The sequence below is a fragment of the Sphingomonas leidyi genome (genome assembly GCF_011761945.1).
GTDB classification, from domain to species: Bacteria; Pseudomonadota; Alphaproteobacteria; order Sphingomonadales; family Sphingomonadaceae; genus Sphingomonas; species Sphingomonas leidyi.
In genome coordinates, this window is sequence record NZ_JAASQV010000001.1 from 219,113 (window position 1) to 274,016 (window position 54,904).

Genomic DNA, 54,904 nt, shown 5'->3' on the forward strand with positions numbered 1-54,904 from the left:
CCAGGTCCAACGCAGTCGTTCCATGCCCGTCACTCTACAGACAGGGGCGGCGAGTTCAACGACGACGGGGCGGCGCCTGGCGGTTCGGCGGACGATTTGAGGAAAGATTTCCGGCTCGGCCTTCATCCAGCGCCCGGCGGCGGGGAAAATGGGCGAAGGGCGAGTTGGCGCGTCCTATGAACGATGCGCAGCGAGATAGTCGACGATGTCCTGCGGCGTGCGGAACATCACGTCGGGGCGCATCGCGACGAGCAGTTCCTCGGCGGCATAGCCCCACAGCACCGAGCCCGCGCGCATGCCCACTTCGCGCGCCGCGTCGATGTCGCGCGTCTCGTCGCCGATTGAGAGCACTTCGTGCGCCTTCATGCCCATCTTCTTGAGCACGCGGCGGAACTTGGGCGCCTTGCCGAACAGCGAGGAGCCGCAGGCGAAGCAATCGATCCGGGCGGCATGCACCGGGCCCAGGATCTTGCGGGCATTGGCCTCGGCGTTCGACGTGACGAGGGCGATCTTCACCCCGGTTGCGGCAAGCTGTTCGAGCAGGTCGGGCGTGCCCGGGAACAGCTCGATCTCATGCGTGTTGCGGCCGACCAGCCGGCGCAGGTAGCGGGCGATCAGCGGCAGCTTCCACTTCGGGATGCCAAGGAACTCGATCACTTCGCGCGAGCTCTTGTGGCGCAGCATGTCCACCTCGTCCGGCTGGACGGTGCGGAACCGGAACCGCTTCGCCAGCTCGTCGACGACCGAGAGGAACCAGTCGCCGCTGTCGGAGAGCGTGCCGTCGAAATCGAAGATCACCAGCCGGATGGGCGCGGCATCACTCATGCGCGTGTCCATTCCCATGCATGCGACATTCCGCCCCATCCCCCAATTCGATCTGGACGGTCGTATGATCGATCCGGAAGTCATGCGCCAGCCGATGTTGCAGTGCGATCAGGAACGCATCGCCCGGATGGCCTTCCGGCATCACCAGATGCGCGGTCAGCGCCGCTTCGGTGGTGCTCATCGGCCAGATGTGGAGGTCATGGACGCGGCTCACGCCGGGCAGGTCCGCCAGCGCCGCCTCCACCGCCGCCGAATCGATGCCCTTGGGCACTGCCTGCAGCGCCATGGTGAGCGATTCGGTGAACAGCCCCCAGGTGCTCCACAGGATGACGACGACGATGAGGAGGCTGACCACCGGGTCGATCCATTCGGCGCCGGTGAGCAGCATCAGCGCGGCCCCGACCACCACCCCCGCCGAGACCGCGGCGTCGGCCGCCATGTGGAGATAGGCGCCGCGGATGTTGACGTCGCCCTTGCGCCCGCGGGCGAAGAGCAGGGCAGTCGACAGGTTGATGACGATGCCGGCGCCGGCGACGATCATCACCGTCAGCCCGGGCACTTCGCGTGGTTCCGAAAGGCGCTGGATCGCCTCCAGCAGGATCGCGCCCACCGCGACGAACAGCAGCACCGCGTTGGCCAGCGCGGCGAGGATCGAGGAGCCGCGCAGGCCATAGGTGAAGCGCGGCGAGGCCGGGCGCTTGGCGAGCTCGGCGCCGCCCCAGGCGATCAGCAGCCCGAGCACGTCCGACAGATTGTGTCCGGCATCCGCCAGCAGCGCCATCGAATGGGTCAGGAAGCCGGCCCCGCCTTCGACGATGACGAAGCCGAGGTTCAATACCGTGCCGATGGCGAAGGCGCGCCCGAAGTCCGCGGGCGCATGGCTATGGCCATTATGGCTGTGGTTATGGTCGTGATGCGCGGCCATCGTTTCGCTCTTAGCTCCGTCCCGGCATGTGATGCTAGGACATCAATTCGGGCTGCGGCCCTTCTTGCCCCGGCCCATGCCCGGACCCATCATCACCTGCGGGCGGATGGTGACCAGTTCCTTGCGCTCGATCACGCCATTCCTGTCCGCATCGAAGCGCTTGAAGAGCAGGTCGAAGCGCTCCGCGAGCTCGGCGAAGCTCACCTTGTTGTCGCCGTCGCGATCGACTTCGAAGGGGCTGGGCACGGTGTTGCGATCGCCCATCCAGCGCTCCTGCCAGTCCGAATAGGCGATATAGCCCAGCCAGCCCTGGTGCCGGGTATCGACGGCGTCGAAGCTGCGCTTGAGCCCCGCATCGAATTCGGCGCGCGTCACCTTGCCGTCGCCGTCGGCGTCGAAGGCGGCGATCATCATCGCCACCGGTTCGACGATCACGGTGAAGGCGGGCTGCTGGGGCGTGCTGCTGCCGATCGGGCCGGCGCTGCTGCCCTCGGGCGCGGGGATGCGCGTCCGCTCCTGCGCGAAGGCGGGAGTCGCGGCGACAAGCGCGAGGGCGAACAACGAGCGCATGGGGATCCTTCCGATTCGCGGCGAAGAGGACCCTGCCGCGTGCGCACCCAAGCCGCAATCTGTGGCGAAGGTGGGGCGAGGGCCCGGGCCCCGCTTCCGGGCCTGCACAGGTCGAGGGCTTCCGCGGACGCGGTTCTTCGAAACGCTCAAGGGAAGGCGCACCGCCCGGAATGGCTGGCCGTTCACGGCAGCAGCAGCGACGCATCCCCGTAGGAATAGAAGCGATACCCTTCGGCGATCGCATGGGCATAGGCGCCCTGCATCCGTTCCAGCCCCATCAGCGCCGACACCAGCATGAACAGCGTCGAGCGCGGCAGGTGGAAGTTGGTGATCAGCCCATCCACGCCCTTGAACCGATAGCCCGGCGTGATGAAGATCGCGGTATCGCCTTCGAAGGGGCGGATCACATCGTCTTCCCCGGCGGCGCTCTCGATCAGGCGCAGGCTCGTCGTGCCCACTGCGATGACCCGCCCGCCCGCGGCGCGGACCGCGTTCAGGCGGTCCGCCGTGGTCCGGTCGATGCGGCCCCATTCGGCATGCATCCGGTGCTCCGCCGTGTCCTCGGCCTTGACCGGCAGGAAGGTGCCCGCGCCGACATGCAGCGTGAGCGTGGTGTGGCCGATCCCCGCCGCGTCGAGCGCGGCGAGCAGCCCGGGCGTGAAATGCAGCGCCGCCGTCGGGGCCGCCACCGCGCCCGGCTCGGCGGCGAACATCGTCTGATAGTCCTCGGCATCGCGCGCGTCGGTCGGGCGCTTCGACGCGATATAGGGCGGCAGCGGCATGCGGCCGCAGCGCTCGAGCAGCAGCTCGACCGGCTCGTCGCCGGCGAAGTCGAGTGCGAAGCTGCCGTCCTCGACGCGGTCGCCCGCCATGGCGGTTACGCCCTGGCCGAAATCGATCGTGTCGCCATTGCGCAGCCGCTTGGCGTTGCGGATGAAGGCGCGCCAGCGGCGCGGCCCTTCGCGCTTGTGGAGCGTGGCGCCGATCCTGGCCTCTCCACGCAGCCCTTCGAGCTGGGCGGGGATCACGCGGGTATCGTTGAACACCAGGCAATCGCCCGCGCGCAACTGGCCGGGCAGGTCGGAGACGCGCAGGTCGCGCGTCTCGGCGCCGGCGAGCACGAGCAGGCGCGCCGAATCGCGCGGTGCCGCGGGGCGCAGCGCGATCCGGTCGTTCGGAAGCTCGAAGTCGAAAAGGTCTACGTTCACGTATGCACTTGCCGGGCCGGCGCGCGTTACTGCGGCAGCGTCGCTTTCACTTCGCCCGGTGGCAATGCCTTGGGGGCATCGGCCGGCAGGTTGGCATAGGGCGGCGGATTGTCGGACTGGATATAGGCATGGACGATCTTCGTCGGGTTGGCCGGCGGTTCGCCGCGCTCGATCTTGTCCACCCATTCCATGCCGCCAACGACGCGGCCGAACACGGTATAGTCGTGATCGAAGGCGAGCTTTGGCGCCATCATGATGTAGAACTGGCTGTTCGCGCTGTTCTCGGCCTCGGTCTTCTGCTCGGGCGTGGCGTGTTCCGGCGCGCCGCGGCGGGCGGCGGCGACGGTGCCGCGCACGTGCGGCAGGTTGTTGAACTCGGCCGGCACGTTGGGCAGGTCGGAATCGCCGGTCCCATTGCCCTTGGGATCGCCGCCCTGCGCCATGTTGTAGGGATCGTCGACCACGCGATGGAAGGTCAGCCCGTCATAGAAATGGCGGCGCGTGAGCGTCTTGATCCGCTCGACCATCTTGGGCGCGGCATCGGGGCGCAGCCGGATCAGCACGCGGCCGCCCGTCGACAGGTCGAGCACCCAGGTCTCGGCCGGGTCGGCGGGCACCACGGCCGGATAGATGCTGTTCACATCCTCCGCGCTTACGCCCTTGAGCGGCTCGGCGGCCGGCTTGCGCGCCTTGCCGCCGCCCTGGGCGAGCGCAGGCGTGGTGAACATCATCAAGGCCGAAACGGCCAGTGCGGCAAGCAAACGCATCAAATTCCCCACTCGGATATACACCCTCGACACGCGGTCTAGACCAATCGCGCGGCCTCAACCACTCCCTTTGCGACCGATAGCGGCGATGCGCGCGGTCATCTCGGCATTGACGGCGGACGGAACGAACTTGCGGATATCGCCGCCATAGAGCGCGATTTCCTTGACCAGCCGGCTGGCGATCGGCTGGAGCGAGACATCGGCCATCAGGAAGACCGTCTCGATCCGGCTGTTCAGCTGCTGGTTCATCCCCGCCATCTGATATTCATATTCGAAATCGGCGACGGCGCGCAGGCCGCGGACGATCATGCTGGCGCCCTCGCGCTCGGCAAAGTCCATCAGCAGCGAATCGAAGCTGACGACATGGATCTCGCCGGCGATGCCCGCCACTTCGCGCTTCACCATCTCCATGCGTTCCTCGACGGTGAACATCGGGTTCTTGGAGGGGTTGGTGGTCACGCCGATCACCAGCCGGTCGCACAGCTTCGCGCCGCGGCGGATGATGTCCATATGGCCGAGCGTGATCGGATCGAAGGTGCCGGGATAGACGCCGGTGCGCACAGTCATAGGTCCTTTCCTCCGTCGCGATGACGGCAAGAATAAGTCACCGGTCGCGTTCCAATGTGTAGCGCGCGATATCGCGCAGCAGATCGGCCTCGGGGCCATAGGGTTTCAGATGCGCGATCGCCTGCTCGACCAGCATCCGCGCCTGCTCTCGCGCACGGTCCATGCCGAGCAGCGAGAGGAAGGTCTCCTTGCCCGCTGCGCCGTCCTTGCCCAGCTTCTTGCCGACCAGCGCCTCGTCGCCCTCGGCGTCGAGGATATCGTCGGCGATCTGGAAGGCGAGGCCCACGTCGCGGGCATAGCCGCGCAGGCCCGTGCGGCCCTCCTGCGGCGCTCGGCCCAGGATCGCGCCGCTCTCCACCGCGCAGCTGATCAGCGCGCCGGTCTTCATCGCCTGAAGCCGCGTGACGGTGGCAAGGTCGAAGCTGGTCTTCTCGGCTTCCAGGTCCATCATCTGCCCGCCCGCCATGCCGGCCGGGCCGGCGGCGACGGCGAGCGTGCCCGAAAGCTCGATGCGGACGAAGGGGTCGGGGTGGGTGCGCTCGTCCGCGATCACTTCGAAGGCGAGCGCGTGGAGGCAGTCGCCGGCCAGGATCGCGGTCGCCTCGTCGAATTCCCTGTGCACCGTCGGCTTGCCGCGACGCATGTCGTCATCGTCCATCGCCGGCAGGTCGTCATGGATCAGCGAATAGACATGGATGCATTCCAGCGCGAGCGCGGTGCGGGCGATGCAGGTGCGGTCGACGCCGAAGAGCTGCGCGGTGGCGGAGACGAGCAGCGGGCGCAGCCGCTTGCCGCCGCCGATCGCGGCATGGCGCATCGCGCGGTACAGCCCCTCGCGCGGATCGAACGGGATCGCCAGCAACAGGTCGAACTGGCGGTCCATCTCCGCCGAGACCTGCTTGAGCGCCGCCTGCAGCGCGAGGGAGGCGTGCGCCATGGCGTGGTTCAGCCGGCGGCGAAGGGTGCGGTGCCCGCGGCCCGGCCTTCGGCGTCGGTGCGGATCGCCTCGATCCGCGCCTGGGCGGCATCGAGCCGTGCGGCGCATTGCCGGCGCAGCCGGTCGCCGCGCTCATAGAGATCGATCGCTTCCTGGAGCTGCGCCTCGCCGCTCTCCAGCCGCGCGACGATGCGCTCCAGTTCCTTCAGCGCTTCCTCGAACGAGAGCGCAGTGACGTCCGCTTCTTCTGCCATGGTTTCGCTATGCGCCGGGCCGGGGCGCGATTGCAACCGCGCATCCCGCTTCCTAGCTGCGCGTTACGGGATCGGGCCCAAGGAGAAGCGCGCATGTTCACCAGCATCAATCCTGCCACCGGCGAGACGGTGGGCACCTATCACGAGCTGGACGCGGACGGGATCGAGATGGCGCTCGCCCGTGCCGAGGCGGCCTTCCGCGCCTGGCGCGATTCGCCGCTGGAGAAGCGGACCGAGCTGCTGGGCAGGATCGCGGACGCCTGGGAGGCGAACAAGCGGCATCTTGCCGAGACCGCCACGAAGGAGATGGGCAAGACGCTCGCCAGCGCGGTGGCGGAAGTGGAGAAATGCATCGCCGGTTTCCGCCACTATGCGAAGAACGGCCCCGGCTATCTGGAGCCGGCGACGGTGCGGACGGCGGGCGGCGGCCATGCGGTGGCGCGCTGGCTGCCGATGGGGCCGGTGCTGGCGGTGATGCCGTGGAACTTCCCCTATTGGCAGGTCGTCCGCTTCCTCGCGCCGACGATCATGGCGGGCAATGTCGGCCTGTTGAAGCACGCGTCGAACGTGCAGGGCTGCGCGGCCCTGATCCAGCAGATGATGAGCGCGGCCGGCGCGCCTGACGGGCTGTTCCAGAACCTGCCCATCAAGTCGGACAAGGTCTCGGCGATCATCGCCGACAGGCGGGTGGTGGCGGTGACGCTCACCGGCAGCGAAGGCGCGGGCGCGCAGGTGGCGCAGGCCGCCGGCCGTGCGCTCAAGAAAGTGGTGCTCGAACTGGGCGGGTCGGACCCGTTGATCGTGATGCCTTCGGCCGACATCGACCTCGCGGCGAAGACCGCGGTGACCGCGCGCGTCCAGAATGCCGGGCAGAGCTGCATCTGCGCCAAGCGCATGATCGTCCATGCCGAAGTATACGACGCGTTTCTCGACCGGTTCGAGGCGGGGATGAAGGCCGTGAAGATCGGCGATCCGATGGAAGGCGATACGGGCATGGGGCCGCTCTCCAGCGCGGCGCAGCGGGACGCCGTGCTCGAGCAGGTCGCGCGCGCCCGGGCCGAGGGTGCGACGCTGCGCTTCGGCGCGGAGAAGCTCGCGCGGGAAGGGGCCTGGATGACGCCGGGCGTGCTGACCGACATGGATCCCGAATCGGACGTGGCCAAGGAGGAGATCTTCGGACCGGTCGCCGCGGTCTACAAGGTCAAGGACATCGATGCGGCGATCGCGCTGGCCAACGACGTCCCCTATGGCCTGGGCTCGTCGGCATGGACCAATGACGATGCCGAGATCGAGCGCTTCGCGCGCGACATCCAGTCGGGGATGACCGCGATCAATTCGCTGCTCGCCTCCACGCCGGAGGCGCCGTTCGGCGGCGTGAAGCTCTCCGGCCATGGCCGCGAGCTCGGCCCCTGGGGCATGCACGAGTTCATGAACCTGAAGGCAGTGATGTTCGGCAAGGACGTGAAGGCCGGCGATTGAGCCTCTAGTTCACCACGAACTTCCCCGTCATCCCGAAGCTCGCATGGAGCAGGTGGGTGCACTTGATCGGATGGGTGCCGGCCCCGGGCGCGGTGAAGTGGAGGTCGACGGCCGTGTCGCTGTCGAGCTCCACCTTGCCGTCACGGATCTTTGCCCGGTCGGCCGCCGGCATCGCCGCGGCCGCGAAGAAATCCCTTGCGGCGAAGCTGTGCCCGCCGCTGCTGGTCAGGTGCAGCACATAGCGCTGGCCATGGACCAGCGCGATCGTCGACGGCGTGAACTTGAAGTTGGAGAGCGCGACGTCGATCCGCTGCTCGGATGCCGGAGCCGCTGCCGTGAGGGCGAGGGCCAGCACGAGCAGCGGCGCCTTCATCCCTGGCGCTCCGCCATCACTTCGTTGATCAGGTCCTTGCGGCTCAGCTTGCCGATCATCGTCTTGGGCAGGCTCTGGCGCACCACCACTTCGGCGACGCGCTCGTGCTTGCCGATACGCGCGTTGAGCCACTGGGCCAGCGTCGTGCCGTCAACCGGCGGGGCGTCCTCGTCCAGCGTGACATAGGCGTGCGGCATCTCGCCGTGATAGGCATCGGGCAGGCCGATCACGAGCGCCTCCTTCACGGCCGGATGCTGGTAGAGCACCGCCTCGATCTGGCTCGGGAACACCTTGAAGCCGCCGACGGCGATCATGTCCTTCAGCCGGTCGACAATGCGGATATAGCCGTCCTCGTCGATCAGGCCGACATCGCCGGTGCGGAGCCAATGCCCCCCGCCATCGACTTCGACGAAGACGTCGGCATCGGCGTCGGGGCGGTTCCAATAGCCCTTCATGATCTGCGGGCCGGAGACGACGATCTCGCCGGGCTCGCCCTCGGGCGGCGGGCGGCTAGGATCTTCCTTGTCGACCAGGCGGACGCGCGTGCCCTGGATCGGCTGGCCGATCGTGCCGGGCTTGTTGAGCCCGTCATAGGGATTGGTCGAGACCACGCCCGAGCTTTCGGACAGGCCATAGCCCTCGATCACGCGCGCGCCGGTGACGCGTTCCCATTCCTCCTTGAGCTGCGCGGGCAGGGGCGCGCCGCCCGAGATGCAGAAGCGCAGCGACTTGAAGTCCTCGGGCTTCATGCCCGGTGCGTCGAGCAGCGCCTGGTACATGGTCGGCACGCCGGGCAGCGCGCGCGGCTGGGTGCGGCGCAGTTCGGCCAGCGCCTGCTTGGCGTTGAAGCGCGGCAGCATCACGATCTCGCCGCCGGTCACCACGGTGCGATTGAGCACGCAGGTATTGGCGAAGACGTGGAAGAAGGGGAGGACGGCGAGCACCGTGTCCTTGGCCACGCCCATCTCGGGATCGAGCCGCGCGACCTGGCGGGCATTGGCCGACAGATTCTGGTGCGTCAGCATCGCGCCCTTGGGCGTGCCGGTGGTGCCGCCGGTATATTGGATCAGCGCCAGGTCCTTCTCGGGATCGATCTTCGGCGACGTGCAGGCGCCGTCGTTCGCGATCAGCCCGGAAAAGGCGAGGATGCGCTCGTCCTGCGGCCGCTCGGTCACTTCGGCGCGCTTGAACAGACGATAGAAGAAGGATTTCGCCGCGGGCAGCGCGCCCGCCACCGATCCGACCACCAGCCGCTCCAGCGCGCTCTGCTCGAGCACTTTCAGCGCAGTGGGCAGCAGCGCCGAGGCCGAGATGGTGAAGAGCAGCCGGGTGCCCGAATCCTCGACCTGGTGGCTCAGCTCCTCGACCGTGTAGAGCGGCGAGAAATTGACCACCGTCGCGCCCAGCTTGAGGATGCCGTAATAGGCCGCGACATAATGCGGCACGTTGGGCAGGAAGAGCCCGATCCGGTCGCCGGGGCCATAGCCCAGCGCCTGCAGGCCGCACGCGACCCGGTTGGCGCCGTCCAGCGTCTCGCCATAGCTGTAGCGCCGCCCCATGAAATCCAGCAGCGGCGCATCCGGATGCGCGCGGGCGCTGCCTTCGAACAGATCGACCATGGACTGGGGCGGGAAGCGGGTGTCCCATGCGCCCGGATGACGATAGCTGGTACGCCAGATCTGTTCGGGGTCAGTCATTGACACAGGTGTAAGCAAGCCTCTGTGGGGGTCAAGTCGTAAGCCGTTTGCTCCAGGTGATGAGCACCGAGACGGCGAAGATGCCGATGTCGAGCACGGCTTCGAGACGCTGCGGAGAGAGATCGTCGATGCGCTGCATCCGGATGGCGATGTCTGCGCGGCGATCGGGCGATGCGAAGGCGAGAAGCGCAAGCATGGCTAGCGCCCCGAAGGCTATCCTTCTGGCTCGTCCCGACATGGTAAAGGCCATACGCCGCGCATCGCGGCCGGGCAAGGGGATCAGGCAGCTTCGCGATGCGCCGAGCGGGCGCGGTCGCGCCCGGCGGACTTGGCCTCGAACAGCGCGATATCGGCACCGCGATAGAGCGTCTTCCAGTCGATGTCGCTGGTCAGCGGGCCGGTGCAGGCGCCGATGCTGGCCGTGACCTTGAGATCGAAGGGCATGCGTGTCGTGCGCAGCCGGGCGAGCAGCTGCTCGGGTTCGACCCCGGCATCGACCGGAGCCAGGATGGCGAATTCCTCGCCGCCCAGCCGCGCGACCAGCGCGCCGAGCGGTGCGCTGTGGCGCAGCGTGCGGGCGAGCAGGCGCAGCACCTCGTCGCCGCCGTCATGCCCCAGGGTCTCGTTGACTCGCTTGAAATGATCGATGTCGGCGATGAGCAGCTGCTGCTCGCCCGGCCGGCCGATCGCCTGGGCAAGGAAGGCGCGACGGTTCAGCAGCCCGGTGAGCGGATCGGTATCGGCCAGGCGGCGTGCCATCACCTCGCTGGCGATCGCGTCGTCGCGCTCGTCGCGCAGCAGCTTGATGCGATAGGCGATGGCGAGGCTCGACATCAGCGCCTCCAGCGCCATCGACAGCAAGGTCGAGTTGTCGAGCCAGAAGCTCCATTGGAGGACGTGGAAATTGGCGAGCGTCCGCATCAGCGAGGTGAGGATGGGGGCGCCCCAGCCGATCGCGAACAGCCACAGATAATTGGAACGCACCCGCCAGGCGCGCCACAGCATGGGGGCCACCACGGCGCCCAGCATCAGGAAGACGGAGCTGAAGGCGGCATCGACGATCTGGACGTTCAGCGGCGCAAAGCAGAAGACGAGCAGCCCCACGCCGAGCAGCGCGCCCGCCACCACATAGACGAAGCGGCCGAGCCAGCCGGCGAACACCTGCTCCTCGAAGAAGCTGCGCGCGAAGATCAGCGCGCTCGCGCCGGTGAAGCCGAGCAGGAGATAGTTGAGCCGCAACCGATCGTTGTTGGCGATGTCCGGAAAGGCCCAGGCCAGCGCGCCGGAGGAGGAGAAGACATAGCCGAGCAGCCCCAGCGCCATCACGCAATAGAAGAGCTGGAAACGGTGGCGCAGTGCCCCCCACAGCGCGAGGTTATAGACGAACAGCGCCAGGCACAGCCCGCCGAAACCGGCATAGAGCGCGGTGAGCGCGATGTTGGCCTGCTGGCTCTCGGCGCCGGTCACCAGCCGCGGCCCCAGCATCACGCCGCGCATGTTGGCCGATCCCTCGACGTGCCAGAGCAGGCGCACGACCCTGGCCTCGCGCCGCGCGAGCGGCATCTCGGCGACCGCGCCGAGCTGGATCCAGGGCGTGATGCCGCGGGCGTCGGTGCGCTGCGTCGCCATCCGCCCATCGGCATAGAGTATGTGCAGCGCGATGCCCCGCTGCCACAGGCTGGCGAAGCGCACGGAGAGGGGATTGGACATGCGCGAGCGCTGTTCGATGTCCCGCGAGATCACCCAGAAACTGCCGGGGCCGAGCCGGTATTGCGGGGTCCTGCAATCGAAGCGCTCGGGGTGGCGGATCAGTTCGGCCGGGTTCATCTCGCCGGTGTCGCGCAGCACGCAGACGCCGAGCGCCTGGCCCATATTGCCTTGCGCTTGCGCGGGCACGACGAGGCCCAGCAACGCGATCAACGCGCCGACAAGGACGGACAGCCGCAGGAAACGCAACGCCAGCATGGCGCGGGTCTACGCCCAACATGACAAACAACCCGTAAAGATACATGCGTACCGGATCGTCTTTATGATCCGGCTCAGCCACTTACCGCTGGCCGGGGGCGCGGCGCGCCCCCGGCTGCATCGGCTCAGCAGCCGTCGCCGAGACCGGCGGCACGTTTCAGCAGTCCGCCGAGCCTGGGCTTGCAGGGTTTGGGCTTCTGCTCGGGCCTTTCTTCGTCGCCGTCCGATATCTGGCCGCGCATCGCGTCGCCCATGTCGGGCATGCCGGCCATGAAATTGCCCATCGCCCGGTACCGGACCTTGGCCGTCCATTTCGGGCGCCAGGCGATCTTCGGATCCCTGGGCCGCGCGGGAAAGGCGAAACCGGCCTCCGGCCCATAGGCGTAGAGAAAGCCCATCATCACCTCGCCCGCGGCCTTCTTCACTTCGGCGGGGATGGCGCAGCTGGTCTGGCTGGGCGGCATCACCACCTTCTGGCCGATCAGGCGATTCACCGTGCCCGGCGAGAGCCAGCCCCACAGGTCGCCGCCGAACTGGCGCGTGGCGGAGGATGCCCACCAGACCATGTCGTCCTTGCCTTCGCCGGCCGAGCCCATCGCCCAGGCATAATAGCCCGTCGCGGCGGGAACCGCCGCCCAGTTGAGCGGCACCGATCCGTCGGCGGCCTGGCCGGGCTTCACCCGCGGCGCGGCCATGAAGTCCTGGGTGAGGGCGAAGCCGATCTCGGGACTGTAGTTGCCGGCGATCCGGTGCTGGCCGATCAGCGAGGAATTGCTCCCTATCTTCGCGTTCGTCTTGCCGTTGGGCCAGTCGCCATAGGTGCGGCTGGTGCTTGCCCGGGGCACCGCCTCGGCCGGGATGCGGGCGCTGAACAGCTCGGGCGGCATCTGGCCCTTGCCGAGCCTGGCGAAGTCGATGACCAGGGGCTGGCCGGGCCCGACATGCGCGCCGCAGCCCCAATAGATCAGCAGCCGCCCCTTGGGCCGCGCGAGCTTGTCATAGGCATATCTGTCCTCGTCGTCGCGGGTTCCCGGCTTGCCCGGCTCGGGCGAGACGAGCGGCACCGATGCGCCCATGCGCATGCCCTCGGGCAGGAAATGATCGGCCCTGGGCGCGCCGCCCGTGGCGGGGAGGCGCGAACCGAGGCGCAACGTCATCTCGCGGCCGTCGGCCTGGCCCATCATGCCGGCATTGGTGCCGACATCCATCACATAGCGGGCTTCGGGCGCGCTATCGTTGCCGGTCTGCGCCACGACCAGGCCGGCGGCGAGCGTGCCCGCCAGCGCGGTGCCGGCGCCCGCAATCTTCCATTTCATCGAACGCATTCGGATCCTCCCTGGCAAGACCATGGCTGCGACCCGAAACGCCCGGTTTCCTTGCGGTATCGACACGAGACCGCAATGGGTGGGTTATTCATATATGACACGCATGCCCTGATCATTGGGGTCATGCGCCTGGCCCATCGCAATCGTCACATCAAAGACCGCGCGACGTAACCGTCCGCTCATGCGGCTTACGCATCGTGCGACTAGGGCGCGCCCGGGCCGGCGGAAGACCGGCCGCGAGGAGCGGGTAGAACACCATCTCGCGCAGGAGCATGTCATGAAGATCTTTCTCATCGCCGCCGCGCTTGCGGTTCCGATCGCGCCGGCGCTCGCCCAGAGCAGCGTGAAGGTTTCGTACCGGGCCAGCGCGCTCGCCACGGCCGAAGGCCGCCAGGCGCTGCGCCGTCGCGTGAACCGCGCGGTCGTCCATGTCTGTGGCGACGATCGTGCCGCCGGCTCGATGCTGTCCAATCCTGCCGTCCGCGCCTGCCACGGGCAGGCCACCGCCGCGGCGCGTCCGCAGGTGGATCGCGCCATCGCGCTCGCCAATCGCGGCGTCGAAGTCGCGAGCCGCAACCGCTGATCCTCCAGCCCCCGCGCCGCCAGGCCCGACCCTATGGCCTGCGACAAGAACGGGGCCGCCGCGGGGCCGAACAAACGGAACGGGCCGGGAGTCCCCTCCCGGCCCGCATCGTCTTCAAATGGCCGAAGCCGTTACTTGGATGCCTTGGCGGCCTCGGTCTTCCTGCCCTTTTTCGGCTTGGGGGCGGCCGGCGTGACCTGGAAGTTCAGCACGCCGTCCTTCAGCTTCACATTCACCTCGCCGCCATGGACGAGCTTGCCGAACAACAGCTCCTCGGCCAGCGGCTGCTTGATCTTCTCCTGGATCAGGCGGCTCATCGGGCGGGCGCCATAGAGCTTGTCATAGCCGCGCTCGGTGAGCCAGGCCTTGGCCGCGTCGTCCAGCTGGATGTGGACGCCGCGATCCGCCAGCTGCAGCTCGAGCTGGAGGATGAACTTGTCGACCACCCGGCTGACCACCGCGGTCGGCAGGTAGTCGAACGGCACGATGGCATCGAGGCGGTTGCGGAACTCCGGCGTGAAGAGCTTCTTCACCGCCTCCTCCTGCACGTCGTCGCGGCTGATCTCGCCGAAGCCGATGCTCTCCCGCGTCATGTCCGAAGCGCCCGCGTTCGTGGTCATGATCAGGATCACGTTGCGGAAATCGACGGTCTTGCCGTGGTGATCGGTCAGCTTGCCGTTGTCCATCACCTGGAGGAGGATGTTGAACAGGTCCGGATGCGCCTTCTCGATCTCGTCGAGCAGCAGCACCGAATGCGGCTGCTGGTCGACCGCGTCGGTCAGCAGGCCGCCCTGATCATAGCCGACATAGCCCGGAGGGGCGCCGATCAGGCGCGAGACGCTGTGGCGCTCCATATATTCCGACATGTCGAAGCGCTGGAGCGGAATGCCGAGCAGCTCGGCGAGCTGCTTCGCCACTTCGGTCTTGCCGACGCCGGTCGGGCCCGAGAACAGATAGTTGCCGATCGGCTTGTCCGGATCGCGCAGGCCCGCGCGGCTGAGCTTGATCGCCGAGCTGAGCACCTCGATCGCCTTGTCCTGGCCGAACACGACTCGCTTGAGGTCGGTCTCCAGGTTCGCCAGCGTCTTGGTGTCGTCGGTCGACACGCTCTTCGGCGGGATGCGCGCCATGGTGGCGATCACGGCCTCGATCTCCTTGGGCGTGATCGTCTTCTTGCGCTTGGACGGCGGCACCAGCATCTGCATCGCGCCGACTTCGTCGATCACGTCGATCGCCTTGTCGGGCAGCTTGCGGTCGTTGATGTAGCGCGCGCTGAGCTCCACCGCCGACTTGATCGCGTCCGGCGTGTATTTGACGTGGTGATGCTCCTCGAACGCGGTGCGCAGTCCGGCGAGGATCTTGATCGTGTCCTCCACCGTCGGCTCGTTCACGTCGATCTTCTGGAAGCGCCGGAGCAGTGCCCGGTCCTTCTCGAAATGGTTGCGGAACTCCTTGTAGGTGGTCGAGCCGATGCAGCGGATCGATCCGCCCGACAGGGCCGGCTTGAGCAGGTTCGATGCGTCCATCGCGCCGCCCGAGGTCGCGCCTGCGCCGATCACGGTGTGGATCTCGTCGATGAAGAGCACGGCATGCGGCAGCTTCTCGAGCTCGGTGACGACCTGCTTCAGCCGCTCCTCGAAGTCGCCGCGATAGCGGGTGCCGGCGAGCAGCGCGCCCATGTCGAGCGAGTAGATCACCGCTTCCTTCAGCACCTCGGGCACTTCGCCTTCGACGATCTTGCGCGCCAGGCCCTCGGCGATGGCCGTCTTGCCCACGCCGGGATCGCCCACATAGAGCGGGTTGTTCTTCGAGCGGCGGCAGAGGATCTGCACGGTGCGGTCCACTTCGGCGGAGCGGCCGATCAGCGGATCGACCTTGCCGGCCTTGGCCTTCTCGTTGAGGTCGACCGTGAACTGCTTGAGCGCGCTCTCGCCCTTGCCGGACTTGGTCTCCTGCTTGGCGGCCTTGTCCTCGTCGGCGGCGCCCTTGGGTGTGGGCGCCTCGGTGCTGCCGGTGCCGCCCTTGCCGACGCCGTGCGAGATGTAGCTCACCGCGTCGAGGCGGCTCATGTCCTGCTGCTGCAGGAAATAGACGGCGTAGCTCTCGCGCTCGCTGAACAGGGCGACGAGCACGTTCGCGCCGGTCACTTCGTCGCGGCCCGAAGACTGGACGTGGAGGATCGCGCGCTGGACGACGCGCTGGAAACCGCTGGTCGGCGACGGATCGGTCGCCTGGTCGACCTTGAGCGCTTCGAGCTCGGTGTCGAGATAGTGCGCCACGGTGTTCTTGAGCTCGCCCAGGTCCACGCCGCACGCGCTCATCACCTTGCTGGCATGCTCGTCGTCGACGAGCGCGAGCAACAGGTGTTCGAGGGTGGCATATTCATGGCGACGGGAGGACGCGGCCTCCAGTGCCTTGTGCAGTGTCGATTCCAAAGCGGAGGCGAAACTAGGCATTCAGGTACAACTCCTGTGGGCCGGAAAGGATACACAGCCCGTTGACCCCAATGTCGGGATCGTTGGGCCTCGCATCAAGCGCAGCGGCCCCGCACCGGAGTTTTGCATGGGCCTGGGCCCCATCTCCGGTGCCGTCACGCTCATTTCCTAAATAGAGCGTCCGCGCTTGCGCGGTGGTTAAGGGCAAATGAAATTTTGTTCCGACTTCGCGCGATCTCGGCCTCGAGGAGCGCGATGCGTTCGTTAAGTTCCTCAACCGAAAGGGGATCGAGGTCCTGCTTTGCGAGCTGGGCGACAAGGTCGTCCTTGCGACGCGGAAGATTTTCGTCGGCGTCCATGATGGCCCAGCGTTGACCGGGGCCGGACCGATGTCAATAAGACCCGGGGTTTCTTCTGCGTTCGAAAGCGACGAGCCGATGGGTCTTCCGGAAACGATGCTGGCAATCGACCCCGAGGCGCCGGGCGGGCCCGAGGTGCTGGTGCCGGTGTCGCGCCCGGTGCCCCGGCCGGGGCGTGGCGAGGTGCTGGTCAAGGTCGCCGCCGCGGGGGTGAATCGGCCCGAGGTGATGCAGCGCAAGGGGCTGTATCCGCCGCCGCCCGGCGCGCCCTCGATCCTGGGCATGGAGATTTCCGGCACCGTCGCCGCGGTGGGCGAGGAGGTGCCGCGCGAGCTCCTGGGCCAGCGCGTCTGCGCGCTGATCGCCGGGGGTGCCTATGCCGAATATGCGGTGGCGCCGCAGGGCCAGTGCCTGCCCGTGCCGCCCGCGCTCTCCATGGTCGAGGCGGCGGCGATGCCGGAGACGCTGTTCACCGTGTGGAGCAACGTCTTCGAGCGTGCCTATGCGACGGATGGGGAGTGGATACTCGTCCATGGCGGCACCAGCGGCATCGGCACGATGGCGATCCATCTCGCCAACCTGTTCGGGCTGACGATCATCGTTACCGCCGGATCGGACGCAAAATGCGAGGCCGCACGGCGGATCGGCGCCGATCACGCGATCAACTACAGGGCCGAGGACTTCGTCGCCCGGGTGATGGAGATCACGGCGGGCAGGGGCGTCGACATCGTGCTCGACATGGTCGGCGGCGATTATGTGCCGCGCAACCTCCAGTGCCTGGCGGAGGAGGGGCGCCATGTCTCGATCGCCGTGCAGGGCGGCATGCAGGCGACGATCCCGATCTTCGAGGTCATGCGCAAGCGGCTGGTGTTGACCGGGTCGACGCTGCGGCCGCGCCCGCTCGAGTTCAAGGCGCTTCTTGCCGACGAAGTGCACCGCACGGTGTGGCCCTTCGTGGCCGAGGGCAGGTTGAAGCCGGTGATCGACAAGGTGTTCCCGCTCGCCGAGGCGCCGGCGGCGCATGCCCGCATGGAATCGGGCGAGCATGTCGGCAAGATCGTGCTGGCGATCGACTGAGCACCGGCCGGCAGCGGACTGAAAAGATTCCGATTTCGCTAGTGGAACGACAGCTCGGCATCTAGCATTCGTCGTCGAATCGGGGGTGTCCAGGGTGCTTGCGTTCCTTCTTGCCGAAGGGAATTTCGCGTTCGTCGTCGCGGTATTGCTGATGCTGCTCATCGGCCTCGTGCAGGTGATCGGCTTCGGGCATGACGTGGACGCGGACCTGCATGCCGACGTCCATGGCGATCTCCATTTCGATTTCCTTTCCTGGCTCGGCGTCGGGCGGCTTCCGCTGCTGATGCTGATCGTCCTCTTCCTCGCGGTGTTCGGGATCGGCGGCCTGGCGCTGCAGCAGGTGCTGCGCGACTGGGCCGGCGGCCCGCTGCCGACATTCGCCGCGGTGCCGCTGGTCGGCATCGCCGCGCTGCCCGTCACCGGGCTCGCCGCGCGGCTGCTGGCGCCGATCCTGCCCCGCGACCACACCACGGCGGTCGCGCTCGAAGTACTGATCGGGACCACGGCGCAGGTGGTCACCGGCCGCGCCAGCCAGGGCTCGCCCGCCCGCGCCCGCGCCGAGGATCATCACGGCCAGGTCCATTACATCATGGTCGAGCCGGATGGCGCCGGCCAGGTCTTTCAGGAGGGCGAGCAGGTGCTGCTCGTCCGCCGCGAAGGCGAATGCTTCCGCGCGATCTCGCGCGGCGACTTCTATCTCCCCCGTCTGGATGGGTGACCCCATGAACGCGATCGTGCCCGAAGGAACCATGTCGATGATCCCGTATCTGATCTACGCCGGCATCGCGCTGTTCGCGCTGCTGATCCTCGGCCTGACCCTGGCACGGCTCTACAAGCGCGCCTCGAAGGAGATCGGGTTCGTGCGCACCGGCTTTGGCGGCGAGAAGGTGGTGATCAACGGCGGGGCGCTGGTGCTGCCGGTCTTCCACGAGACGATGCCGGTCAACATGAACACGGTGCGCCTCGCCGTGGAGCGCAAGAACATGGATGCGCTGATCACGCTCGATCGCCTGCGCATCGACGTGAAGGCCGAATTCTATGTCCGCGTCCGCCCCGACGCCCAGGCGATCGCCACCGCGGCGCAGACGCTGGGCATGCGGACCATGCACCCCGATGCGCTCAAGGAACTGGTCGAGGGCAAGTTCGTCGATGCGCTGCGCTCGGTCGCCGCGGGCATGACGATGGCGCAGCTCCACGAGCAGCGCGCCGAATTCGTCCAGAAGGTGCAGCAGGTCTCGTCGGTCGACCTGGCGATGAACGGGCTCGAGCTGGAGTCGGTCTCGCTCACCGGCCTCGACCAGACTTCGATCGAGCATTTCAACGCCAACAACGCCTTCGACGCCGAGGGCCTGACCAAGCTCACCGAGCAGATCGAGCTGCGCAAGAAGGCGCGCAACGACATCGAGCAGGATACGCGCGTGCAGATCGAGACCAAGAATCTCGAGGCGGCCCGCCAGTCCTTCCTGATCAGCCGGGACAATGAGTTCGCGCGGCTGGAGCAGGAGCGCGAGGTCGAGATGCGCCGTGCCGTGCAGGCCGCCGAAGTGGCGCGCGAACAGGCGCTGCGGCAGCAGGAAGCCGATCAGGCCAAGATCGAGGCCAAGAAGCTGGTCGACAGCCAGCAGATCGAAGCGGACCGTGCGGTGCAGCAGGCCAGGATCGAGCAGGAACAGGCACTCGAACTCGCCCGGCAGGAGCAGCAGATCGCGGTGCAGAACAAGAGCCGCGAGGAAAGCCAGGCCCGTGCCGAGGCGGACAAGGCGCGTGCCGAGGCGGTGGTCGCCGAGGAGCGGGTCGGCACCGCGCGCGAGGCCGAGGTCGCCGAACGCCAGAAGCGCATCGAGCTGATCGACGCGGCGCGCGAGGCGGAACGCGCCGCGATCGGCATCAAGGTTCAGGCCGATGCCGAGAAGCAGGCCGCCTCCGACCGTGCCGAGGCAGCGCGGCTCCAGGCCGAAGGCGAGGCGGAGGCCGCCAAGCTCAAGGCCGAGGCCGACCGCGTCCGCTTCGAAGTGGAGGCCGCGGGCCAGCGCGCGATCAACGAAGCGGCGAACCTGCTTTCGTCCGAGACCATGTCGCTCCAGACCAAGCTGGCCCTGCTCAAGGTGCTGCCCGAAGTGATCCGCGAGGCTTCCAAGCCGCTCGAGGCGATCGATTCGATCAAGATCGTCCAGGTCGACGGCATCACCGGGCGCGGCGGTGCGGCGGGCGCCGCCGAAAGCGGTGGGGAGGGCGATCGCAACCTCGCCAATTCGGCGGTGGCGGCGGCGCTGCGCTATCGCGCCCAGGCGCCGGTGATCGACGGGTTGATGCGCGAGCTGGGCTTTGACGGCGGCACGCTCGACGGGCTCGTCGCGGGGGCGGCGGAGATGGGCGCCAAGGGCATTGCCGCGGCGCCGTCCGACGATGACGACGACGCGCCTGCGCCACCGTCCGGCGCTTCGTCGCGAAAGGCGCGCTCGGGCAGCTGAGCGCGTCGCCTTTGGGGGAGGGGGACGACATGTATCTTCTGCGGAAGGATCCGGCGCTCGCGCTCGTATGTGGCGTGCTGCTGCTGGTGCTGGCCGGCGCGCTGCTGGTGTCGGATCGCTATTGGGTGGCGGCCAGCCGCCCGGTCGTCGACGATCTGGCCGAAGTGAAGGTGCCGCCCGAACTGGGCGAGACGATCTCGGCGATCGATGCCTATGGCGTCCATATCCGGCGCGTGCCGAGCAAGGCCGAGCAATATGTCGCGATCAAGCGCGCCAGCTACGGGCTGGAAGCGCCCGCGCCCGCCTATACCCATATGCGCGGGCCCAGGTTCGGCTATTCGGTGCGGGAGGCGACCTTTCTCGGCATGCCCTTCTGGTACCATGTCGAATATGGCCATGTGCTGTTCTTCAGCTCGGACTGGGGCGTGGTCGCCGCGCCGCTCAACGAAATCGGCCATGCCGCGCTCGACAAGGCCAATGGCCGCGATCTGCGCGCGACGAGCATGATCCCCTGGTGGAGGCATGTCTGGGGCTGGCCGTTCGTCGCGGGGGTCGCGCTGGCCCTGTGGCTCTGGCATCGCCGCACGGTGCGCTGGCGTGCGGAGAACGGCTATATCTGATCATAAGTGGCACTTATGTTTCGGATGGCTGTTTCTATTGGACGCCGCGCCATGGCTGGTTCGAAGAACGGCCGATCAAGGGAGGAAATCATGGCTGCGCTGGTGCTCCACGAATATGCCGCGTCGGGCAATTGCTACAAGATCCGGCTCACCGCCGCGCATCTGGGGCTGCCGCTCGAGCGGCGCGAATATGATATCGTGAAGGGCGAGACGCGCACGCCCGAGTTTCTGGGCCAGGTCAACGCCAATGGCCGGATCCCGGTGCTCCAGCTGGGCACGGACGATTTCCTGCCCGAGAGCAACGCCGCCTGTTTCTACCTGGCCGATGGCAGCGACCTGATCCCGCACGACCGGTTCGCCCGTGCCGACATGCTGCGCTGGCTGTTCTGGGAACAATATAATCATGAGCCCAATGTCGCGACGCTGCGCTTCTGGACCGTCTGGATCGGCCTGGACAATCTCAGCGAGGTGCAGTGCGCGATGCTTCCGGCCAAGCGTGCGGCCGGCGAGGCGGCGCTGGCGCTGATGGACGAGCATCTGGCGAAACGCGACTGGTTCGTGATCGACCGGCTGACGCTCGCCGACATCGCGCTCTACGCCTATACCCATGTCGCGGAGGCGGGCGGGTTCAGCCTGCAGCCCTATCCCGCGCTGCGGGCCTGGCTGGATCGGATGGCGGCGCTGCCGCGGCACATTCCGATCACCGCCTGATATAGCCTGATATGGGGAGCGCCTGATTCGGAGAGCGTAAGCGATCGATTATGCAGGTTTCTGTGACATCCGCGTGAAGTCGAAACGATTCCAATTGTAATATTCCGCGGCCATTTAGCCGGGCCAGGCAAGGGCATTTGCAGGGCTGGTTAAATGGCCACGATCACCAGGCTTCCGTTCGACGCGCAGCACGTTGCGGATTTTCATGCATCGACTCCGTCGATTCCCGAAAAGGCGATCACCGAGCGCAAGCGCTATCGCGCGATCTGGATCTCCGACATCCATCTCGGCACGCGGGGCTGCAATGCCGAGATGCTGATCGACTTTCTCGACCATGTCGATTGCGACGTGATGTATCTGGTGGGCGACATCATCGACGGCTGGGCGCTCAAGAAGCGCTTCTACTGGCCCGATTCGCACAACGACATCGTCTGGCGGTTCCTGAAGCGGGCGAAGCGCGGCACCGAGATCGTCTATATCCCGGGCAATCACGACGAGATGTTCCGTCAGTTCTCGGGGCTGAACTTCGGCGGGGTGCACATCCGCCGCCAGGCGATCCACACCACCGCCGATGGCCGCCGCCTGCTCGTGCTGCACGGCGACGAGTTCGACGCGATCACCATGTCGCATCGCTGGCTCGCGCATCTGGGCGATGCCGCCTATGAGATGATGATGGGCCTGAACCGGCTGGTGAACCGGGTTCGCCGCTGGCTCGACATGCCCTATTGGTCGCTGAGCAAATACGCCAAGGCCAAGGTGAAGAACGCAGTCGAGTTCATTTCGAAATTCGAAGAGATCGTCGCGCACGAAGCCGGTGCGCGGGGAGTCGACGGCGTGATCGCCGGACATATCCACACTGCCGAGATGCGCGACATCGAAGGCATCGCCTATTACAATGACGGCGATTGGGTGGAGGGTTGCACCGCGCTCGTTGAGCATTACGACGGTACCATGGAAATTCTCCATTGGGCCGAAGAGATGGCGAAACGCGAGAGCGAGGCAGCATCCGGGGTCAGACTGGCGGCTGCGTGACGGCAACGGAGGTCGGACCTGTGCGGATAGCTATCGTGACCGACGCCTGGGAGCCCCAGGTGAACGGAGTCGTGCGCACGCTGCAATCGGTGCGCCGGGTGCTCGAAAGACAGGGTCATCTGGTCGAGGTGATCTCGCCCGATCTCTTCTACTCGCTGCCATGCCCGACCTATCCCGAGATCCGCCTCGCGCTTGCCCGCGTCGCCAGCGTCGGGGCGATGCTCGAGGCGTTCGGGCCCACCGCGATCCATCTCGCCACCGAAGGGCCGCTGTGCGTCGCCGCGCGGCGCTGGTGCATCCGGCACGAAATGCCCTTCACCACTGCCTATCACACCCAGTTCCCGGACTATGTCTCGGCGCGCTCGGGCGTGCCGGCCGAGTGGATCTGGCGCTATATCAAATGGTTCCACGCGCCGAGCCAGGCGATCCTCGCCTCCACCCCCTCGATCCGCCAGTCGCTCACCGATCACGGCCTTTCCCATGTGAAGCATTGGGGCCGCGGCGTGGACCTTGCCAATTTCCGTCCCGGCCTCGATCCGCATCCGGCGATGAAGGATCTCGATGGGCCGGTGCAGCTCTATGTCGGCCGCGTCGCGATCGAGAAGAATCTCGAGGCGTTCCTCAAGACCACGCATCCGGGCACCAAGGTGGTGGTGGGCGACGGGCCGGCGCGCGCCTCGCTCAAGGCCCGCTTCCCCGAGGCGAAGTTCCTCGGCCCGATGTTCGGCGCCGAACTGGCCTCGGCCTATTCCGCGGCGGACGTGTTCGTCTTCCCGAGCAAGACCGACACGTTCGGGCTGGTGATGATCGAGGCGCTGGCGTGCGGCGTGCCGGTCGCCGGCTATCCCGTCACCGGGCCGATCGACGTGCTCACGCCCGAGACCGGCGCGATGGACGCCGATCTCACTCGGGCGATCGGCGAAGCGCTGACCCGGGACCGCGCGGCATGCGCCGCCTATGGCAGGACCTTCACCTGGGAAGCCAGCGCCCGCCAGTTCCTGAACGCGCTCCATCCGATGCATGGGGAACGGGCCGCGGCCTAGTCGAAAACGTCGTCCCGGAGACCGGACCCGATCCGGGGTTGCCGGGAGGACGACAATCGCAGGCGCAATGTCTTCGCCGTCCGCCCCTTTTCCTTGCTCTTCGCGCTGCATCGCACTAAGTCAGGCCCGTTACAGGCCGCCCGTGAAGGGCGGCCCTTTCTATTTCTGGAGACTGTAAGTGGCCCAGCCGCTGATGCCCCATGCGACCGCTTCCTGGCTGGTCGACAACACCTCGCTCTCGTTCGACCAGATCGCCGAGTTCTGCGGCCTGCACATCCTCGAGGTCCAGGCGATCGCCGACGACACTGCCGCGACTAAGCTCACGGGCCGCGATCCCGTCCGCGCGCACGAGCTGACGATGGACGAGATCGAGAAGGGCCAGAAGGACCCGAACTACGTCCTCAAGATGCTCAAGGGCCCCGAGCAGGTCCGCCGCACCAAGGGGCCGCGCTACACGCCGGTCTCGAAGCGCCAGGACAAGCCGGACGGCATCGCCTGGATTCTGCGCAACCATCCGGAGATCTCGGACGGCGCGATCGGCAAGCTGATCGGCACCACCCGCACCACGATCGCCGCGATCCGCGATCGCAGCCATTGGAACATCGCCAACATCGTGCCGAAGGATCCGGTGACGCTGGGCCTCACTTCGCAGCGCGAGCTTGACGCGATCGTCGCCAAGGCGGCGAAGGCCGCCGGCATCGAGGCCCAGGTCGACACCCGTCTCGAGGGCGACCGCGAGGCGCTGATCGAGCAGCTCCGCGCCGAGCGCCAGGCCGCGACCCGCGATGCCGAGGCTGCCGGCGAGGATGCTCCGGCCGCTCCGGTCGAGCACACTGCCGAGACGCTGTTCCGCAGCAACAGCAGCAACAACTGACGACCGGCCGGCCCCGCCGAAACGGGGCCGGCTTTCGTTGTCCCGCCCGGCAAGGCGCGCGCGGCTTCCCCCCGAACCCGATTCGGGGGGATTTGCGTATGGGCGTCTCGCTTCCCCAGGGCGTGCTCGGCAGGGGCCATGCCGCAAGGGGGCAGGCGTCAGGCCTCGTCCGGGAACAGGGCGGCGTGGCGGGCGCAGACGGTGCCCCACAGTTCCGCCGCTTCCGGCAGCCGCAATCCGAAGCATCGCTCGAGCCGCTCGACCAGCGCTTCGGCATCGGGAAGCAGTTCGTGCGTCTCGCCCGCGGGGCCCCGCCGGGTCAGTACGCGCCCGCGCAGCGTCGTGTGGCGGTCGCCGCGGCGCTGCAGGACGACGAGATTCTGGACGAACGGCGATTCGGGCTGGCGCTGCAATTCGCTGCAACGCCGCGCGAACAGCGCCTCGTCGGCGGGCGCGTCGTGAAAGTCGTAGCTGAAGGGGTCGCCCTCGCCATACCGCTCCTCGAAGCGCCACCAGCCTTCGACCCGGCGCAGCGCCACGTCATAGGGCGGGTGGTGTTCGCTGCCCGGCGCCAGCGGCAGCGGCGCCGCCTGCATGCCGCCAAAGCCGACATCGACCAGCCAGGGCCGGCCCTCCAGCGCCACCATGAGCGCCAGATGGTTGCCCATCGCGCCTTCGCCATGGACATGCCGCATCACGCCCGCCGAGATGCGGCGCACGTCGAAGCCAAGGGCTTCGAGCACGCGCCCGAACAGTCCGTTCTGCTCGAAGCACCAGCCGCCCCGCCGGCGGACGACCAGCTTCTCGAAGATCGCTTCCGGCTCGATCGAAACCGGCCGTCCCAGCTGCACGTCGAGATTCTCGAAGGGGAAGGCAGCGAGATGCGCCTGCATAAGGGCGGTCAGCGTCGCGCGGTCGGGGGCCAGCGGCCCGTCATGCCCGATCCGCGCGAAATAGGCCTGGAGATCCATGCGCCGCCCCCTTGTGATTGGGCGACGCATGCCGGGGTCAGCCGTCGATGTCGAGCCCCAGCGCGACGCGGGCGGCCAATGCGTGCTGCGGTTCGCGCTGCAGCGGGTGGAAGCGGGCGCCCTGCACGTCGCGAAGGGCGCGTTCGAGCCCGACCTTGCGATAGAAGCCCGCGCCCCCGGCGACGTCCATCGCCCGGCTCACCGTCCCGATCGTGGCGTCGCCGAGCAGGGTGCGGCAGGTCATCGCGCGGCTGGTCGTGGCCAGCCCCGGCTCGCCGTCGACCGCGATCGCGATCATCTCGCGCATCGCCATGTCCGCCGCGGCATGGGCGTTCTCCATCTCGCCGATGCGCTGGAGCAGATGGGAGTCGGGCCGGCGGGTGCGCGCGATTTCCAGCGCGCGCCGCCGCGCGCCGTCCGCCACGCCCATATAGGCCGAATAGATCGCGGCGAAGGCGATCATGCCGATCACATGGAACAGCATATGCCACTTGCCCTGCGGCCGCCGGCCGGAGATCGCGGCGTCGGCGACGAACACCCTGTCGAGCATCAGATCGTGCGAGCCGGTGCCCCGCATGCCCAGCACGTGCCAGCTATCGGTGATCGTCACGCCCTCCGCGCGCAGTGGCACGCCGAAATGGAGCACGATCGGCCCCGCCTCGGGATCGTCGTACACCGCGCTGGTCATCAGCAGGTCGCCCAGTTCGCAGCCGCTCGAGAAGGGCTTGCGCGCGGTGATGCGGAAGCCGCCTTCCACCTTCTCGGCGGTGCCGGCGCTTTCCAGCCAGTCCGATCCGCCGCTCGAGACGAGGACCAGTTCCTCGGCCGCCACCCGGCGGAGCAGGCCCTCGGTCGGCGCACCCTGGTGCTTCAGGCGCCACGCCGCGGCGGCGACCAGATGGGTGTGCATCGAAAAGGCGAGTGCGGTCGAGCCGCAGACGGCGCCCAGCACGCGGATCGCCCCGCAGACATCGGCGAAGCCGGCGCCGCCGCCGCCCAGGGCTTCGGGCACCAATGCCTTGAAGAAGCCCGCTTCCTTCAGCCGTGCATAGCCTTCGGCCACGAAGCTCTCCTCGGCATCGTGGCGCTCGGCATGCGCCGCGATCTCCGTGGCGATCGCCTGGGCCTCGGCGATCCAGTCCCGCGGCATGAGCTTGCCTTCCATCGTCATTCCCCTTTCGGTCGATTGGTCGCGCCACCAATCGGCCATCCTCCCGGCCATGCTCCAGTTCAGAAACTGAACTTGCCCGGTACAGACTCTGAACTACCATGAATGCGCGTTCGAGAAGTATTGGGGCGTGAAGTATCCGGCGTGAAGGATCGGGGATGACGCAAGGGAGCTACAAGCAATTCTGCCCGGTCGCGATGGCCGCGGAGATATTGTGCACGCGCTGGACGGTGGTGCTGCTGCGCGAGCTGTTCGCGGGATCGACGCGGTTCAACGACCTGCGCCGCGGCGTGCCGCGCATGTCGCCCGCCTTGCTCTCGCAGCGGCTCAAGGAACTCGAATGCGCGGGCATCGTCGCGCGCGAGGAGGGCGGCACCGACTATCGCCTTACCGAAGCCGGGCGCGAGCTGGAGCCGGTGGTCGAGGCATTCGGCATCTGGGGCCAGCGCTGGGTGGCATATGAACTCTCGCTCCAGCATCTCGATGCGCAGCTGCTGATGTGGGACATGCGCCGCCACCTCGATCCCACGCCGCTGCCGCCCAGGCGCAACGTGATCCAGTTCCGTTTCCCCGAACAGCCCGAGCCGCGCCGCCGCTACTGGCTGGTGGTCGATCCGCAATCCGGAGTCGACCTGTGCTCGATCGATCCCGGCCACGAAGTCGATCTGTTCGTCTCTTCGGATCTGCGGACCATGACGGCGATCTGGATGGGGTATGAGACGGTGCGGGACGCGCTCGATCGCGAGACGCTGCTGCTCACCGGTGCCCCCGGCATCGCGGCGCAGATGCAGCGCTGGCTCGGGCTCAGTCCCTTTGCCCGCCATGCCCGCCAGGATCGCCTCGCGGCATGACGGAAGCGAGCGGGGCGTGTAGCCTCGCCGCCGCGACTCGGCATGCCGGAGCGCCATCCGAGATCATGGAGGAATCCCATGTGTGACGAGCTGACCGCCGCCGACAATGCGCACTTCCTGCTGACTCGCCGCGAATTCGGCGCGGGCGCGGCTGCGGCGGGCGTCGCGGTGCTGCTCCCGGTTCCGGCCGGTGCGGCCGAGATCGCGGGGCGTGACGTCATCATCGCCACGCCGGACGGCAGCTGCGACGCCTATTTCGTCGCGCCCGCGACCGGCAGGCATCCCGCCGTGATCGTGTGGCCGGACATTTTCGGACTGCGGCCGGCCTTTCGCCAGATGGCCGACCGGCTTGCCCAGTCGGGCTATGCGGTGCTCACCGTCAACCAGTTCTACCGCTCGACCAAGGCGCCCTTCGTCACGCCGGGCCAGGGCTTCGACGATGCCCTGCGGGCCAAGGTCGGTCCGTGGCGCCAGCTGCTCACGCCGGATGCGAGCACCCGCGATGCAAAGGCCTTTGTCGCCTGGGTCGACCGGCAGAAGGAAACGGACACCCGGCGCGGCATCGGCAGCACCGGCTATTGCATGGGTGGCCCGATGGTCATGTACACTGCGGCGGCGGTGCCCGCGCGCGTCCATGGCGGCGCGACCTTCCATGGCGGCGGGCTCGCGGCCGATGGCCTGATCGCGCTCGTGCCCCAGATGAAGGCGCACTGGCTGATCGCGATCGCCGAGAATGACGATGCCCGCGCCCCGGAGGACAAGGACAAGCTCAAGGCCGCCTTCGCCGCCAGCAGCCAGCCGGCCGAGGTCGAAGTCTACAAGGGCACGATGCACGGCTGGTGCCCGCCGGACAGCCAGGTCTATAACGCGGATCAGGCCAATCGCGCCTGGGAGCGCCTGCTCGCCACCTTCGCCGCGCTTTGAACGGCGCTTGACGCGATCGGTTGATTTGTTCACTTTATGTTCGATTGATCCGGAGAGAAACCATGGCAGGCGATCTGACCTTCTACACCCATCCCCAGTCGCGCGGGCGCATCGTCCGCTGGGCGCTGGAGGAGGCTGGTGCATCCTATGAGACGCAGGTCGTCGAATATGGCACGACGATGAAGGGCGAGGATTATCTGGGCATCAACCCGATGGGGAAAGTGCCGGCGATCGTCCATGGCGGCCATGTCGTCACCGAATGCGCCGCGATCTGCGCCTATCTGGCCGAAGCCTTTCCGGCGGCGGGCCTCGCCCCCGATGCGAGCGAGCGCGCCGATTATTATCGCTGGCTGTTCTTCGCCGCCGGCCCGGTCGAGCAGGCGGTGACCAACCATGCCGCCCAGTTCGTCCCCAGGCCGGAGCAGGGCCGCATGTTCGGCTATGGCAATTACGAGCTGACGGTGGACGTGCTGGAAAGGGCCGTCTCGGCGCATCCCTACATCGCCGGCGACCGCTTCACCGCGGCGGACATCTATGTCGGCTCCGCGGTCGGCTGGGGCACGATGTTCGGCACGCTGCCCAAGCGCGACGCGTTCCTCGACTATTTCGGCCGGCTGAGCGAGCGGGAGGCCTATCGGCGCGCCTCGGCCAAGGACGATGCGCTGGCGGCGGAGCTGCAGCCGGCACAGGCGCCGGCCTAGCCAGTCCTTTCGATCACCCCGGCCTTGTGCCGGGGCCCCCGGGTGACGGGCGGGCGAGGCATATGCCGCTACGCGCTCACAGCTTGTAGAAGCGCACGGCGTTGTCGTGCAGGATGTCCTGCTTCTGCGCCTCGGTCAGGAAGGCCGCGCTCTCGATCCCCTCGATGGCGAGGCCGATCGCGTCGGGCCAATACATATGGTCCGATCCGAACATGATGCGCTTGGAAAAGCCCGAATCGACGAAGGTCCGCAGATAGGCGTGGAAGGCGGGGCGCGGCAGCAGCCAGTCGATCGCGCCGGTATCGATGTTCACGTTCGGATAGAGCATCAGCATCGCGATCGTGTCGTCGAGATAGGGCCAGCCGCCATGCATGATGTTGAGGCGCAGCTTGGGGTGGCGGTTGAGCGCTTCCTCGACCAGCTCGGGATTGCCGAAGCGGGCCCGCGCCGATGTGCAGCAGGGATCGAAGCTCGTCCCTGCGGGCATGGTGCCGGTGTGGAGCGCGACGGGCACGTCGAACGCTTCGGCCAGTGCGAGATAGGGATCGAATTTGGGATCGCTGAGCGACAGCCCGGCATATTGCGACGTCACTTCGCCGAGCACCTTGAGCCTGCCATCGGCAAAGGCCTTGCGGAGCACGTCGATCGGCGGCAGCGGCGTATCGTCCGAACCGCGGATTCCGGCGCCGGCGACGAAGCGATCGGGATCGCGGTTATGCCAGTCGATCGCGGCCTGGAGCCGGTCGCCATCGCCGCCGCTCACCACGCCCTTCACGACATTGTGCTTCTTCATCTCGGCGATGCAGGCGGCGAGATGGTCGGCCCCGGTCCGGATCGGGCTCTTGAAGCCCGAGATCGGATTGGTGACCGGGGCAGGAAGCTGCATCGTCGCCGGATAGGCGTGCATGTGTACGTCGATGATCGGGCGTCCGGTCGCGGGGGCGGCCGCTGCGCCCGGCAACAGGGCATAAGCGGCCCCGGCGCCACCCAGCTTCAGAAATCCCCTGCGGCCGATATCCATGACGATCCTCCCTGGAAGCTCCGTTCGCGCCGGAGTCGCCCCTTTGAATCGCAGTTCCGGGGCGCGGCTGTCCATGCGGTTCGTCCCGCCCGCGGCGCGTTCGTCACAAATCGCGGCGGGCGTGGCCGACGATGGGCGGGGATACGGTATCTGCCGGTCGAGCCGGGCTCCTAGCGGAGCCTGCCCTCCAGCCGTTCCATCCGCGCGGGCAGTTCCGCCATCACTGCGTCGCGATCGGCCTGGTCGGTCTCGCTCCAGCGGGCGATTTCCGCCAGCGTGCGGCCGCAGCCGATGCACCACCCCGTGGCGGCGTCCATCGCGCAGATGCTGACGCAGGGGCTTTCGACGATGGGCACATATTCGATCATCGCGTCCAGCGTGCCAGCCAGTCGGCCATTTCCTGGGGTTGCATGATCCTGGCGTCGCCCAGACCGAGAATGTCGTCGCGGTTGCGGATCTTGCCGGTGCGCGGATCGATCACCAGGATCGCCGGCACCGCTTCGAGGGACGCGGCGCCGAAGCGCCGGGGCAGGTCCAGGTTGCGGTCGAACATACCGATGTCGATCTGGACCAGCACGAAATTGCGCGCCACCCATCCGCGCATCTCGGGCAGCGCGAGCACGCCCGCCAGCACGCGGCAATCGACGCACCAGTTCGCGCCGAAATCGAGGAGCAGCGGCTTGCCCGATTTCTTCGCGCCGGCGAGCGCGGCATCGATGTCGCGGCGCGCGTCGCGCCCGGAGTCATAGGGCGCGGGCAGGGGGAGCGGCAGCCGGTCGAGCGTCCGCGCCTCGAGCCGCGGAGCCATGCGCTGGGCCGGCGCCGCGCCGGGCAGCATCGCCGCCGCCAGCGCGAGAGCCAGCCCCACGCGCCGGATCATTCGGCCAGCGTATAGTTCAGGAAGTCGGGGATGGGGCCGTTCCAGCCCTCGTCCGGGCCCCCCGAGTCGTTGGGATCGCGTTCGTCGCGGCGGCGGCTGCGGTCGCGGTCGCGGCGCGGCTGCTCGTCGCGGGCGCGGGTCTCGCGGACCGGCTCGTCGCGCCGTGCTTCCTCGCGCGTGGGCTCTTCCTTCCTCGAGCGGGGCTTCCGCGCCTTGTCCTCGTCGCCCTTGCGCCGGCGGCCGCGCGGCGCTTCCGCACGCTCGTCCTCCTCGGAGGGGGCGGGCGCATTCCGCAGCTTCACCCGCTCGATCTTCTGGCCGGTGAGCTTCTCGATACTGGCGATGTTCTCGGCATCGTCGGCGGTCACCAGCGTATAGGCGGTGCCGGTCGCGCCCGCGCGGCCCGTGCGGCCGATGCGATGGACATAATCGTCCGGATGCCAGGGCGCGTCGAAATTATAGACGTGGCTCACGCCCTTGATGTCGAGCCCGCGCGCGGCGACGTCCGAGGCGACGAGGATGTTTACATCGCCCTTCTTGAACCGCTCCAGCTCGGCGATGCGCGCCGGCTGGTCCATGTCGCCATGGATCTCGGCCGAGCGGATGCCATGGCGCTGCAGGCTCTTGTTGAGCTCGCGCACCGTGGTCTTGCGGTTGCAGAAGATGATGCCGGTCTGGACGTCGTCCGCCTCGATCAGCGCACGCAGCACCTCGCGCTTCTTCATCGTCGTGGTCTCGATGAGGAACTGGGTGATGTTGGTGTTGGTCGTCGCCGGGCGGGCGACTTCCACGCGCTTGGGATCGTTGAGGAACTTGTCCGCCAGCTTCTTGATCACCGGCGGCATCGTCGCCGAGAAGAGCAGGGTCTGCCGTTCCTTGGGCAGCTTGGTGCAGATTTCCTCGATATCGGGGATGAACCCCATGTCGAGCATGCGATCCGCTTCGTCGATCACGAGCAGGCTGCAGCCGTTGAGCAGGATCTTGCCGCGGCCGAACAGGTCCATCAGCCGGCCCGGCGTGGCGATCAGCACGTCGACGCCCTTTTCCAGCGCCTTCACCTGGTCGCCCATCTGCACGCCGCCGATCAGCAGGGCCATGGAGAGCTTGTGATGGGTGCCGTACTTCTCGAAATTCTCGGCGACCTGGGCGGCCAGTTCGCGCGTCGGCTCGAGGATGAGCGAGCGCGGCATCAGCGCGCGCGTACGCCCCTCGCCGAGGATGTCGATCATCGGGAGGACGAAGGCGGCGGTCTTGCCCGTGCCCGTCTGGGCGATACCGATCAGGTCCTTGCCCATGAGGACCGGGGGGATCGACTGGCGCTGAATGGGCGTGGGCTCGGTATAGCCCGCGTCGGTCACTGCGCGCAGAAGTTCGTCAGAAAGGCCGAGATCGGCAAAGCTCATGCAATTTTCCGGAAAATCGGCGTGGCAGGTCCACGCGCGAAGCCTGCACGCGCTTGCGGATTTATCGGGGAAAGTCAAGCGCGGAGGTGCTCAGCGCTCCAACGCGAGCGTCTTGAAGTCTTCCACGTCGCAGGAACGGCCCGCCCGCGTGCGGATCGAATCGCGTCCGGCGCAGATCTTCTGGTCCTTGTTCGTCTTGACGTAGAAGCCGTTGTAGAAGCCGAGCGCCTGGCACTTGCGGCCCAGCTTGGCGCGCAGCAGCGAGCCGTCGCGCAGCACCAGGTCGACGCTGTCCTGCGTGTTCACGCCCGCGAAGCCCGAGATGTCCTGCACTTTCACGCAGTCCTTCGCCTTCTTCTCCACCACATGGGGGGCGCGGCGCACGATGATGGTCGCGCTGCTGGTGATGGTGACGCGCGGCACCTGGATCGTCACGCGCTGCTGCTCTTGCTGAAGGTTCAGGGTAACCGCTTTCCAGTCGGGCACGCCTGCGGGCGCCGCGGCGGGCGCGGCGACGAAAAGCAGGAGGCTGGATGCGACCAGGAACGGATTCGGCATTTCGCGTTGGTTATGTACGTTGCAGGTTTGAACAGTGGATGAACTGACACCGGTCGTGCTAGCCCAAAAATGCCATGACACCAGCCCAGCAACAGCTTGTCGATACCATCCTGGAACGCTTCGGCCCCAAGACGGTGACCACGGATCCCCATGCGATCGAGCCCTGGGAATCGGACTGGCGCGGCCGGTATCACGGCCGCGCGCCGGCGCTGCTCTCGCCCGGATCGACGGAGGAAGTCGCCGCGATCGTCCGCCTTGCCGGCGAGCTCGGCGTGAGGATCGTGCCTCAGGGCGGCAATACCGGCATGGTCGGCGGGGCGACGCCGCCGGAGGACGGTTCGGCGCTGCTCCTCTCCACGCGCCGGATGAACCATATCCGCTCGGTCGACACCGTCGGAAATCTCGCGGTGGTCGAGGCCGGGGTGATCCTGGCCAATTTCCACGACGCCATGGCCGAGCAGGGGCGCCGCTTCCCGCTCACCCTGGGCGCCAAGGGCAGCGCGACGATCGGCGGGCTGGTCTCCACCAATGCCGGCGGCACCCAGGTGCTGCGCTTCGGCAACATGCGCCACCTCGTCGCAGGGGTGGAGGCGGTGCTGCCCGACGGCTCGATCCATGAGGGGCTCGTTCCGCTCAAGAAGGACAATCGCGGCTATGATCTCACCCAGTTGCTGATCGGCGCGGAGGGGACGATCGGCATCGTCACCGCCGCGACGCTGCGCCTCTATCCCGCCATCGTCGAGCGTGCCGCCGCCTGGGTCGGCGTCGCCGATCCCGAGGACGCGCTCCGCATCCTGCGCCTGATGGAGGCGCGCACCGCCACGATCGAGAGCTTCGAGATCATCCCGGGCGAGATACTGGGCCATGTCCTCCACCACATCCCCGGCACCCGTTCGCCGCTGGCCGGCGAGCATGCCTGGCATGTGCTGATCGAATCGGTGGCGACCGAGCCGGGCGCCGAGCCGCCCGCCGCCCTGCTCGAGCGGCTGCTCGTCCCCGTGTTCGAGGCGGGCCTGGCCGAAGACGCGGTGATCTCGACCAGCGAGGCCCAGGTCGAGGCCTTCTGGCACATCCGCGATTCGATCTCGGAGGCCGAGCGCGCGCTGGGGCCGGCGATGCAGCACGACATCTCGGTGCCGGTCGACAAGATGCCGCGCTTCATGCTCGCGGCCGCGGCCGAGGCCGAGCGGCGCTTCCCGGGCACGCGCGCCACTGCCTTCGGGCATCTGGGCGACGGCAACGTCCATTTCCATGTCCGCGCGCCGCAGGGCGCCGATCGCGACGCCTGGTATGCCGGCGACGGGCCCGCGGTGAGCCGCCTCGTCTACGACATGGTGGTGGCCGAGGGCGGATCGATCTCCGCCGAACATGGTATCGGACAGATGAAGCGTGCCGAACTGGAGCGTTTGAGCCCGCCGTCGCGTATCGCGGCATTGAAAGCGATCAAATCGGCACTGGATCCCCGCGGAATCCTGAATCCCGGCAAGCTCGTAGCGCTTGCGCCCGACGCTGACACCCCATAGACCCTCGCCCCGGGATTCCAGACATCAGCATTTTTAGTTCCCAGGAGATTTAGGATGGCTTCCGCCCCGCAGCAGTCGCTGCCTCTGTTCTACAACGAGCTTGAGCCGCTCTCGAGCCAGCAGCACGCCGATTTCAAGATTCGCGCCGCCGACAAGGCGCCGTTCCTCGCCAAGCAGCATGCGGTGCCGGTCACCGTCGAGGAATTCCCGCTGGTGCAGCGCTTCATGCCGATCGTCTTCTCGCAGGGCGAGGAGCCGGTGCCGCTGGCGCTGATGGGCCTGAACGAGGGCATCAACACCTTCTTCGACGATGATGGCTCGCTCAACGAGACGAACTTCTACGTCCCGGCCTATATCCGCCGCTATCCCTATCTGCTGGCGCGCCTGCGCCCCGACAGCGACGAGCTGTCGCTCTGCTTCGATCCGACCTCGGACACGGTCGGCGCGTTCGAGGAGGGCGAGGCCCTGTTCGTCGACGGCCAGCCGAGCGACACCACCAAGAACATCCTGCAGTTCAACGAGCAGTTCGAGCAGGCCGGCGCCCGCACCGGCCAGTTCATGAAGGAGCTCAAGGATCTCGACCTGCTGATCGACGGTGAAGTGACGATCCAGCCGGACGGCGCCGCCCAGCCCTTCGTCTATCGCGGCTTCATGATGGTCGACGAGAACAAGCTCAACGAGATGCGCGGCGACCAGCTGCGCAAGATCGTGCAGAACGGCATGCTGCCGCTCATCTACGCGCATCTCTTCTCGCTGGGCCTGATGCGCGACATCTTCGGCCGCCAGCTGCGCCAGGGCAAGATGCCCGAGCCGCAGCTCGTTCAGCCGAACGCCTGATCGTGACGGCGCGCGGCGATCGATACAGCCGGGGGGCGATCGCCTTCCACTGGTCGATCGCCGCGCTCGTCCTGTTCAACCTCATCGTCGGCCTGTTCCACGACGCGATGCCGCGAGCGTGGGGCATCATGCCGATCCACAAGTCGGTCGGCATTGCCGTGCTGGTGCTCACGCTGGGCCGGATCGGCTGGCGGCTCACGCACAAGCCGCCGCATCTGCCCGAATTGCTGCCGGCCTGGGAGAAGGCGACCGCGCATACGGTCCACTTCATCCTCTATGCGCTGCTGCTGATCCTGCCGATCAGCGGCTGGCTGCTCTCCTCCAATCCCGAGCGTCCGCGCCCGATCAACTGGTTCGGGCTGTTCGAGATTCCCGTGCTGCCCGCCACGCCGGGCATCGCCCACAATGCGCATGAGGCGCACGAGCTGCTCGGCTATCTGATGGCGGCACTGGTGGCGATCCACATCGCCGCGGCGCTGCGCCACCATTTCATCCTGCGCGACCGGGTGCTGGCGCGCATGCTTCCGGGATCGGGCCGACGCGGCTGATCGCGCGTTGAAAACGGTTTCTCGCGACCCCTTGAACTATCCGGCCTCTCACTTATATTTGTTGTGTACGGCGTCGTGTCCCCCCTTTCGCGAGGCCGTACGGCACGCCCTCGGGCGTGTCTCCTCCCTGAACCTTGGCCACCTCGTGGGTAACCACGAGGTGGTTTTTTATCGGGCGCTTGCGGGCTGCTGGTAAAATCGGCGCGGCATCTTAAGGTTGGCGCGATGGGGGGATTTGCGAAGTGCTTCGCCTGCTGCGTCGCCGTGGTGACCGGTTTCACGGCCATGCGCGCGCACGCCCAATTCCTCATGCTGCAGCCGGGCACCGGGCCTTCGGCTTCTTGCTATGACGGGCGAAAGGCACCCAAGCCGAGCTCGATCGCAAAGGCCGAAGCGCGCGCGGAAAGGGCGTTCCTGGACTATCGCACGCTCGCAAAGGTGCCGCGCGGTCTGGGCGAAATCTTCCTGAAGCACACCTATCTCGGCCACGGGAATTGGGCGCTGGACGGAACCTTCATCGACGCCGCGGACGCGACGGATCCCTGGGTGAACCGCACCGCACGAGTCGAGCGCACCAGCCTCACGGTCGCGAACGGCGGCAGCTACCTCTATCGTGCCATATGGAACGCCTATGCGGCGGACGGCATGTTGCTGGGGTCCTATGACGCAATGCTGCAGAGCGGCCGGGGCAGTGCCGGTTTCATCACGATGGAACTGCGCGCTCCGGGCATGATGGCGAAGGCGCTGCCGGTCGTTCCGTTCTGCAGCCGGCCCGGCGATATCGAACGGTGGAAGAACAATCGGAAGTGAGCCGCCGGGCCGGTTCACTCCGCCGCGATCGCGCCCGGCAGCGCTTCGTCGGCCACGGCGTCGATGATATCGCGCAGCAGCCGTACCGCCGTCGCCAGTCCCGGGCCCGGCTGGTCGAGCGCCGGATCGAGATAGAGCGCGCGGTCGAATTCGAGCTGGATCGCATGCACGCCGCGGCGCGGATCGCCGTGCCGCTCCAATATATGCCCGCCCGAATAGGGCGTGTTGGCCATGGTGCGGATGCCGTGCGCGCGCGCCACGCCTTCGATCCGGCCCAGGAAACGCCCCGCCGCCGACTTGCCGAACCGGTCGCCGGGTACGAGCCGCGCCGCCGTCGCGGGATTGCCGAGCGGCGGCATCGAATGGACGTCGAGCAGCACCGCCACGCCGAAGCGCGCCCGCGCCGAAGCCAGCACCGCATCGATCGCGGCATGCCAGGGGCGGTGGTCGGCATGGATGCGCTGCTGCACCTCGTCGGCGCTCAGCCGGCGCTGCCAGATGTCGCCCGCATTTCCCACCCGGCGCGGCACCAGCCCCAGCCCGGAGCGCAGCTTGGCCGAAAGCGGCGCGCCGTGCGGCCAGGCGCCGTCGTCGAGCCGCGGGTCGCGCTCGTGCTCGGCGCGGTTGAGGTCGATCCAGGCGCGCGGCCGGGTGGCGACGAACAGGGTCTCGTCGCGCCGGGCGGCGAGGGCGATCGCGTCGGCATGCCGGTCCTCGAGCCCCCGCAGTGCCGCCAGCGGCACGCGCAGCGCGGCGCGCAACGCGTCCGGATAGTCGCGCCCGGCATGCGGCACCGACAGGATCACGGGGCTCCGCGGCTCGGCGGCACCATGGCGGACGAAGGATTCTCCGGTCACGACGTCATGACTATGCGTGCCATCGCACTGCCGCAATGGCATGGAATGGTATAAGGGCGGAAAATCTTAAGGGCTTCGGGTATAGGATGCGGCCCTGTTGATTTCGAGTGGGGGAACATGATCCGGATTCTGCTGGCCGAGGATGACCGCGTGATGCGGGAATACCTTACCCGGGCGCTTGAGCGTTCGGGCTATGCGGTCAGCGCGGTCGATCGCGGCACCGCGGCGATACCGCTGCTCGAGAACGAGCGCTTCGACCTGCTGCTAACCGATATCGTGATGCCCGAGATGGACGGCATCGAGCTGGCCCAGAAGGCGAGCGAGATCGCGCCGGACATGCGGGTGATGTTCATCACCGGCTTCGCGGCGGTGACGCTCAAGGCCGGCAAGCAGGTGCCCCAGGCGCGGGTGCTCTCCAAGCCCTTCCATCTGCGCGACCTGGTGCTCGAGGTGGATCGGCTGTTCGAAGCGGAGAATGCCGGGTTCAATTGAGGTTTTCGATTCCTGCGGTGCCGACCCGCAAAAACTGAAAAGCGTGCTTGCACGGGTCTGTGTTGCCCGCTAAAGGCCCGCTTCCCGTTTCGGCCGACAGGCCAATGGGCGCGTAGCTCAGTGGTAGAGCACTGTGTTGACATCGCAGGGGTCGCAAGTTCAATCCTTGCCGCGCCCACCATATAGAAAAGCCGCCAGGTCACCGATCTGGCGGCTTTTTTGATGCCTTGCACTGGTGCCGCGCCGCGCTTTGGCGCATCCTTGGCCGCATGCGGGAACAGGCTTCGGAATATGATTGGGCGGGCGGTCGCGGCGCCCAGTGGCGCGACCAGCTCGACGGGATGGAGGCGATGCTTGCGCCGGTCGATGCGCCGTTCGTCGCGGCGCTGGCGCTGGATGCGCCCTGTCGCATTGCCGAAATCGCGTGCGGAGGCGGCGGCACGACGCGCGCCATCGCCGCGGCGGCGCCGGCCGGCAGCGACATCACCGGCTTCGACATTTCGCCCGACCTGGTCGCCGCCGCCACCGCGCGGGCGGGCACGGTGGCGCGCTTCGTCGAGGCGGATGTCGCGCGCTACCGGCCCGAGCGGCGGTTCGATCGGCTGGCCTCGCGCTTCGGGGTGATGTTCTTCGACGATCCGGCTGCGGCCTTTGCCAATCTGCGCCACTGGCTGGCACCGGGCGGGCGGCTGGCCTTCGCGGTCTGGGGGCCGGTGGGCGAAGTCGGTTTCATGGCGCAGATCCGCGCCGCGATCGCATCCGTGGTCGAATTGCCGCCGGCCGATCCCGATGCCCCCGGCCCGGTTCGCTATGGCGACCCCGCCAGGCTGATCGCGCTGCTGGATGCCGCCGGTTTCCAGGGCGCCGCCAGCCATAGCTGGCACGGCGCGCTGCCCGTGCCAGCCGCCACGCCCGAGGCCGCGGCCGATTTCCTGCTTGCCTCCTCGTCGACGGCGGCGCCGTTGCTCGGTGCGCCGCCGGCCCAGCGCGAGGCGGCGCGCGCCCGCCTGGCCGAAGCCTGTGCGGGCCATTGGCGGGACGGCAATGCCTGGATGCCGGTGCGGGTGGAGATCGTCACCGCCGCCGGCTAGAGTCGTTTTCAGTAGGACGGTGCCGATTCAGCGGAGCTGAAAACGACTCTAGGCGACGCGCAGTTCCGCCAGAAAGGCATGGACCTGGTCCGACAGGGCATCGGCGCCGACATGGAGCCTGCCCGCAACGTCGCGCATCGCGCGTGCCTGGTCCGAAGCATCGCGCGAAGTGCCGCCGATCGCCTCGACGTCGCGCTGGATGCCGGTGCTCGCATGCACTGCCTCGTCCACGTTGCGCGCGATCGTGCGCGTCGCTTCCTCCTGCCGGGCGACGGCGCTTTCCACCGCGTCGGCCAGCGCCGCCATCGCGCCGATCGCCTGCTCGACGCGGCTGTGCCCCGCGGCGACCTCGTCTATCCCGCCGCGGATCTCGCGGACATGCGCAGTGATCCGGTCGGCCGCGATGCCGGTCTGGGTCGAGAGCTGCTTCACTTCGTTCGCCACCACGGTGAAGCCGCGCCCCGCCTCGCCGGCGCGCGCCGCCTCGATCGTCGCATTGAGCGCGAGCAGGTTCACCTGCCGGGCGATGTCGCTGATCAGCCCGATCACCGAATCGATCGATTGCGCCGAATGGAGCAGGTCGCGCGTCCGCGCGCTCCCGCTCTCCACCAGTTGCGAGACCGCCGCCGCCGCCTGGCGCGCATCGCTGGTATTGTGGGCGATGCCGGAGAGCGCGCCGGCCAGCTCGCGCCCGCGCGCGGCGATCTCCGCCATGTTGTCGCTCGTCTGCGAGGCGGCGGTCGCCACCGCCAGGGCGCGGTCGCCCACGCCGCTCGCCCGGTCCGCCGTCAGCACCGCGCCATCCTCGAGCGCAGTCGAGAGCAGGCCCATGTCGTGCGACAGCGCCTCCACCTGCGCCTCGAAGCGTCGGCTCGCCGCCTCGATCCGCGCCGCGCGCTCCACCTGCGCGCGCGCCGTCGCCACTTCGCGCTCGGCGGCGAGATGGACGAGCCGGCGGTTGTTCACCGTCGCCTGCACCCGGCCGCTCCGGGTCAGGATCATCCCCTCCGATCCGCCCGAAGCGCGGTAGCTCTCCATCAGCCGGGCGAGGTCGTCGGTCATCTCCGCCACCGGACAGGCGCGGACATAGCGCGATACCGCCGCGCCATAGGAAGGGTTGCGCATCAGCGCATGGCCGAAGGGATTGAGCAGCAGCCGCCGCACGTCCTTCTCGAAGATCGCGCCGAGCGGGCGCCCGCGCTCGTCGACGATCGCCACCAGCCGCAGCTCGGGATCGTTGCCGAACAGCTCCGCCGCCCGCCACATCGTGTCGGTAAGCGTTAGCAACGGCGGATTGAGCTCGCGCTCGGTAAGCCAGGTGCCGCCTGGGGCGGGCGAGGGATCGGCCAAGGACATCCCCCGCCGGATAGGGGGCGGTTGGTAAATGCGCACTTAGCCCAGCGTTACAGTACCGAGACAAAGCGCATTTTTTCGCGAGTTGCGGCCGATTCTTCCCGAAAAACGCGCCGCGGACTGTAACCCGGTTGTCATCTGCCGATGCCTAGGGCGGGGAATGAAGCTCAGCATCGAGAATCTGGCCCTGAACCGGGGCGAACGCCGCGTGCTCGAGGGCGTGGACGCGGTGTTCGAGCCGGGCAGGGTGACGGCGATTCTCGGTGCGGCCGGCGCGGGCAAGGCCCTGTTGCTGCGCGCGATCGCCGGCCGTGCCGATGCCGATGCCGGCCATGTCCGGCTGGGCGGTAGGCTGATCGGTCGCCTGGGCCGGGCCGAGCGCGCCCGGGCGATCGCGCTGGTCGAGCGGGATCGCCACCGCCTGCTCGGCCGGGGTTCCGCCGATCTCGCTGCCGCGCTCGTCGCCCGCCCTGACTGGCTGCTGGCCGAGGATCCGCTGAGCGCGCTCGACCCGGCCGCGCAATTCGCCCGGATCGCGCAGCTGCGCGCGGCCGCCGGGCAGGGGATGGGCATCGTCGTCGCGCTCGCCGATCCGGTGCTGGCCGCGCGCGTGGCGGATGCGGTGCTGCTGCTGGGCGGCGGCCGCATGATCGCCTTTGGCGCGCCCGGCGAAGCGCTCGCCCATCAGCCGCTACGCGCGGCGTTCGGCGTGGAGGTGATGATGATCGGCGACGCGCAGGGCCGCCTCCTTCCCGTGCCGATCAGCTGCCTCCCGGCCTGAGCTTTCCCGTCGGCCGGTGCGTGACAGCGCCCGTCGCTTGTGCCACTGCGTAATTAAATTACACGAACGAGTCGGGCCGGCGGAGTCCGCAGGAGAGCGAAATGCGTAACATCGACCATGTCATTGTCGGCCATGATGGCGGCGCGGGCGCCCGTACGGGCGATGTGTTCGACCCGAACACCGGCCAGGTCCAGGCCCGGGTCCAGCTCGGCACCCAGGCCGATCTCGACAAGGCCGTCGCCGCCGCGCTCGCCGCCCAGCCCGGCTGGGCCGCGACCAACCCGCAGCGCCGCGCCCGCGTGATGTTCGCCTTCAAGGCGCTGGTCGAGAAGAACATGGAGGAGCTGGCGCACCTGCTCAGCTCCGAGCATGGCAAGGTGATCGCCGATGCCAAGGGCGACATCCAGCGCGGCCTGGAAGTGATCGAATTCGCCTGCGGCATCCCGCATGTGCTCAAGGGCGAATACACCCAGGGCGCGGGCCCCGGCATCGACGTGTACAGCATGCGCCAGCCGCTCGGCATCGGCGCCGGCATCACGCCGTTCAACTTCCCGGCGATGATCCCGATGTGGATGTTCGGCGTCGCCATCGCCTGCGGCAATGCCTTCATCCTCAAGCCCAGCGAGCGCGATCCGTCGGTGCCGGTGCGCCTTGCGGAGCTGATGCGCGAGGCGGGCGCGCCCGAGGGCGTGCTCCAGGTCGTGCACGGCGACAAGGAAATGGTCGACGCCATCCTCGACCACCCGGCGATCGCGGCGGTCAGCTTCGTCGGCTCGTCGGACATCGCGCACTATGTCTATCGCCGCGGCGTCGAAGCCGGGAAGCGCGTCCAGGCGATGGGCGGCGCGAAGAATCACGGCATCGTCATGCCCGATGCCGATCTGGACCAGGTGGTGGCGGATCTGTCCGGCGCCGCCTTCGGCTCGGCGGGCGAGCGCTGCATGGCGCTGCCGGTGGTCGTACCGGTGGGCGACAAGACCGCCGATGCCCTGCGCGCGAAGCTGATCCCGGCGATCGAGGCGCTGCGCGTCGGCATCTCCACCGATGCCGAGGCGCATTACGGCCCGGTCGTCAACGCCGCGCACAAGCAGCGCGTCGAGAACTGGATCCAGACCGGCGTGGACGAAGGCGCCGAGCTGGTGGTCGACGGCCGCGGCTTCCAGCTCCAGGGCCATGAGCAGGGCTTCTTCATCGGGCCGAGCCTGTTCGACCGCGTCACGCCGGACATGCAGGCGTACAAGGAAGAGATTTTCGGCCCGGTCCTCCAGATCGTCCGCGCGCCCGATTTCGAAACCGCGCTCAAGCTGCCGAGCGACCATCAATATGGCAACGGCGTCGCCATCTTCACGCGCAACGGCCATGCCGCGCGCGAGTTCGCGGCGCGCGTCAATGTCGGCATGGTCGGCATCAACGTGCCGATCCCGGTGCCGGTCGCCTATCACACCTTTGGCGGCTGGAAGCGCTCGGCGTTCGGCGACACCAACCAGCACGGCATGGAAGGCGTGAAATTCTGGACCAAGGTGAAGACCATCACCCAGCGCTGGCCCGACGGCGGCGCGAGCGGCGACAGCGCCTTCGTCATTCCGACCATGGGGTAACCGGATGCCGGCACGCATCCGATACTCGCTCGTTGCGGCGATCTGCGGACTTTGGGTGGCGTCACTCTTCCTGCCCGTATTCGATGCAGGCGGGCCGGGCTGGATCTTGCTCGCAATGGGGTGGCTGGGCATTGGGATCGGCGAACTGAGCTGGCTTGCCAATCCGCTGCTCCTTGTGCTCGTGGTGCTGCTGCTGCCGACCCATATACGCGGCAGCAAGCGATTCCTGGCTTGCGCGGTGTTCCTCGGGTTCGTCCTGCTCCGCGAAGCGATGCGCAGTACGATCATGGTCAACGAAGCGGGTACGCTCGAGCCCGTTCAGCGTTTTGCGGGCTGCTATGCGTGGATGGGGGCAGTATCTCTGGGCATGATTGCGGCCGCGGTCCAATGGGGGTTCGCGTCGCGGCCAGCGCCGGCGTGCGGTTAGGCTTGCAACCGCTTCGTCTTGCCCATTCCGAACCACGGCACCGCCGCCGCTTCGAAATGCGCGTGGTAGCGCGGGTGCTCGGTACCCATCCAGCGATCCCACCAGGTGAAGTAGAGCCCGAAATTATGTCCGCCGCCGCTATGGTGCAGGTCATGATGCGTCGCCGTGGTCAGCCAGGCGGTGAGGGGGAAGCGCGTGAAGCCCGGCGGCATCAGCTCGTGCCCCGAATGGCCCAGCACGTTGCGGCCGATCTGGTGGAGCAGGAAGGCGAGCACCACGACCGCGTGCATCGGCACGAACAGCAGGAAGAGCGGCAGGAACATGCCCTCCAGCACGCCCTCGATCGGGGCGAAGCTGTACGCCGCCCAGGGCGTCGGCGTGCGCGACTTGTGATGGGTCAGGTGCGCGCGGCGGAACATCGCCCTGGTGTGCAGCCCGCGGTGCATCCAGTAGAAATAGGCATCGTGGACGACCACGATGGCCACGAACTCCAGCGCTGCCTGCCACCAGGCCGGCAGGGCGAAGCCCATATGGATGATTCCCGCCTGGTTCATCGCCAGCGTGACGATGCTCCACAGCGCGAAGATGCCGACCGACAGCATCGAATGGCCGAACTCGCGGGCGCGATCCCCCTTGGCGGGCGCGCGCTTCTGGATGCGCCGGGCGGCGGTCCAGCGCGCGCCGGCCCAGAGGATGGCGGTCATCCCGCCGGCGGCGGCGAGATAGCGGGCCAGTTCGACGGCGAAGCTGTGTGCGCCGTGCGCGGCGAGCGGTACGATCCAATGTGGCATGTCGCATCCTCGAAAGCGGATGCCGCCTTGTTAGGCCGCGCCGCCGCGCCGGTCCCGCCGCGCCCGGAAAATGCCGCGCATTTCCGGAATCGATCAGCCTTTTTCGGGATCGAGGATCGCGGCGCGCCGATATTCGCTGGGGCTGGTGCCCGTGGCGTCGCGAAAGGCGCGGTTGAACGGGGCGAGGCTGCCATAGCCCAGGTCCATCGCCAGGGTGAGCACCGGCAGGTCCACCCTGGCCGGGTCGCCCAGCCAGGCCTTGGCATCGGCGATGCGGTGCGAATTGAGGAAATCCGAGAAGTTGCGATAGCCCAGCCGCTGGTTGATCAGTGCGCGCAGCCGGTGTTCGGGCACGCCCAGCTTGCCGGCGAGCACGCCGATGCCGAGCCCGGGCTCGCGGTGGATATGGGCGGCCATCGCCGCGTCGAGCTTCTGCTTGAGCACATGCTCGGCCGGCGACAGCGGCGCGCGCGGGGGCGGCGGCGCGGCCTTGTCGAACAGCAGCTCGGCATTGGCCGTGAGCATCGCGGCGCCGAATGCCAGGATCGCGATCAGCGCGGTGCCCGACTGGAGCAGCATCAGCCAGATGTCGGTACGCAGCAGGTCGTACACGCTTTCCACCACCACGATGCCCAGGGTCTGCACGCCCACCACGATCACGAAGCCCAGCCGGAACATGCGGCGCTTCTCGAGCAGGTCGTCGCCGCGATTGGCGATGGCGATGACGATGGCGTGCACCGCGAGCAGGAAGGCGATGCCGTGCTGCACCGCGCCCGCCGCCACCGGCCGCTGGTGCGTCACATAGAGCGCGTGGGTGAAGAGCATCCAGTCGATCAGCGTCACGCCCAGGGCGAGGGCGAACAGGCGCTTGTCGATCGGCCGCTCGAAGATCAGATGGGCGAACACCCACAGCGCCAGCGGGGCGTTGAGCGAGAAGATCTGGATCACCGGCCAGGCCGCGGAACGCCACAGCTGCAATGCGGGCGAGACGATCGCGAGATAGGCCGCCACGCACACCAGCAGCGCGATCGTCGCCCGGCGGATCGGGGCAGGCGCGCCGCTGCGGGCCGCCACCAGCGCCATCAGCAGCAGCTGGCCGACTCCCATCAGCCGCATCGCCGTATCGATAAGCAACAGCCGCTCCATGCGCAGCCTTATGGCGCCGCCCTCCGCCAGCGTCTATTGGCGGGGATGGCTGGAACCAGGGGGAAGGGGCGATGACCGGGTTGCGCTTCGTGCTCAAGGCGATGATCGCCTGCATCGCGCTGGCGATGGTGGTGCCGGGCAAGCGCACGATCAGCGTGATCGCGTCGACGCCGCCCCAGGCGGCCAAGCGCATCGCGCTCAGCTTCGACGACGTGCCGCGCGGCCGCGGCGCCTTCCTCACACCCGACGAGCGCACCGCGCGCCTGGTCGAGACCTTTCGCTCGCGCCACGTCCCCCAGCCGGTCTTCTTCCTCAATCCCAACCGGATCGTCCATTTCGGCGACGGGATCGACGCGCCGAAGCGCATCGCCGCCTATGTCGCGGCCGGCGGGGTGCTCGGCAACCACACCAATACGCATCTCAAGCTGTCCAAGGTCGCGGCGGAGGCTTTCCTCGCCGATATCGATCGCGCCCAGGCCTATCTGAAGACGCAGGGCAAGGCGTATCGCCCCTGGCTGCGCTTCCCCTATCTGGACGAGGGCGGGCCCGACAAGGCGAAGCGCGACGCCGTCCGCGCCGGGCTGGCCGCGCGCGGGATGATGAACGGCTATGCGACGATCGACGGCTCGGACTGGAACATGGAAGGCCAGGCCATCGCTGCGCGCAAGGCGGGCAAGACCGTCGACATGGAGGCGCTGCGCGACCTCTATGTCGAGACGCACGTCCAGTCCGCCGATTTCGGCGACGATCTGGCCCGTCGCGCGCTCGGCCGCTCGCCCGCGCACGTCCTGCTGCTGCACGAGACCGACATGGCGGGCCTGTTCCTGGGCGACCTGATTGACGCGCTGCGCCAGGACGGCTGGGAGATCATCGGCGCCGACGAGGCCTATGCCGACCCGATCCACCGCGAGCGCCCGGACGTTGCATGGACGGCGGGCACGATGATCGAGCAGCTCGCCTGGGAGAAGAAGCTCGCCAAGCCCCGCTGGTACGAGCGCAACGACGTGAAGATCGCCAATGCGCTCTTCGCCGAGCGCGTGCTGCACGAGAAGGTGGGGGCGGGGAAATGACGCCGCGCCGGGGCAGACCATCCCATTTCCCTCCCTGGACGGGAGTTTCGATGTCGACTTTCTCATCGCCGGCGCGTTTTCCCGGCCCAAGGACCCAGCCATGACCCAGTTCGAACTCACCGACGACCAGCGTGCCATCCAGGAAATGGCGCGGAAATTCACCGCCGATGCGATCACCCCGCATGCGGCCGAGTGGGACGAGAAGCACATCTTCCCGCGCGACACGATCCGGGCGGCGGCGGAGCTGGGCTTCGCCTCGATCTACGTCTCGGAGGAGAGCGGCGGCATCGGCCTGGGCCGGCTCGAGGCGGCGCTGATCATGGAGGCGATGGCCTATGGCTGCCCCTCCACCAGCGCATTCATCTCGATCCACAACATGGCAAGCTGGATGATCGACCGGTTCGGCAGCCAGACGGTGAAGGACAAGTACCTGCCCTCGCTGATCACGATGGAACGGATCGCGTCCTACTGCCTCACCGAGCCGAGCTCGGGCTCGGACGCCGCCGCGCTCAAGACGCGGGCGGTGCTGGACGGCGACCATTATGTCGTCAACGGCTCGAAGCAGTTCATCTCGGGCGCGGGGGAGAACGAAATCTACGTCACGATGGTCCGCACCGGCGAAGAGGGGCCCAAGGGCATTTCGTGCCTGGTGATCGAGAAGGACATGCCTGGCGTCTCCTTCGGCGCGAATGAGCGCAAGCTGGGCTGGCATTCGCAGCCTACGCGCCAGGTCACGTTCGATTCGGTGCGCGTGCCGGTGGAGAATCGCATCGGGGGCGAAGGCGAGGGCTTTCGTTTCGCCATGATGGGCCTCGATGGCGGCCGCCTCAACATCGGTGCCTGTTCGCTCGGCGGCGCCCAGCGCTGCCTCGACGAGGCGGTGAACTACACCAAGGACCGCCAGCAGTTCGGCAAGCCGATCGCCGATTTCCAGAACACCCAGTTCGTCCTGGCCGACATGGCGACCGAGCTGGAGGCGGCGCGTGCGCTGCTCTATCTCGCCGCCGCCAAGGTGACCTCGGGCGCGCCGGACAAGACCAAGTTCGCGGCCATGGCCAAGCGGCTGGCGACCGACACCGGCAGCTCGGTGGTCGATCGCGCGCTTCAGCTGCACGGCGGCTATGGCTATCTGATGGACTATCCGATCGAGCGCTTCTGGCGCGACCTGCGCGTCCATTCGATCCTAGAGGGCACCAACCAGGTGATGCGCATGATCGTCGGCCGGGAGCTTACCCGCCAGTGACGCCGCTGTCAGGCCAGCTTGATCGCAACGGCTTCCAGCCCGCGATTGCCGATGCGCGCTTCGAATGCGAGCCGCTGGCCCTCGGCGACGGTCTTGATCCCGGCCGCGTGCATCGCGGGAAGGCGGAACGGCACGTCCTCGCCGCCCGCGTCGGGCGTGATGAAGCCCACCCCTTTGCATTCATTGTACCACTTGACCTTGCCGGTTTCGAACATGCCATGCCTCTCCATGATCTGGAGAGGCTATTGCGCCGCCGCCGGCCGGGCAATCGAATGAAGGACGAAAATGAACGCTGACGTCATCCTCCAGGTCGAAGGCCGCGCCGGGCGCATCCGGCTCGACCGGCCCAAGGCGATCCATGCGCTCGACACCGGCATGTGCGCCGCGATGCTGGGTGCGCTGGCGGCGTGGCGTGACGATCCGGCGGTCGAGATCGTGCTGATCGACCATGCCGAGGGCCGGGGGTTCTGCGCCGGCGGCGACATCCGCATGATCGCGACGAGCGGCGCCGGCGACGGCAGCCAGGCGCGCGACTTCTTCCGTACCGAATACCGGCTGAACCATGCGCTGTTCACTTATGCGAAGCCGATCGTGGCGTTCATGGACGGCATCACCATGGGCGGCGGCGTCGGCATTTCGCAGCCGGCGCGCTATAGGGTGGCGACGGAGAATACCAGGTTCGCCATGCCGGAGACCGGCATCGGCCTGTTCCCGGACGCGGGCGGCGGCTGGTATCTCGCGCGCCTGCCGGGGAAGATCGGCGAGTATCTCGCGCTGACCGGCCACCGGCTCGACGGCGCCGAATGCCTCGCGCTCGGCCTCGCCACCCATTATCTGCCGGCCGAGGCGCTCGACGAGGCCAAGACGCGCATCGCCGCCGATCCGGCCGCAGTGGAGACGATCCTCGCCGAGCTGTCGGCGCCCGCGTCCGAACCGCGCATCGCCGCGCACCGCGCCGATATCGACCGCCTCTTCGCTGCCGACACGGTCGAGGGCGTGTTCGTCGCGCTCGACGCCGATGGCGGCGAATGGGCCGCCGCCCAGCGTGCCACGCTGCGCGCCAAGTCGCCCCAGTCGATGAAGGTCTCGCTCCGCCTCGTTCGCGAGGGCCGCGCGCGGACCAGCTTCGCCGAGGAGATGGCGCAGGAATATGCGATCGGCAGCCGCGTCGCGCAGAGCCACGACTTCATCGAGGGCGTCCGTGCGCTGATCGTCGACAAGGACAACGCGCCGGCGTGGAACCCGGCCACGCCCGAAGCGGTGAGCGACGCGGCGGTCGACGCCATCTTCGCGCCGCTGCTGGCCGATCAACAATGGGAGCCCTGATGCGCTACGCCACCCCCATCGATCTCTATCATGCCGTCAAGCATGGTTGGGGCCCGGAGACGATTTCGAGCGCCTTCGATCCGGCCGATCCGTGCCGCAACCAGTGCGCGGTGACCGCGCTCACCACCCAGCATTTTTTCGGTGGGGACATCATGAAGACCGCCACCAAGGGCGGCACCCATTTCTACAACCGGATCGACGGACGCTATTGGGACCTCGCGACCGACCAGTTCGACGAGCCGATCCCCTATGACAACACCCCCAGCTCCACCGAGGAAGCCCATGAGCACGCCACGCCCGTGCAACTCGCGGCCTTGCTCGCCAATCTCGAACGCGTGCCCAGGAGGCCTGAATGAACTACGAAACCATCCTCGTCGAACAGCGCGGCGCCGCCACGCTGGTCACGCTGAACCGCCCCCAGGCGCTGAATGCGCTCAACAGCCAGGTCCTGTCCGAGCTGCTCGATGCGATGAAGGCGTTCGACGCCGATCCGTCGCAGGGTTGCGCGGTGATCACCGGCAGCGAGAAGGCCTTTGCGGCGGGCGCGGACATCAAGGAGATGCAGGCCCAGGGCTTTGCCGACATGTACGGCCATGACTTCTTCGCCGGCTGGGACGCGTTCACGCGCACCCGCAAGCCGATCATCGCCGCGGTTGCGGGCTATGCGCTGGGCGGCGGCTGCGAGCTGGCGATGATGTGCGACTTCATCCTGGCGGCCGACAGCGCCAGGTTCGGCCAGCCCGAGATCAAGCTCGCCGTCTCGCCCGGGATGGGCGGCTCGCAGCGGCTTACCCGCGCCGTCGGCAAGGCCAAGGCGATGGAGATGTGTCTCACCGGCCGGATGATGGACGCCCAGGAAGCCGAGCGCGCCGGGTTGGCGAGTCGCATCCTGCCGGCCGCCGAGCTGGTCGAGGAAGCGGTGAAGACCGCACAAGCGATCGCCGCGATGGCACCGCTGGCGGTGCTGGCCAACAAGGAGATGGTCAACGCCGCCTATGAGACCACGCTCGCGCAAGGCGTGCAGTTCGAGCGCCGGCTGTTCCACGCGCTGTTCGGCACCGCCGACCAGAAGGAAGGCATGACGGCGTTCGTCGAGAAGCGCCCGGGGAACTGGACCGGGAAGTAAGCGTCACTCGATGACGACAAGAGAGAGGATGAAGAGAAGTGGCACGCGTAGCATTTATCGGCCTGGGCCATATGGGCGGCGGCATGGCGGCGAACCTGGCCAAGGCGGGGCATGACGTCCGCGCCTTCGATCTCTCGCAGGACGCGCTCGATCGCGCCAAGGCCGCGGGCTGCCTGCCCGCCGCCAGCGCCGCCGAGGCGATTGCGGGCGCCGAGGCGGTGATCACCATGCTGCCGGCCGGCAGGCATGTGGAGGCCGTCTATGCCGACACGCTGCTCGACAACGCCTCGCCCGGCGCGATCCTGATCGATTGCTCGACGATCGACGTCGACACTGCCCGCCGCATGGTGCAGGCGGCGACCGAACGCGGGCTGATGGCGGTCGACGCGCCGGTCTCGGGCGGCATCGCCGCGGCCAATGCCGGCACGCTCACCTTCATGGTCGGCGGCACCGAGCAGGCGTTCGGCCGGGCGGAGCCGTTCCTGGCGGACATGGGCAAGGCGGTGATCCATGCCGGCGCCAGCGGGGCGGGGCAGGGAGCGAAGATCTGCAACAACATGATCCTGGGCGCGACGATGATCGCCACGTGCGAGGCGTTCGCCCTGGCCGAGAAGCTGGGGCTCGACGCGCAGCGCTTCTACGACATCGCCTCGGTCAGCTCGGGCCAGAGCTGGTCGATGACGAGCTATTGCCCGGTCCCGGGCGTCGGCCCCGAAAGCCCGGCCGACCGCGACTATCAGGGCGGCTTCGCGGCACCGCTGATGCTGAAGGACCTGAAGCTGGCGCTGGAAGCGGCGGCGAGCGTCGGCGCCGACGTGCCGATGGGCACGCGCGCGGAGGAACTCTACCAGGCATTCGTCGACGGCGCCGGCGCCGGGCTCGATTTCTCGGGGATCATCAAGACTTTGCGGTAATCGAATTCCTCCCTCGGCTTGCTGGGGGAGGAATTTTAACACCCGCCCGCGCATAAGCCCGTCATGCGCCTGCCCATCCTCTCGGCCATTGCCCTGATCGCCGCGCCCGCCGCCGCCCAGCAGCAGCGCGCGCCCTTCGTCGTCGCCGAGACCGGCCAGGGCTTCGCGCATCTGGATGATGCGGTGAACGCCGTGCGCGACGGTACCGCGACGATCCTGATCGCGCCGGGCACCTATCGCGAATGCACGGTCCAGACCGGGGGCAGGATCACCTTCAAGGCAGTCCAGCCCGGCACCGCGATCTTCGAGAGCCAGACCTGCGAGGAAAAGGCCGCCTTCGTGCTGCGCGGCCGCGGCTCGGCGGTGGACGGCATCGTCTTTCGCGGCTTTTCGGTGCCCGATGGCAATGGCGCCGGCATCCGCATCGAGATGGGCGACCTCACCGTCACCAATTCGATGTTCCTCGACAGCCAGGAAGGCATATTGGGCGGCGGCCACGAGACGGTGCGCCGCATCACCATCGATCACACGACCTTCGCCGGCCTCGGCCAGTGCGAGACCGAGAATTGCAGCCATGCGATCTATCTCGCGGTGGACGGCGACGTGGTCGTCACCAATTCGCGCTTCGAACGCGGCACCGGCGGCCATTACGTCAAGCTGCGCGCCCGCCGGGTGACGATCACCGGCAACAGCTTCGACGACAGCCGGGGCAACAAGACCAACTACATGATCGACCTGTCCGAGGGCGGCACCGGCCTGATCGCCGGCAACACCTTCGTCCAGGGGTCGCGCAAGGAGAACAGCTCGGCCCTGATCGTGGTCGCGGCGGAGGGGCGCACCTATCCGAGCACCGGCCTGCGCATCGAAGGCAACACTGCCACCATGGCGCCCGGCGCGCCGGGCAATCCCGCCTTCGTCGCAGACTTCACCGGCCAGCTCGGCACGCTCGGCCAGAACGATCTCGGCCCCGGCATCCGCATCTTCGAGCGGCGGCGGTAACGCCCTCTCCCCTCGAGGGAAGAGGGAGAAGTCACTTCATTTGCACGTATCGCCCGCGCCGGCATCCAGATCGAGGCAGCGCCCGTCGATCTCCACCGGCACCGGCACATGGATGAGCGCGGCAAGCGTCGGCGCGATGTCCACCGTCTCCACCGAAAGCGGCTGCTCGAAGCCGGTCATGCCCTTGCGCCAGAACAGGATCGGCACGCGGCGGTCATAGTCCCAGAAGCTGCCATGGGTGGCGATCGAGCCGCCCTCGGTGCCGGCGATCGGCGTGACGCGCGGCTTGAGCGCGATCACCAGATCGCCCGAGCGCTGCGGATCATAGGAAGCGCGGGCGCGCTCGAGCAGGGTCCAGGTCTCGGGCGGGGTGTGGACGATCGGCGTCGCCGCGATCTGGGCGCGGGTGAACACCGCCTCGACCTGGGGATTGGCCGACCAGCGCTTGATCGCCTCGGCCTGCACGCGGGCGCGGTCGGCCTTGCTCAGGTCGGGCGCGAGATAGACGTCGCCCGAATTGCCGCCCACCAGCACCGGGCCGGCGATGCCGAGCGCCGCGCCGATCTCCTTGCCCATCGTCTTGGCGTCGAGCCCCCTGGCGACGCGCGCCGCCATCGGCGCGGCATGCTCGCGGTTGCGCTCGGGCATGTCATGGCCGCCATGATCGGCGGTGAGCACCACGGCATAGTCGACGCCGGTCTTGTCGAGCACGGCGAACAGCTTGCCCAGCGTCTGGTCGAGCGAGAGCAGCTGCAGGCACATCTCGCTGCCTTCGGTGCCCAGGGTGTGGCCGACATAGTCGGTGGCGGAGGCACCGACGATGAGCAGGTCGGTATGGCCCGACTGGCCGAGCTTCATGTCGGTGGCGAGCCCCGCGGCAGTCGCCACGATCGCCTCGTCGAATTCGGGCGAGGCGCGGAAGGCGGTGCTGTTGCCCGCGGCGCGCGCGAAGCGACCGTCGCCGACGCTGCGGTTCGGGTTGAGCTGGAAGGCGCGGCTGCGCGCCTGGCAGAAGGGCGGCAGGTCGAGCGGTTCCTGCGCCTCGGCGATGCGCTTGGTCACGTTGGCATTCATCCGCGTGACCATCGCCGGCTCGGCGCGGCCGGCATAGGAGACGAACGCCTTGCCGTTCCACCACCAGATCTCGTCGGTCTTGTGCCCGCCCATCATCACGGCGGCACGGTCCTTGCCCGCCACCGAGACGACGCGGCTCTGCGGATCGGCAAGCTTCATCCACTCGCCCAGCGTCGGCACCTTCAGATGCTTGTCCGAGACGGTGTAGTTGTTGGAGGTGCTGCCGGGCACGCTCTCGTCCTCGGCGCAATAGACCGTCTTGTCGGCGCGCGGCGCGCTGAAATCGGTCCAGTCATTGGCGATGATCCCGGTCTTCGACGGATGGTCGCCGGTCAGGATCGTCGAATGGCCCGGGCAGGTCTCGGTCGCGGCATGGCTCTGATAGCCCGAGGGGAAGACCGCGCCCGACATCAGCCGTGCGAAGCCGGCACTGAACTGGGCGCGATATTCCGCGAACAGATCGGCCGAGAACTGGTCGACCGAGATCACCACCACCAGCGACGGCGCGGCGCGCGGGGCCTGGGACGGGACATTCCGCGCCGGCGCGGCTTCCTGGGCGGCGAGCGGGGCTGCGGCGAGCAGCGCGGCTGCTGCTGCGAGCGGACGGAACGACTTCATGCTTTGGCCACCTCCGGCGTGTGCAAATCCTGCCGGGCTGCTATTGGGCCAACAGCTCTTCCACGGCAAGGACGCTCCATGGCGGCGGTTCGTTTCGGATTGATGGCGTTGTTGCTCTGGTTGTTTGCCGGCGTGGCCCTGGCCCAGGCGCCGGGCGAGGAGCATGTGAAGATCACGCTGGTCGCGGAGAGCGATCGGCCCGCGCCCGGCAGCGAGGTGACGCTCGCGCTCGCCTCGGTGCCCGAGAAGGGCTGGCACGCCTATTGGCTCAATCCCGGCGATGCGGGCCTGCCGGCGCGCGCCGAATGGATCCTGCCCAAGGGGGCGAGCACTGGCGAGATTCGCTATCCGGTTCCCGAGCGGCTGACGATCGCCGGGCTGATGAACTATGTCTATGAAGGCCCGTTCGCGCCGCTGGTGACGCTCAGGATCCCGGCCGATGCCACGGGTGCCTTTCCGGTGCGGGTAAAGCTGAACTACCTGGTTTGCACCGATGCGATCTGCGTGCCCGGCAAGGCGGACCTGTCGACGACGCTCCAGATCGGCGACGGCAGCGTGGTTTCCAGCATTCGCGCGCAGTTCGACGTCTGGCGCGCAGCGCTGCCCAGGCCGCTCGGCGCGGAGGGGATCTATCAGGTCGATGGCAAGGCGCTGCGCCTCGCCATTCCGTTCCCGGCCGCTGCGACGGCGCAGGGCGAGGGATATTTCTTCCCCGCCACGCACGGCGCATTCGATTATGCCGCGCCCCAGAAGGTGGCGCGCGACGGCGACCGGGTGGTGGTCGAGACGGCGGGCGTGAAGGCGGTGGGGCCGATCGAGGGGCTGCTGGCGTTCGGCAAGCAGGGCTTCTGGGTGCGCGCGGTGCCCGGTGCCGTTCCGGCGGCGAAGGCTGCCCCCGCACAGATGCCGTGGAGCGGCGCGCTGTTCGCCTTTCTCGGCGCGGTGCTGGGCGGGCTGATCCTCAACATCATGCCCTGCGTCTTCCCGATCCTCAGCCTCAAGGCGCTGAGCCTGGCCAAGGCCAATGCCGAGGGCGGCGATCCGCGCGCCGAGGCGCTGGCCTATACCGCGGGCGTGGTGCTGGTCTGCCTGGCGCTGGGCGGCAGTTTGCTGGCGCTGCGGGCGGGCGGCGCGACGCTGGGCTGGGCCTTCCAGCTGCAGGATCCGCGCGTCATCCTGGTGCTCCTCCTCCTGGTCGCCGGCATCGCCTTCAACCTGGCCGGGCTGTTCGAGCTTTCCGCCCCCGGCTTCGTCAACCGCGCAACCGCCAGGGGAACCGGCGGTGCCTTCATGACCGGCGCGCTCGCCGCCTTCGTCGCGACGCCGTGCACCGGCCCGTTCATGGGCGCGGCGCTGGGCGCGGCGCTGGTGCTGCCCTGGCCGGCGGCGCTGGCGGTGTTCGGCGGCCTCGGGCTCGGCATCGCGCTGCCCTTCCTGCTGCTCGGCTTCGTGCCCGCTTTCCGCCGGCTGCTGCCCCGGCCGGGTGCCTGGATGGAGACGCTGCGCCGCATCCTCTCGGTGCCGATGTTCCTGACGGCTCTCGCCCTCGCCTGGGTGCTGGGGCGGCAGGCCGGGGTGGCCGGCATGACGATCGGCCTTGCCGCTGCCTTGCTCGCGACGCTGGGCCTATGGTGGGCGGGCCTGCGCCAGCGCCGCGGCAAGGCGCGCGCCTGGCTGCCGGCCGTGCCGCTCCTGGCCCTCGCCCT

59 protein-coding genes and 1 tRNA gene (2 of these 60 cut by a window edge) are annotated in these 54,904 nt (G+C 67.9%); 31 read left to right on the plus strand and 29 right to left on the minus strand.

Going from position 1 to position 54,904, the window contains the following annotated elements; all coding sequences use genetic code 11:
• From FHR20_RS01140 to FHR20_RS01180, 9 genes are all read right to left on the minus strand, one after another.
• Nucleotides 1–24, minus strand: partial view of a calcium:cation antiporter gene (locus FHR20_RS01140; RefSeq protein WP_167297868.1) — the start only. The gene continues 1,047 nt to the left of window position 1, outside the view; the window shows 24 of its 1,071 coding nt (coding positions 1–24); it begins with the start codon at nt 22–24; its stop codon lies off the left edge, out of view.
• A 150-nt stretch (nt 25–174) separates the two neighbouring features.
• Nucleotides 175–825, minus strand: coding sequence for an HAD hydrolase-like protein (locus FHR20_RS01145; RefSeq protein WP_167297869.1), 651 nt, complete (start codon nt 823–825; stop codon nt 175–177).
• Nucleotides 818–1,750, minus strand: coding sequence for a cation diffusion facilitator family transporter (locus FHR20_RS01150; protein ID WP_167297870.1), 933 nt, complete (start codon nt 1,748–1,750; stop codon nt 818–820). Before FHR20_RS01150 ends, FHR20_RS01145 begins: the two co-directional genes overlap by 8 nt.
• A 42-nt stretch (nt 1,751–1,792) precedes the next feature.
• Entirely contained in the window at nt 1,793–2,320 is a 528-nt protein-coding gene (locus tag FHR20_RS01155) for an EF-hand domain-containing protein (RefSeq protein ID WP_167297871.1), read from the minus strand.
• Nucleotides 2,321–2,502: 182 nt separating this feature from the next.
• Nucleotides 2,503–3,528: a tRNA preQ1(34) S-adenosylmethionine ribosyltransferase-isomerase QueA gene (queA, locus tag FHR20_RS01160; RefSeq protein ID WP_167297872.1), complete on the minus strand. Its 1,026-nt coding sequence runs from the start codon at nt 3,526–3,528 to the stop codon at nt 2,503–2,505.
• Nucleotides 3,529–3,554: 26 nt separating this feature from the next.
• Nucleotides 3,555–4,295 carry a peptidylprolyl isomerase gene (locus FHR20_RS01165; protein WP_243857093.1) on the minus strand — a complete coding sequence of 247 codons (741 nt, stop codon included), beginning with the start codon at nt 4,293–4,295 and terminating at the stop codon, nt 3,555–3,557.
• 57 nt (nt 4,296–4,352) lie between these two features.
• Entirely contained in the window at nt 4,353–4,856 is a 504-nt protein-coding gene (coaD, locus tag FHR20_RS01170; RefSeq protein WP_455431368.1) for a pantetheine-phosphate adenylyltransferase, read from the minus strand.
• A gap of 43 nt (nt 4,857–4,899) precedes the next feature.
• The gene (locus tag FHR20_RS01175) at nt 4,900–5,799 is read right to left on the minus strand and encodes a polyprenyl synthetase family protein (RefSeq protein WP_167297873.1); all 900 of its coding nucleotides are present in this window, start codon (nt 5,797–5,799) and stop codon (nt 4,900–4,902) included.
• Between the two features lie 8 nt (nt 5,800–5,807).
• Nucleotides 5,808–6,053, minus strand: a complete 246-nt coding sequence (locus FHR20_RS01180; protein ID WP_086128559.1) for an exodeoxyribonuclease VII small subunit — start codon at nt 6,051–6,053, stop codon at nt 5,808–5,810.
• Nucleotides 6,054–6,146: 93 nt separating this feature from the next.
• On the opposite strand from FHR20_RS01180, the gene FHR20_RS01185 reads away from it, so the two are divergent.
• Nucleotides 6,147–7,532, plus strand: coding sequence for an NAD-dependent succinate-semialdehyde dehydrogenase (locus tag FHR20_RS01185; protein WP_167297874.1), 1,386 nt, complete (start codon nt 6,147–6,149; stop codon nt 7,530–7,532).
• A gap of 4 nt (nt 7,533–7,536) precedes the next feature.
• On the opposite strand, the gene FHR20_RS01190 is transcribed toward FHR20_RS01185, so the two are convergent.
• The 5 genes from FHR20_RS01190 to FHR20_RS01210 all read right to left on the minus strand — a co-directional run bounded on the left by FHR20_RS01190 (nt 7,537) and on the right by FHR20_RS01210 (nt 12,892).
• Complete coding sequence (locus tag FHR20_RS01190; protein ID WP_167297875.1) at nt 7,537–7,905, minus strand: cupredoxin domain-containing protein; 369 nt, start codon at nt 7,903–7,905, stop codon at nt 7,537–7,539.
• On the minus strand, nt 7,902–9,602 hold the full coding sequence (locus FHR20_RS01195; protein WP_167297876.1) for a long-chain-fatty-acid--CoA ligase: 1,701 nt from the start codon (nt 9,600–9,602) through the stop codon (nt 7,902–7,904). The genes FHR20_RS01190 and FHR20_RS01195 overlap by 4 nt, the downstream gene beginning before the upstream one ends.
• Before the next feature lie 31 nt (nt 9,603–9,633).
• Entirely contained in the window at nt 9,634–9,798 is a 165-nt protein-coding gene (locus FHR20_RS01200) for a hypothetical protein (protein ID WP_167297877.1), read from the minus strand.
• Between the two features lie 83 nt (nt 9,799–9,881).
• Nucleotides 9,882–11,567: a GGDEF domain-containing protein gene (locus FHR20_RS01205; RefSeq protein ID WP_167297878.1), complete on the minus strand. Its 1,686-nt coding sequence runs from the start codon at nt 11,565–11,567 to the stop codon at nt 9,882–9,884.
• 125 nt (nt 11,568–11,692) lie between these two features.
• On the minus strand, nt 11,693–12,892 hold the full coding sequence (locus FHR20_RS01210; protein ID WP_243857094.1) for a hypothetical protein: 1,200 nt from the start codon (nt 12,890–12,892) through the stop codon (nt 11,693–11,695).
• A gap of 277 nt (nt 12,893–13,169) precedes the next feature.
• Between FHR20_RS01210 and FHR20_RS01215 the strand changes: the two genes are divergently transcribed.
• Complete coding sequence (locus FHR20_RS01215; RefSeq protein WP_167297879.1) at nt 13,170–13,475, plus strand: UrcA family protein; 306 nt, start codon at nt 13,170–13,172, stop codon at nt 13,473–13,475.
• Between the two features lie 131 nt (nt 13,476–13,606).
• Here FHR20_RS01215 and clpA read toward each other — a convergent pair whose 3' ends face one another.
• Entirely contained in the window at nt 13,607–15,931 is a 2,325-nt protein-coding gene (gene clpA / locus FHR20_RS01220) for an ATP-dependent Clp protease ATP-binding subunit ClpA (protein ID WP_167297880.1), read from the minus strand.
• 140 nt (nt 15,932–16,071) lie between these two features.
• On the minus strand, nt 16,072–16,269 hold the full coding sequence (locus tag FHR20_RS01225) for a DUF1192 domain-containing protein (RefSeq protein WP_167297881.1): 198 nt from the start codon (nt 16,267–16,269) through the stop codon (nt 16,072–16,074).
• Nucleotides 16,270–16,347: 78 nt separating this feature from the next.
• On the opposite strand from FHR20_RS01225, the gene FHR20_RS01230 reads away from it, so the two are divergent.
• The 8 genes from FHR20_RS01230 (at nt 16,348) to FHR20_RS01265 (ending at nt 24,097) form a co-directional block, all read left to right on the plus strand.
• Nucleotides 16,348–17,346 carry an NAD(P)H-quinone oxidoreductase gene (locus tag FHR20_RS01230; protein WP_243857095.1) on the plus strand — a complete coding sequence of 333 codons (999 nt, stop codon included), beginning with the start codon at nt 16,348–16,350 and terminating at the stop codon, nt 17,344–17,346.
• 94 nt (nt 17,347–17,440) lie between these two features.
• Nucleotides 17,441–18,064, plus strand: a complete 624-nt coding sequence (locus FHR20_RS01235; RefSeq protein ID WP_167297882.1) for an OB-fold-containig protein — start codon at nt 17,441–17,443, stop codon at nt 18,062–18,064.
• A 4-nt stretch (nt 18,065–18,068) separates the two neighbouring features.
• Complete coding sequence (locus tag FHR20_RS01240) at nt 18,069–19,817, plus strand: flotillin family protein (RefSeq protein WP_167297883.1); 1,749 nt, start codon at nt 18,069–18,071, stop codon at nt 19,815–19,817.
• Nucleotides 19,818–19,846: 29 nt separating this feature from the next.
• Complete coding sequence (locus FHR20_RS01245; protein ID WP_167297884.1) at nt 19,847–20,437, plus strand: hypothetical protein; 591 nt, start codon at nt 19,847–19,849, stop codon at nt 20,435–20,437.
• 90 nt (nt 20,438–20,527) lie between these two features.
• Nucleotides 20,528–21,148, plus strand: coding sequence for a glutathione S-transferase family protein (locus tag FHR20_RS01250; protein WP_167297885.1), 621 nt, complete (start codon nt 20,528–20,530; stop codon nt 21,146–21,148).
• Between the two features lie 153 nt (nt 21,149–21,301).
• Complete coding sequence (locus FHR20_RS01255) at nt 21,302–22,180, plus strand: UDP-2,3-diacylglucosamine diphosphatase (protein ID WP_086128568.1); 879 nt, start codon at nt 21,302–21,304, stop codon at nt 22,178–22,180.
• 20 nt (nt 22,181–22,200) lie between these two features.
• Nucleotides 22,201–23,223: a glycosyltransferase family 4 protein gene (locus tag FHR20_RS01260; protein WP_167297886.1), complete on the plus strand. Its 1,023-nt coding sequence runs from the start codon at nt 22,201–22,203 to the stop codon at nt 23,221–23,223.
• Nucleotides 23,224–23,401: 178 nt separating this feature from the next.
• The gene (locus tag FHR20_RS01265) at nt 23,402–24,097 is read left to right on the plus strand and encodes a cell cycle transcriptional regulator TrcR (protein WP_167297887.1); all 696 of its coding nucleotides are present in this window, start codon (nt 23,402–23,404) and stop codon (nt 24,095–24,097) included.
• Between the two features lie 158 nt (nt 24,098–24,255).
• Here FHR20_RS01265 and FHR20_RS01270 read toward each other — a convergent pair whose 3' ends face one another.
• Nucleotides 24,256–25,068 carry an arylamine N-acetyltransferase family protein gene (locus FHR20_RS01270; RefSeq protein WP_167297888.1) on the minus strand — a complete coding sequence of 271 codons (813 nt, stop codon included), beginning with the start codon at nt 25,066–25,068 and terminating at the stop codon, nt 24,256–24,258.
• A gap of 37 nt (nt 25,069–25,105) precedes the next feature.
• The gene (locus tag FHR20_RS01275; RefSeq protein WP_208413357.1) at nt 25,106–26,233 is read right to left on the minus strand and encodes an acyl-CoA dehydrogenase family protein; all 1,128 of its coding nucleotides are present in this window, start codon (nt 26,231–26,233) and stop codon (nt 25,106–25,108) included.
• Nucleotides 26,234–26,394: 161 nt separating this feature from the next.
• Here FHR20_RS01275 and FHR20_RS01280 point away from each other — a divergent pair, with 161 nt between their 5' ends.
• The 3 genes from FHR20_RS01280 (at nt 26,395) to FHR20_RS01290 (ending at nt 28,712) form a co-directional block, all read left to right on the plus strand.
• Nucleotides 26,395–27,087, plus strand: coding sequence for a winged helix-turn-helix transcriptional regulator (locus FHR20_RS01280; RefSeq protein ID WP_167297889.1), 693 nt, complete (start codon nt 26,395–26,397; stop codon nt 27,085–27,087).
• 78 nt (nt 27,088–27,165) lie between these two features.
• On the plus strand, nt 27,166–28,011 hold the full coding sequence (locus tag FHR20_RS01285; protein ID WP_167297890.1) for a dienelactone hydrolase family protein: 846 nt from the start codon (nt 27,166–27,168) through the stop codon (nt 28,009–28,011).
• 62 nt (nt 28,012–28,073) lie between these two features.
• On the plus strand, nt 28,074–28,712 hold the full coding sequence (locus tag FHR20_RS01290; RefSeq protein ID WP_167297891.1) for a glutathione S-transferase family protein: 639 nt from the start codon (nt 28,074–28,076) through the stop codon (nt 28,710–28,712).
• 76 nt (nt 28,713–28,788) lie between these two features.
• On the opposite strand, the gene FHR20_RS01295 is transcribed toward FHR20_RS01290, so the two are convergent.
• The 5 genes from FHR20_RS01295 to FHR20_RS01315 form a co-directional block, all read right to left on the minus strand.
• Entirely contained in the window at nt 28,789–29,733 is a 945-nt protein-coding gene (locus tag FHR20_RS01295) for an amidohydrolase family protein (RefSeq protein ID WP_167297892.1), read from the minus strand.
• A gap of 170 nt (nt 29,734–29,903) precedes the next feature.
• Nucleotides 29,904–30,101 carry a DUF1289 domain-containing protein gene (locus tag FHR20_RS01300; protein WP_208413358.1) on the minus strand — a complete coding sequence of 66 codons (198 nt, stop codon included), beginning with the start codon at nt 30,099–30,101 and terminating at the stop codon, nt 29,904–29,906.
• A complete protein-coding gene (locus FHR20_RS01305) occupies nt 30,098–30,601 on the minus strand; it encodes a thioredoxin family protein (RefSeq protein WP_287398185.1) in 504 nt (167 codons plus the stop codon). The genes FHR20_RS01300 and FHR20_RS01305 overlap by 4 nt, the downstream gene beginning before the upstream one ends.
• Before the next feature lie 8 nt (nt 30,602–30,609).
• A complete protein-coding gene (locus FHR20_RS01310) occupies nt 30,610–32,016 on the minus strand; it encodes a DEAD/DEAH box helicase (RefSeq protein WP_167297893.1) in 1,407 nt (468 codons plus the stop codon).
• Nucleotides 32,017–32,106: 90 nt separating this feature from the next.
• Nucleotides 32,107–32,574: a hypothetical protein gene (locus FHR20_RS01315; protein ID WP_086128579.1), complete on the minus strand. Its 468-nt coding sequence runs from the start codon at nt 32,572–32,574 to the stop codon at nt 32,107–32,109.
• A gap of 74 nt (nt 32,575–32,648) precedes the next feature.
• Here FHR20_RS01315 and FHR20_RS01320 point away from each other — a divergent pair, with 74 nt between their 5' ends.
• The 4 genes from FHR20_RS01320 (at nt 32,649) to FHR20_RS01335 (ending at nt 36,292) form a co-directional block, all read left to right on the plus strand.
• Nucleotides 32,649–34,097 carry an FAD-binding oxidoreductase gene (locus tag FHR20_RS01320; RefSeq protein WP_167297894.1) on the plus strand — a complete coding sequence of 483 codons (1,449 nt, stop codon included), beginning with the start codon at nt 32,649–32,651 and terminating at the stop codon, nt 34,095–34,097.
• Between the two features lie 54 nt (nt 34,098–34,151).
• Complete coding sequence (locus FHR20_RS01325) at nt 34,152–34,934, plus strand: SapC family protein (RefSeq protein WP_167297895.1); 783 nt, start codon at nt 34,152–34,154, stop codon at nt 34,932–34,934.
• Nucleotides 34,935–34,936: 2 nt separating this feature from the next.
• The gene (locus tag FHR20_RS01330) at nt 34,937–35,482 is read left to right on the plus strand and encodes a cytochrome b (RefSeq protein ID WP_341786392.1); all 546 of its coding nucleotides are present in this window, start codon (nt 34,937–34,939) and stop codon (nt 35,480–35,482) included.
• A 225-nt stretch (nt 35,483–35,707) separates the two neighbouring features.
• Nucleotides 35,708–36,292: a hypothetical protein gene (locus FHR20_RS01335; protein WP_167297896.1), complete on the plus strand. Its 585-nt coding sequence runs from the start codon at nt 35,708–35,710 to the stop codon at nt 36,290–36,292.
• A 14-nt stretch (nt 36,293–36,306) separates the two neighbouring features.
• Here the strand turns inward: FHR20_RS01335 and FHR20_RS01340 are convergent, their stop codons facing one another.
• On the minus strand, nt 36,307–37,191 hold the full coding sequence (locus tag FHR20_RS01340; protein WP_167297897.1) for an N-formylglutamate amidohydrolase: 885 nt from the start codon (nt 37,189–37,191) through the stop codon (nt 36,307–36,309).
• 75 nt (nt 37,192–37,266) lie between these two features.
• On the opposite strand from FHR20_RS01340, the gene cpdR reads away from it, so the two are divergent.
• The 3 genes from cpdR (at nt 37,267) to FHR20_RS01355 (ending at nt 38,732) form a co-directional block, all read left to right on the plus strand.
• Nucleotides 37,267–37,641 carry a cell cycle two-component system response regulator CpdR gene (gene cpdR, locus FHR20_RS01345; protein ID WP_167297898.1) on the plus strand — a complete coding sequence of 125 codons (375 nt, stop codon included), beginning with the start codon at nt 37,267–37,269 and terminating at the stop codon, nt 37,639–37,641.
• A gap of 106 nt (nt 37,642–37,747) precedes the next feature.
• Nucleotides 37,748–37,822, plus strand: a tRNA-Val gene (locus tag FHR20_RS01350).
• 88 nt (nt 37,823–37,910) lie between these two features.
• Entirely contained in the window at nt 37,911–38,732 is an 822-nt protein-coding gene (locus FHR20_RS01355; protein WP_167297899.1) for a class I SAM-dependent methyltransferase, read from the plus strand.
• Between the two features lie 48 nt (nt 38,733–38,780).
• Here FHR20_RS01355 and FHR20_RS01360 read toward each other — a convergent pair whose 3' ends face one another.
• On the minus strand, nt 38,781–40,082 hold the full coding sequence (locus tag FHR20_RS01360; protein ID WP_167297900.1) for a methyl-accepting chemotaxis protein: 1,302 nt from the start codon (nt 40,080–40,082) through the stop codon (nt 38,781–38,783).
• Between the two features lie 163 nt (nt 40,083–40,245).
• Here FHR20_RS01360 and FHR20_RS01365 point away from each other — a divergent pair, with 163 nt between their 5' ends.
• From FHR20_RS01365 to FHR20_RS01375, 3 genes are all read left to right on the plus strand, one after another.
• A complete protein-coding gene (locus FHR20_RS01365; RefSeq protein WP_167297901.1) occupies nt 40,246–40,866 on the plus strand; it encodes an ATP-binding cassette domain-containing protein in 621 nt (206 codons plus the stop codon).
• Between the two features lie 101 nt (nt 40,867–40,967).
• Nucleotides 40,968–42,464 (plus strand): CoA-acylating methylmalonate-semialdehyde dehydrogenase, encoded by a 1,497-nt coding sequence (locus tag FHR20_RS01370; RefSeq protein ID WP_167297902.1) that lies wholly within the window; start codon nt 40,968–40,970, stop codon nt 42,462–42,464.
• Nucleotides 42,465–42,468: 4 nt separating this feature from the next.
• Nucleotides 42,469–42,891: a hypothetical protein gene (locus FHR20_RS01375; RefSeq protein WP_167297903.1), complete on the plus strand. Its 423-nt coding sequence runs from the start codon at nt 42,469–42,471 to the stop codon at nt 42,889–42,891.
• Here FHR20_RS01375 and FHR20_RS01380 read toward each other — a convergent pair.
• Nucleotides 42,888–43,682, minus strand: coding sequence for a sterol desaturase family protein (locus FHR20_RS01380; RefSeq protein ID WP_167297904.1), 795 nt, complete (start codon nt 43,680–43,682; stop codon nt 42,888–42,890). The two genes, FHR20_RS01375 and FHR20_RS01380, sit on opposite strands and share 4 nt — an antisense overlap.
• A gap of 93 nt (nt 43,683–43,775) precedes the next feature.
• Nucleotides 43,776–44,816, minus strand: coding sequence for an AraC family transcriptional regulator (locus FHR20_RS01385; protein ID WP_167297905.1), 1,041 nt, complete (start codon nt 44,814–44,816; stop codon nt 43,776–43,778).
• Nucleotides 44,817–44,899: 83 nt separating this feature from the next.
• Here FHR20_RS01385 and FHR20_RS01390 point away from each other — a divergent pair, with 83 nt between their 5' ends.
• On the plus strand, nt 44,900–45,898 hold the full coding sequence (locus tag FHR20_RS01390; RefSeq protein WP_167297906.1) for a polysaccharide deacetylase family protein: 999 nt from the start codon (nt 44,900–44,902) through the stop codon (nt 45,896–45,898).
• 100 nt (nt 45,899–45,998) lie between these two features.
• Complete coding sequence (locus FHR20_RS01395; protein ID WP_167297907.1) at nt 45,999–47,141, plus strand: acyl-CoA dehydrogenase family protein; 1,143 nt, start codon at nt 45,999–46,001, stop codon at nt 47,139–47,141.
• 8 nt (nt 47,142–47,149) lie between these two features.
• Here FHR20_RS01395 and FHR20_RS01400 read toward each other — a convergent pair whose 3' ends face one another.
• Nucleotides 47,150–47,356 (minus strand): cold-shock protein, encoded by a 207-nt coding sequence (locus tag FHR20_RS01400; RefSeq protein WP_167297908.1) that lies wholly within the window; start codon nt 47,354–47,356, stop codon nt 47,150–47,152.
• A gap of 70 nt (nt 47,357–47,426) precedes the next feature.
• On the opposite strand from FHR20_RS01400, the gene FHR20_RS01405 reads away from it, so the two are divergent.
• From FHR20_RS01405 to FHR20_RS01425, 5 genes are all read left to right on the plus strand, one after another.
• Nucleotides 47,427–48,467 (plus strand): enoyl-CoA hydratase/isomerase family protein, encoded by a 1,041-nt coding sequence (locus tag FHR20_RS01405; protein WP_167297909.1) that lies wholly within the window; start codon nt 47,427–47,429, stop codon nt 48,465–48,467.
• Nucleotides 48,467–48,823 carry a YunG family protein gene (locus tag FHR20_RS01410; protein ID WP_167297910.1) on the plus strand — a complete coding sequence of 119 codons (357 nt, stop codon included), beginning with the start codon at nt 48,467–48,469 and terminating at the stop codon, nt 48,821–48,823. Before FHR20_RS01405 ends, FHR20_RS01410 begins: the two co-directional genes overlap by 1 nt.
• Nucleotides 48,820–49,593: an enoyl-CoA hydratase gene (locus tag FHR20_RS01415; protein WP_167297911.1), complete on the plus strand. Its 774-nt coding sequence runs from the start codon at nt 48,820–48,822 to the stop codon at nt 49,591–49,593. Before FHR20_RS01410 ends, FHR20_RS01415 begins: the two co-directional genes overlap by 4 nt.
• Nucleotides 49,594–49,631: 38 nt before the next feature.
• Nucleotides 49,632–50,507 carry a 3-hydroxyisobutyrate dehydrogenase gene (mmsB, locus tag FHR20_RS01420; protein WP_167297912.1) on the plus strand — a complete coding sequence of 292 codons (876 nt, stop codon included), beginning with the start codon at nt 49,632–49,634 and terminating at the stop codon, nt 50,505–50,507.
• 63 nt (nt 50,508–50,570) lie between these two features.
• On the plus strand, nt 50,571–51,506 hold the full coding sequence (locus FHR20_RS01425) for a right-handed parallel beta-helix repeat-containing protein (RefSeq protein ID WP_167297913.1): 936 nt from the start codon (nt 50,571–50,573) through the stop codon (nt 51,504–51,506).
• 36 nt (nt 51,507–51,542) lie between these two features.
• Here FHR20_RS01425 and FHR20_RS01430 read toward each other — a convergent pair whose 3' ends face one another.
• Nucleotides 51,543–53,198, minus strand: coding sequence for an alkaline phosphatase family protein (locus tag FHR20_RS01430; protein WP_167297914.1), 1,656 nt, complete (start codon nt 53,196–53,198; stop codon nt 51,543–51,545).
• Between the two features lie 78 nt (nt 53,199–53,276).
• On the opposite strand from FHR20_RS01430, the gene FHR20_RS01435 reads away from it, so the two are divergent.
• Nucleotides 53,277–54,904, plus strand: partial view of a protein-disulfide reductase DsbD family protein gene (locus FHR20_RS01435; protein WP_167297915.1) — the 5' portion only. 394 nt of this gene lie beyond the right edge of the window; only the first 1,628 of its 2,022 coding nucleotides appear in the window; the start codon lies at nt 53,277–53,279; its stop codon lies off the right edge, out of view.

Bases quoted from the DNA above. Each gene is read 5' to 3' on its own strand.
- FHR20_RS01145 (WP_167297869.1), bottom strand. From the start codon at position 825: ATGAGTGATGCCGCGCCCATCCGGCTGGTGATCTTCGATTTCGACGGC.
- FHR20_RS01150 (WP_167297870.1), bottom strand. From the start codon at position 1,750: ATGGCCGCGCATCACGACCATAACCACAGCCATAATGGCCATAGCCAT.
- FHR20_RS01155 (WP_167297871.1), bottom strand. From the start codon at position 2,320: ATGCGCTCGTTGTTCGCCCTCGCGCTTGTCGCCGCGACTCCCGCCTTC.
- FHR20_RS01165 (WP_243857093.1), bottom strand. From the start codon at position 4,295: ATGCGTTTGCTTGCCGCACTGGCCGTTTCGGCCTTGATGATGTTCACC.
- FHR20_RS01175 (WP_167297873.1), bottom strand. From the start codon at position 5,799: ATGGCGCACGCCTCCCTCGCGCTGCAGGCGGCGCTCAAGCAGGTCTCG.
- FHR20_RS01180 (WP_086128559.1), bottom strand. From the start codon at position 6,053: ATGGCAGAAGAAGCGGACGTCACTGCGCTCTCGTTCGAGGAAGCGCTG.
- FHR20_RS01185 (WP_167297874.1), top strand. From the start codon at position 6,147: ATGTTCACCAGCATCAATCCTGCCACCGGCGAGACGGTGGGCACCTAT.
- FHR20_RS01190 (WP_167297875.1), bottom strand. From the start codon at position 7,905: ATGAAGGCGCCGCTGCTCGTGCTGGCCCTCGCCCTCACGGCAGCGGCT.
- FHR20_RS01195 (WP_167297876.1), bottom strand. From the start codon at position 9,602: ATGACTGACCCCGAACAGATCTGGCGTACCAGCTATCGTCATCCGGGC.
- FHR20_RS01200 (WP_167297877.1), bottom strand. From the start codon at position 9,798: ATGCTTGCGCTTCTCGCCTTCGCATCGCCCGATCGCCGCGCAGACATC.
- FHR20_RS01205 (WP_167297878.1), bottom strand. From the start codon at position 11,567: ATGCTGGCGTTGCGTTTCCTGCGGCTGTCCGTCCTTGTCGGCGCGTTG.
- FHR20_RS01210 (WP_243857094.1), bottom strand. From the start codon at position 12,892: ATGCGTTCGATGAAATGGAAGATTGCGGGCGCCGGCACCGCGCTGGCG.
- FHR20_RS01215 (WP_167297879.1), top strand. From the start codon at position 13,170: ATGAAGATCTTTCTCATCGCCGCCGCGCTTGCGGTTCCGATCGCGCCG.
- clpA (WP_167297880.1), bottom strand. From the start codon at position 15,931: ATGCCTAGTTTCGCCTCCGCTTTGGAATCGACACTGCACAAGGCACTG.
- FHR20_RS01225 (WP_167297881.1), bottom strand. From the start codon at position 16,269: ATGGACGCCGACGAAAATCTTCCGCGTCGCAAGGACGACCTTGTCGCC.
- FHR20_RS01230 (WP_243857095.1), top strand. From the start codon at position 16,348: ATGGGTCTTCCGGAAACGATGCTGGCAATCGACCCCGAGGCGCCGGGC.
- FHR20_RS01240 (WP_167297883.1), top strand. From the start codon at position 18,069: ATGAACGCGATCGTGCCCGAAGGAACCATGTCGATGATCCCGTATCTG.
- FHR20_RS01245 (WP_167297884.1), top strand. From the start codon at position 19,847: ATGTATCTTCTGCGGAAGGATCCGGCGCTCGCGCTCGTATGTGGCGTG.
- FHR20_RS01250 (WP_167297885.1), top strand. From the start codon at position 20,528: ATGGCTGCGCTGGTGCTCCACGAATATGCCGCGTCGGGCAATTGCTAC.
- FHR20_RS01255 (WP_086128568.1), top strand. From the start codon at position 21,302: ATGGCCACGATCACCAGGCTTCCGTTCGACGCGCAGCACGTTGCGGAT.
- FHR20_RS01270 (WP_167297888.1), bottom strand. From the start codon at position 25,068: ATGGATCTCCAGGCCTATTTCGCGCGGATCGGGCATGACGGGCCGCTG.
- FHR20_RS01275 (WP_208413357.1), bottom strand. From the start codon at position 26,233: ATGGAAGGCAAGCTCATGCCGCGGGACTGGATCGCCGAGGCCCAGGCG.
- FHR20_RS01280 (WP_167297889.1), top strand. From the start codon at position 26,395: ATGACGCAAGGGAGCTACAAGCAATTCTGCCCGGTCGCGATGGCCGCG.
- FHR20_RS01285 (WP_167297890.1), top strand. From the start codon at position 27,166: ATGTGTGACGAGCTGACCGCCGCCGACAATGCGCACTTCCTGCTGACT.
- FHR20_RS01290 (WP_167297891.1), top strand. From the start codon at position 28,074: ATGGCAGGCGATCTGACCTTCTACACCCATCCCCAGTCGCGCGGGCGC.
- FHR20_RS01295 (WP_167297892.1), bottom strand. From the start codon at position 29,733: ATGGATATCGGCCGCAGGGGATTTCTGAAGCTGGGTGGCGCCGGGGCC.
- FHR20_RS01300 (WP_208413358.1), bottom strand. From the start codon at position 30,101: ATGATCGAATATGTGCCCATCGTCGAAAGCCCCTGCGTCAGCATCTGC.
- FHR20_RS01310 (WP_167297893.1), bottom strand. From the start codon at position 32,016: ATGAGCTTTGCCGATCTCGGCCTTTCTGACGAACTTCTGCGCGCAGTG.
- FHR20_RS01315 (WP_086128579.1), bottom strand. From the start codon at position 32,574: ATGCCGAATCCGTTCCTGGTCGCATCCAGCCTCCTGCTTTTCGTCGCC.
- FHR20_RS01320 (WP_167297894.1), top strand. From the start codon at position 32,649: ATGACACCAGCCCAGCAACAGCTTGTCGATACCATCCTGGAACGCTTC.
- FHR20_RS01325 (WP_167297895.1), top strand. From the start codon at position 34,152: ATGGCTTCCGCCCCGCAGCAGTCGCTGCCTCTGTTCTACAACGAGCTT.
- FHR20_RS01335 (WP_167297896.1), top strand. From the start codon at position 35,708: ATGGGGGGATTTGCGAAGTGCTTCGCCTGCTGCGTCGCCGTGGTGACC.
- FHR20_RS01340 (WP_167297897.1), bottom strand. From the start codon at position 37,191: ATGCCATTGCGGCAGTGCGATGGCACGCATAGTCATGACGTCGTGACC.
- cpdR (WP_167297898.1), top strand. From the start codon at position 37,267: ATGATCCGGATTCTGCTGGCCGAGGATGACCGCGTGATGCGGGAATAC.
- FHR20_RS01355 (WP_167297899.1), top strand. From the start codon at position 37,911: ATGCGGGAACAGGCTTCGGAATATGATTGGGCGGGCGGTCGCGGCGCC.
- FHR20_RS01365 (WP_167297901.1), top strand. From the start codon at position 40,246: ATGAAGCTCAGCATCGAGAATCTGGCCCTGAACCGGGGCGAACGCCGC.
- FHR20_RS01370 (WP_167297902.1), top strand. From the start codon at position 40,968: ATGCGTAACATCGACCATGTCATTGTCGGCCATGATGGCGGCGCGGGC.
- FHR20_RS01375 (WP_167297903.1), top strand. From the start codon at position 42,469: ATGCCGGCACGCATCCGATACTCGCTCGTTGCGGCGATCTGCGGACTT.
- FHR20_RS01380 (WP_167297904.1), bottom strand. From the start codon at position 43,682: ATGCCACATTGGATCGTACCGCTCGCCGCGCACGGCGCACACAGCTTC.
- FHR20_RS01390 (WP_167297906.1), top strand. From the start codon at position 44,900: ATGACCGGGTTGCGCTTCGTGCTCAAGGCGATGATCGCCTGCATCGCG.
- FHR20_RS01395 (WP_167297907.1), top strand. From the start codon at position 45,999: ATGACCCAGTTCGAACTCACCGACGACCAGCGTGCCATCCAGGAAATG.
- FHR20_RS01400 (WP_167297908.1), bottom strand. From the start codon at position 47,356: ATGTTCGAAACCGGCAAGGTCAAGTGGTACAATGAATGCAAAGGGGTG.
- FHR20_RS01405 (WP_167297909.1), top strand. From the start codon at position 47,427: ATGAACGCTGACGTCATCCTCCAGGTCGAAGGCCGCGCCGGGCGCATC.
- FHR20_RS01410 (WP_167297910.1), top strand. From the start codon at position 48,467: ATGCGCTACGCCACCCCCATCGATCTCTATCATGCCGTCAAGCATGGT.
- FHR20_RS01415 (WP_167297911.1), top strand. From the start codon at position 48,820: ATGAACTACGAAACCATCCTCGTCGAACAGCGCGGCGCCGCCACGCTG.
- FHR20_RS01425 (WP_167297913.1), top strand. From the start codon at position 50,571: ATGCGCCTGCCCATCCTCTCGGCCATTGCCCTGATCGCCGCGCCCGCC.
- FHR20_RS01430 (WP_167297914.1), bottom strand. From the start codon at position 53,198: ATGAAGTCGTTCCGTCCGCTCGCAGCAGCAGCCGCGCTGCTCGCCGCA.